41 protein-coding genes (2 of these 41 cut by a window edge) are annotated in these 57,671 nt (G+C 37.9%); 27 read left to right on the top strand and 14 right to left on the bottom strand.

The features are described 5' to 3' along the window. Positions 1-30, bottom strand: partial view of a helix-turn-helix transcriptional regulator gene (locus LS684_RS19055; protein ID WP_233808464.1) — the 5' end (the start) only. It extends 162 nt beyond the left edge of the window; 30 of the gene's 192 nt are visible here — the first part of the coding sequence; its start codon is at positions 28-30; its stop codon lies off the left edge, out of view. Between the two features lie 192 nt (positions 31-222). Here LS684_RS19055 and LS684_RS19050 point away from each other — a divergent pair, with 192 nt between their 5' ends. Then, positions 223-615, top strand: coding sequence for a hypothetical protein (locus LS684_RS19050; protein WP_233808463.1), 393 nt, complete (start codon positions 223-225; stop codon positions 613-615). Between the two features lie 8 nt (positions 616-623). On the opposite strand, the gene LS684_RS19045 is transcribed toward LS684_RS19050, so the two are convergent. Continuing rightward, entirely contained in the window at positions 624-3,443 is a 2,820-nt protein-coding gene (locus LS684_RS19045) for a DEAD/DEAH box helicase (protein WP_233808462.1), read from the bottom strand. Next, positions 3,421-5,058 (bottom strand): SWIM zinc finger family protein, encoded by a 1,638-nt coding sequence (locus LS684_RS19040; protein WP_233808461.1) that lies wholly within the window; start codon positions 5,056-5,058, stop codon positions 3,421-3,423. The genes LS684_RS19045 and LS684_RS19040 overlap by 23 nt, the downstream gene beginning before the upstream one ends. A gap of 245 nt (positions 5,059-5,303) precedes the next feature. Here LS684_RS19040 and LS684_RS19035 point away from each other — a divergent pair, with 245 nt between their 5' ends. From LS684_RS19035 to LS684_RS19015, 5 genes are all read left to right on the top strand, one after another. Next, positions 5,304-5,885, top strand: coding sequence for a putative periplasmic lipoprotein (locus LS684_RS19035; protein WP_233808460.1), 582 nt, complete (start codon positions 5,304-5,306; stop codon positions 5,883-5,885). A 308-nt stretch (positions 5,886-6,193) separates the two neighbouring features. After that, entirely contained in the window at positions 6,194-7,582 is a 1,389-nt protein-coding gene (locus tag LS684_RS19030; protein ID WP_233808459.1) for an N-acetylmuramoyl-L-alanine amidase, read from the top strand. Positions 7,583-7,680: 98 nt separating this feature from the next. Next, complete coding sequence (locus tag LS684_RS19025; protein WP_233808458.1) at positions 7,681-9,615, top strand: S8 family peptidase; 1,935 nt, start codon at positions 7,681-7,683, stop codon at positions 9,613-9,615. A gap of 272 nt (positions 9,616-9,887) precedes the next feature. Then, entirely contained in the window at positions 9,888-10,889 is a 1,002-nt protein-coding gene (locus LS684_RS19020; protein WP_233808456.1) for a C40 family peptidase, read from the top strand. A gap of 188 nt (positions 10,890-11,077) precedes the next feature. Further along, positions 11,078-13,078, top strand: a complete 2,001-nt coding sequence (locus tag LS684_RS19015) for an S-layer homology domain-containing protein (protein ID WP_233808454.1) — start codon at positions 11,078-11,080, stop codon at positions 13,076-13,078. A gap of 403 nt (positions 13,079-13,481) precedes the next feature. Here the strand turns inward: LS684_RS19015 and LS684_RS19010 are convergent, their stop codons facing one another. The 4 genes from LS684_RS19010 to csaB all read right to left on the bottom strand — a co-directional run bounded on the left by LS684_RS19010 (position 13,482) and on the right by csaB (position 19,047). Continuing rightward, the gene (locus LS684_RS19010) at positions 13,482-15,080 is read right to left on the bottom strand and encodes a hypothetical protein (RefSeq protein WP_233808452.1); all 1,599 of its coding nucleotides are present in this window, start codon (positions 15,078-15,080) and stop codon (positions 13,482-13,484) included. A gap of 15 nt (positions 15,081-15,095) precedes the next feature. Next, a complete protein-coding gene (gene murJ, locus LS684_RS19005) occupies positions 15,096-16,619 on the bottom strand; it encodes a murein biosynthesis integral membrane protein MurJ (protein WP_233808451.1) in 1,524 nt (507 codons plus the stop codon). Positions 16,620-16,719: 100 nt separating this feature from the next. Further along, the gene (locus LS684_RS19000; RefSeq protein WP_233808450.1) at positions 16,720-17,889 is read right to left on the bottom strand and encodes a glycosyltransferase family 4 protein; all 1,170 of its coding nucleotides are present in this window, start codon (positions 17,887-17,889) and stop codon (positions 16,720-16,722) included. 48 nt (positions 17,890-17,937) lie between these two features. Next, positions 17,938-19,047 (bottom strand): polysaccharide pyruvyl transferase CsaB, encoded by a 1,110-nt coding sequence (gene csaB / locus LS684_RS18995; RefSeq protein ID WP_233808449.1) that lies wholly within the window; start codon positions 19,045-19,047, stop codon positions 17,938-17,940. Positions 19,048-19,327: 280 nt separating this feature from the next. Here csaB and LS684_RS18990 point away from each other — a divergent pair, with 280 nt between their 5' ends. The 8 genes from LS684_RS18990 (at position 19,328) to LS684_RS18955 (ending at position 32,091) form a co-directional block, all read left to right on the top strand. Further along, positions 19,328-20,602 carry a nucleotide sugar dehydrogenase gene (locus LS684_RS18990; protein ID WP_233808448.1) on the top strand — a complete coding sequence of 425 codons (1,275 nt, stop codon included), beginning with the start codon at positions 19,328-19,330 and terminating at the stop codon, positions 20,600-20,602. A gap of 24 nt (positions 20,603-20,626) precedes the next feature. Further along, positions 20,627-21,346, top strand: a complete 720-nt coding sequence (locus LS684_RS18985; protein ID WP_233811706.1) for a WecB/TagA/CpsF family glycosyltransferase — start codon at positions 20,627-20,629, stop codon at positions 21,344-21,346. A 32-nt stretch (positions 21,347-21,378) separates the two neighbouring features. Next, entirely contained in the window at positions 21,379-22,473 is a 1,095-nt protein-coding gene (locus LS684_RS18980; protein ID WP_233808444.1) for a glycosyltransferase, read from the top strand. Positions 22,474-22,562: 89 nt separating this feature from the next. Further along, positions 22,563-23,951 carry an O-antigen ligase family protein gene (locus LS684_RS18975; protein ID WP_233808442.1) on the top strand — a complete coding sequence of 463 codons (1,389 nt, stop codon included), beginning with the start codon at positions 22,563-22,565 and terminating at the stop codon, positions 23,949-23,951. A 561-nt stretch (positions 23,952-24,512) separates the two neighbouring features. Then, positions 24,513-28,205 (top strand): S-layer homology domain-containing protein, encoded by a 3,693-nt coding sequence (locus tag LS684_RS18970; protein ID WP_233808437.1) that lies wholly within the window; start codon positions 24,513-24,515, stop codon positions 28,203-28,205. A gap of 121 nt (positions 28,206-28,326) precedes the next feature. Further along, positions 28,327-28,704, top strand: a complete 378-nt coding sequence (locus tag LS684_RS18965; protein ID WP_233808434.1) for a hypothetical protein — start codon at positions 28,327-28,329, stop codon at positions 28,702-28,704. A 1,240-nt stretch (positions 28,705-29,944) separates the two neighbouring features. Then, positions 29,945-31,483, top strand: coding sequence for a YifB family Mg chelatase-like AAA ATPase (locus LS684_RS18960; protein WP_233808425.1), 1,539 nt, complete (start codon positions 29,945-29,947; stop codon positions 31,481-31,483). Then, on the top strand, positions 31,483-32,091 hold the full coding sequence (locus LS684_RS18955; RefSeq protein ID WP_233808424.1) for a transposase: 609 nt from the start codon (positions 31,483-31,485) through the stop codon (positions 32,089-32,091). Before LS684_RS18960 ends, LS684_RS18955 begins: the two co-directional genes overlap by 1 nt. Before the next feature lie 114 nt (positions 32,092-32,205). On the opposite strand, the gene LS684_RS18950 is transcribed toward LS684_RS18955, so the two are convergent. From LS684_RS18950 to LS684_RS18920, 7 genes are all read right to left on the bottom strand, one after another. Then, positions 32,206-32,361, bottom strand: a complete 156-nt coding sequence (locus LS684_RS18950; protein WP_233808421.1) for a hypothetical protein — start codon at positions 32,359-32,361, stop codon at positions 32,206-32,208. A gap of 17 nt (positions 32,362-32,378) precedes the next feature. Beyond that, positions 32,379-33,236: a GIY-YIG nuclease family protein gene (locus tag LS684_RS18945; RefSeq protein ID WP_233808420.1), complete on the bottom strand. Its 858-nt coding sequence runs from the start codon at positions 33,234-33,236 to the stop codon at positions 32,379-32,381. A 377-nt stretch (positions 33,237-33,613) separates the two neighbouring features. Beyond that, complete coding sequence (locus LS684_RS18940) at positions 33,614-35,080, bottom strand: S-layer homology domain-containing protein (RefSeq protein WP_233808419.1); 1,467 nt, start codon at positions 35,078-35,080, stop codon at positions 33,614-33,616. A gap of 645 nt (positions 35,081-35,725) precedes the next feature. Beyond that, the gene (locus tag LS684_RS18935; protein WP_233808418.1) at positions 35,726-36,097 is read right to left on the bottom strand and encodes a DUF2750 domain-containing protein; all 372 of its coding nucleotides are present in this window, start codon (positions 36,095-36,097) and stop codon (positions 35,726-35,728) included. A 17-nt stretch (positions 36,098-36,114) separates the two neighbouring features. Further along, positions 36,115-37,137 carry a polymorphic toxin type 8 domain-containing protein gene (locus LS684_RS18930; protein ID WP_489886020.1) on the bottom strand — a complete coding sequence of 341 codons (1,023 nt, stop codon included), beginning with the start codon at positions 37,135-37,137 and terminating at the stop codon, positions 36,115-36,117. A 90-nt stretch (positions 37,138-37,227) separates the two neighbouring features. Next, positions 37,228-37,632 (bottom strand): DUF4279 domain-containing protein, encoded by a 405-nt coding sequence (locus LS684_RS18925; RefSeq protein WP_233808414.1) that lies wholly within the window; start codon positions 37,630-37,632, stop codon positions 37,228-37,230. A 14-nt stretch (positions 37,633-37,646) separates the two neighbouring features. Next, entirely contained in the window at positions 37,647-42,425 is a 4,779-nt protein-coding gene (locus LS684_RS18920) for a DNRLRE domain-containing protein (RefSeq protein ID WP_233808413.1), read from the bottom strand. 550 nt (positions 42,426-42,975) lie between these two features. Here LS684_RS18920 and LS684_RS18915 point away from each other — a divergent pair. From LS684_RS18915 to LS684_RS18855, 13 genes are all read left to right on the top strand, one after another. Continuing rightward, complete coding sequence (locus LS684_RS18915; RefSeq protein WP_233808412.1) at positions 42,976-43,638, top strand: restriction endonuclease; 663 nt, start codon at positions 42,976-42,978, stop codon at positions 43,636-43,638. Further along, positions 43,581-44,747 (top strand): hypothetical protein, encoded by a 1,167-nt coding sequence (locus tag LS684_RS18910; RefSeq protein WP_233808411.1) that lies wholly within the window; start codon positions 43,581-43,583, stop codon positions 44,745-44,747. Before LS684_RS18915 ends, LS684_RS18910 begins: the two co-directional genes overlap by 58 nt. A gap of 175 nt (positions 44,748-44,922) precedes the next feature. Continuing rightward, positions 44,923-46,503, top strand: coding sequence for an LA2681 family HEPN domain-containing protein (locus LS684_RS18905; protein WP_233808410.1), 1,581 nt, complete (start codon positions 44,923-44,925; stop codon positions 46,501-46,503). Between the two features lie 26 nt (positions 46,504-46,529). Continuing rightward, positions 46,530-47,678: an AlbA family DNA-binding domain-containing protein gene (locus tag LS684_RS18900; protein WP_233808409.1), complete on the top strand. Its 1,149-nt coding sequence runs from the start codon at positions 46,530-46,532 to the stop codon at positions 47,676-47,678. A 427-nt stretch (positions 47,679-48,105) separates the two neighbouring features. Then, positions 48,106-49,062 carry an S-layer homology domain-containing protein gene (locus tag LS684_RS18895; protein ID WP_233808407.1) on the top strand — a complete coding sequence of 319 codons (957 nt, stop codon included), beginning with the start codon at positions 48,106-48,108 and terminating at the stop codon, positions 49,060-49,062. A 743-nt stretch (positions 49,063-49,805) separates the two neighbouring features. Continuing rightward, on the top strand, positions 49,806-50,597 hold the full coding sequence (locus LS684_RS18890) for an SRPBCC domain-containing protein (protein ID WP_233808405.1): 792 nt from the start codon (positions 49,806-49,808) through the stop codon (positions 50,595-50,597). A gap of 32 nt (positions 50,598-50,629) precedes the next feature. Next, complete coding sequence (locus LS684_RS18885) at positions 50,630-51,073, top strand: SRPBCC family protein (protein WP_233808404.1); 444 nt, start codon at positions 50,630-50,632, stop codon at positions 51,071-51,073. A 601-nt stretch (positions 51,074-51,674) separates the two neighbouring features. Further along, complete coding sequence (locus tag LS684_RS18880) at positions 51,675-52,397, top strand: GntR family transcriptional regulator (RefSeq protein ID WP_233808402.1); 723 nt, start codon at positions 51,675-51,677, stop codon at positions 52,395-52,397. A 120-nt stretch (positions 52,398-52,517) separates the two neighbouring features. After that, positions 52,518-53,861, top strand: coding sequence for a M20 family metallopeptidase (locus LS684_RS18875; RefSeq protein ID WP_233808400.1), 1,344 nt, complete (start codon positions 52,518-52,520; stop codon positions 53,859-53,861). Between the two features lie 66 nt (positions 53,862-53,927). Further along, a complete protein-coding gene (locus LS684_RS18870) occupies positions 53,928-55,496 on the top strand; it encodes an ABC transporter substrate-binding protein (protein WP_233808399.1) in 1,569 nt (522 codons plus the stop codon). Between the two features lie 65 nt (positions 55,497-55,561). Continuing rightward, positions 55,562-56,479: an ABC transporter permease gene (locus LS684_RS18865; RefSeq protein ID WP_233808398.1), complete on the top strand. Its 918-nt coding sequence runs from the start codon at positions 55,562-55,564 to the stop codon at positions 56,477-56,479. A gap of 12 nt (positions 56,480-56,491) precedes the next feature. Then, positions 56,492-57,409, top strand: coding sequence for an ABC transporter permease (locus LS684_RS18860; RefSeq protein ID WP_432418784.1), 918 nt, complete (start codon positions 56,492-56,494; stop codon positions 57,407-57,409). A gap of 15 nt (positions 57,410-57,424) precedes the next feature. Continuing rightward, positions 57,425-57,671 carry the beginning of an ABC transporter ATP-binding protein gene (locus LS684_RS18855; protein ID WP_233808396.1) on the top strand. 746 nt of this gene lie beyond the right edge of the window, so 247 of the gene's 993 nt are visible here — the first part of the coding sequence; the start codon lies at positions 57,425-57,427; the stop codon falls past the right edge of the window.

Below are 57,671 nucleotides of genomic sequence, written 5' to 3'. Positions count from 1 at the left end.
AAGCTCCTTTCGTTTTTTCGATAATGACATCCTTTCACCGCCCGCTTCCATCATTCTATTTCTAAGGGAGCGGTTAACGAAAGGGATATAGATTTTGTGCGTAATATGGACGCTTCAAATTGTTCAAAAAATGAACAAAGACCACTAGAAATAAAGGAATCAGCAGCAGAGACGCCGAATTACAACGGGGATTATAGTTGTCGAATAAAGGAGACGATTAATATGAAGCAGTATGCTTCTGAAAAGGAACTAATTTTTATCGGAGATCTAAACCGAATGGAACTCGTTGACAAACCAACCTTCTACGATGCCCTACAATTGCTGAAAGCGAATCCATCCACACAACTGCACCGCCTTCCTCTAAGAGATCAAACCAACATTCACATTACCTTCTTGCAAAATACGGAAGATATTCACATCACCTATGACTCTCAACAGAAGCAGCAATTTATTCTGAAAGAAAAGCATGAGCCTCAATCGGTTTGGAAGTCTCTTTCCTATTTTTTAATAAAAGAAGAGCAGAAGGTGCTGTTCTTACTAGAGGTCCCTGATATTCGAAAGCATAATCAAACAAAAGATCAGCCAAAGCAATTGGCACACCAAATGCAAGGCTGATCTACTAATCAGGTTAAATGGACGAGGCTTCGAAGCTCATCCGTTGATAGCTCTGTTATCCAGTTTTCACTTGTAATGATTTGATCGTTTAACGATTGTTTCTTCTCTAGCATTTGATCAATTTTCTCTTCTAGCGTTCCCGTACAGATTAGCTTATGAACATGGACAAAGCGGTCCTGCCCAATTCGATAAGCTCTGTCGGTCGCTTGGTTTTCAACGGCTGGGTTCCACCAGCGGTCATAGTGAATAACATGATTGGCTGCAGTTAAATTTAAGCCTGTTCCGCCCGCCTTCAGGGAGAGAAGGAAAACAGGGAATTCTCGATTTTGAAAGCGAGCAATCATGTCATCGCGCTTCTGCTTTGGTACACTTCCATTTAAGAATGGAACCTCTGTATCGAAGCGTTTTTCAATCAGCCTCTTCATGATATGGCCCATTTCAATATATTGGGTAAAGATGAGGCAGCTTTCGTTTTGATCAAGAACTGCATCGACCAGCTCGACCAGCTTCTCAAGCTTGGTTGATCGATCGACAACATGGACAGGCTTTTGTTCCTTAAGATAGAGAGCAGGATGATTACAAAGCTGCTTTAAACGGCTTAACATTTGCAGGATCAGCCCTTTTCGTTCCATACCGGTTAACTGCTCAATGCTAGCAAAGGTATCTTGAACAAGCTGTTCATATAAGGATGCCTGTTCTGCGGTAAGCGGACAATATTCCTTTTGCTCCAGCTTATCTGGAAGGTTTAAAGCGACTTCTTCATCCTTCTTCGTTCTCCTTAATAGAAACGGTCGAATCAGTGCTTGAAGCTGCTTAATCTTTTCTGTTTCTTCCTCTTTTTCAATAGGAAGAACAAAGCGCTTCTGATACTGACCTAAGCTTCCTAAATACCCATGATTCGTAAAATCAAAAATCGACCACAATTCAGTTAAGCGATTTTCCATCGGAGTTCCGGTTAACGCGATATGGTGCATACCAGTTAACTTGCGAACGGCTCGGGATTGCTTCGTACCTGCATTTTTAATGTTCTGGGCCTCATCAATCGCGATCGTACTCCATGTAATCGGCGCAAAATCCTCGTGGTCAATATGTGTTAAGCCATAGGAGGTTAACACAATATCCGCTTGTGCTACTCGGTCTGTAAAGGCCGTCTCCTTTAAGCGGTTTGTACCATAATGAACGTAGACCTCTAAGCTCGGAGCAAACCGCTCGATTTCCTTCTGCCAGTTTCCAAGAACAGAAGTTGGACAGATAATCAGAGCGGGGCCTGCCTCTTCTCGTTCCTTTACAGTTAATAAATATGAAATAAGCTGAATGGTTTTCCCAAGACCCATATCATCTGCTAAGCAGGCACCGAATCGGTAGCTTCGTAGAAATAATAGCCAGCTCATTCCCAATTGCTGATAGGGGCGGAGTTCTCCTTGAAAGCTCTCTGGTACGTCTTCAAGTGGAAGGTCTTTCACATCCCGCAGCTGCTTAACCATCTGTTTCCATTGGCGGTTTAGTTCAATTTGAATCTTTGCAAATGCTTTCGGGTTCTCAAGTGAATCATCGTCGTCCTCATCTGATCGAACGAGCTCCTGCTCAATAAGATCTCGAACGTGAAGTCCTTCTTTTTCCGCCTTCTTCATTAGATCCTGAATTTGCCGTACAAAACCTGGGTCTAGCTTAATCCAACGCCCTTTGATGTAGACAAGCTTTCGTTTCTCCTCGACGAGCTTGTTGAATTCATCTTCTGACAAGTCCACACCATTCATAGAGAATCGCCAATTATAATCGAGCATGGCCTGCAGTCCAACAAAGGAAGGACGATATCCTGAATTTGCCCCTTTTACTCTGGCTTTCACCTTAAGGTTGGCATTTTTCATCGCTAGCCACCACGAAGGGAGGAGAATTTCTACTCCAAGAGCAAGCAAAGTCTCACTTGTTTCTGTTAGAAACGTCCATGCTTCATCCTCTGTCAGTCGGTCAGACAAGCCATTTTTCCCATTCATCCACGGAAATAATCGCACCCAGCGATCTAATTCTTTTTCAACCTTGCTCGTAAAAGGAAGCCACTCATTCGGATAGCTCGTTAGATCCTTAGCTTCCACAAAGAAATCGGGATTCTGCTTTCCGCGTAAAAACACATCAAGCTCCCACTCTTCAAACACTTCTTCAGGCTCCTGTAATCGTAGACCAATCGTAAAAGGGGTGTCATCCTCTTTCAAGCCCATCCACTCAAGCCATTTTTCCTCATCAAAAAAATTCATTAGCTGCTGAGGGGGAAGCTCTAGCTTTCGCAAAGCTTCGAGTCTTTCTCCAAATAGCTTGCGTGTTGCAGAATCGTGTACTAAATACTCATCAAGCGCATCATTAAATAGTTGACGAACAAAGCTTTGAACGGTACTGTTCAAAAGCGGTCTCTCCCAAAAAGAGTCATCAAATTCTTCTAGCACATTTTCAGGAAGAGACCAGCGAAAGGTGTCATCCTGCATGGAGGAAAAGTCAGGGTGCCAGTCCTGCTCAAGGATAGCATCATACACGGCATGTGCGGAGGAAAGACAAACCTCTGCAGTCTCATCCCAGTCCCAATCAATGAGCCGATTAAATCCCTCATTTGCAAAGAGCGTGACAAGCTGCCACCCGTTCAGAACGATCCCTTCATTCCCTTCATGAAAAGCCTTGTCTACTAACGTCCCAAAATAGCTCTCCTCATGCCGATTAAGAAGCAACGTTTGCCAGCGGGAAATCTCGACAGGGCGAGCTTGGTCATTAAATGCAGTTAGAAAATAGCGGCCATATGATAGTTGTTCGATTTTAATCTTAAGATACCGAGTTTTCAGCATGAATTAGCTTTCCCCTTTTGCATTCTTCTTGAAAGGCACGCAAACGCTTGGTTTTTTCCAATAAAGCCGAGAAAAAACGTTCCCAATCAGATAAACGATTGCTTTTCTTGTATAGCGTTCGTAGTTTTTTCAACTGCCGAACAGCCTCTTTGTAGCTCGTTCGATTTTTTAGCTCAATTTGCTTTTGAATCGACTGGTGATATAGCGGAAGTAGGGTCTCCGGCTTAGCCTTCTGCAAGCTCTTAATCTTCGCATCTGAAAGCAAGTCAATGTCAAAGCCAATATATGTTTGCAGCTCTGCCCATTTATCATATTGGTGCTGATCAAACAGATAATGATCGTATTCCCGATAGCTATATGGAAGAGTGCTCTTTAATGTTTTTTCATAGAGATCCAGCCGGTTTTGCTCCACACAGTAAGATGAGATGGCTTTTACTGCTAGATCAGTGAAATCCATACATGCATGGTATTCATTTAAATGAGTTAAATATCCACGTAGCTTGCTAATGAAATCCTCTAGATAAGGAGTCATCCGGCTCCAAGCTTTTTGATAGGTGAACTGTTGAAGCCAATATAATAGGTAAGGAGTGGATGCCACGTCTAATGTATGTAAATGTGAAAGTGCTAATTCATCCTTTCGCGCTAATATATAGTGATGAATTAAGCCAAGAACCACAGGAGGATCGGGCTGGATTTTTTCAAGCTTCTCTAGACGCGTGCGCTCGACTTCCCGCCATTTGCTATTTTTAAACAAGTCCGCCCAAAGTAAACGATACAAATCAAATTGTTCATAAGGCAGAATCGAGTCATTTAGTAAATGAGTTGTATCATCCTTTAAGTGAGTGATGTATTCATCAAAGGCAAAGGGAAGGGAGTGGACGGACAGCTTCTGAATGGCTTCCTCTGCTTGGTCGACTAATTCATGAAAAAGAGAACGATAATAGCGGTTGATGCTTTGTTCGGAATGTCCAAGCTCTTCGCTAAGCTCGGTCAGCTTCCGAATAGAAAACACGGCTCCCACTAATTCGTAGAGCGTTTTCCATTCCTGTTCAACCGGAGCACCTGCTCGCAGCCGTCTAGTATACACTTGAAAGAGATCTGGAATGACAAACGGCTTTGGTTCCTTTTGGCCAAGGAGAATGGACTGAAAGCTCTCCTCAAAGCTATGCACCCATGCCTCATATCCTTTAGCAGGCTGACCAGACTTCTTTAGGAGGTCCTTTGCTCTTTGCAGTCCCAATTGCTCCGCTAAGCTCTTTTCCTTTAACGGTTTTCGCCAATTTTCCACCCATGAAGAAACACTCTCGTATTGACTATACGCTAGAAAAAATGTAGCAAGCTTATGGCGGCAAAACAAGCCATCCTGCGGACAGGAGCAGCTACTGCGAGTAAGCTCATCCAAGTGGAGCGCCACTTTCGCGGGAGTCACATCCTGAACCGTAGAAAGTGCTCGATCGCCTTCAAGCTTTAACTGGTACACGAGCCCCTGCCGAAATAACATAAGTCCTTTCTGCACAAGCCGAGCATCTTCATTATTCTCTGAATGTAGTGTTTCTTGCAAGAATTCAGAAGCTGAACGAAACAGCTCCACGTAATGATCAGACACTGAAGACATAGTCAAATTCCCCTCCTTAAATAGGTGAACATCACCCATGAAAATTCCGAACCAATGAAAAAAACCATATTTCTTTATTATAACCGAAAATGGGAATGGATAGGAGGGGATCTGTAGGTTGTTAGTATTTATATATACGTGATGAATTAGAATTAATTTCAAAAACCTACCAAAGTATGATTGTTATTTTTGTATAAAAATGGGAAAGTGGATAGGGAATAATTCGTTTGAATGGAGTGTTGGAAATGAAAAAGCTTTTAATCCTATTTCTAAGTGTCATTTTATTAACGGCTTGTACAGGAGAAAAGGATGGAGATGAAAGAGGGCAAAAGGAAACAAACACGGAACAGTCTGATTCTGGAGAAGACGTAGTTGTGGATGATAAAGACGCAGAAGATGCTGAGAATAATGAAACGAAGGATCAGCAGTTAACTGAAGAAGAAGCCAAAGAAGTGGCAAAGAACTATGAAACGACTCTAGTTGAAATATACAATAGTAGTGTGGATAATTTTAGGATTCCTGGTTTCCAATCGATAGAAGATCTTGTAACCCATTTAAATAGAGTGATGCATAAAGAGGAAGCTAATGAAGTAATCGATTTAAGATTTAAAGAAGAAAATGGAGATGTGTATTTTTTACCAATGGATGCCCCTCAATACTTTGATGATCAGCTACCATATGAATTTAGAGAGAAAAGTAAGAGTGAATATGAGCTAATTCAGGAGCAAAACAGTGATTTTCACGGACATAATCGAATTACTTATACATTATTTAATGAAGAAGGTACATGGAAAGTGAAGGATATAGTAAGTGAGGAAGTCAAGTAATTAGTAGGAGATGGGTTTTCATTAATGGAACCCATCTTTTTTGTCGATTATATCCATTGAAGGTGAGAAAATGAGTATGCTATTCTTTTACTGCATGATTACATCTGCATTTTGCAAATGATCATGTGTGTAATAGAAATTTAGAAATAGCTTTATACAAAATTAATGAACAGTTCATATAATGATAAATATCATCAATTATTGACACTTATTTTCTATAAAAATATGAATATAGCCAATATGGATGATACAGGTATGTCTTCCAGTGTGTTAAAATGTTGGAAAAAGGCGAAAGGAGTCAAATAGGAGTGAAGAAATTCTTATTGGGAGTACTATTAGCTATTATAGCTTTTCCGCTGACTGGATCAAATTCCCATGCGGCTTCTTTTCAAGATGTAGGTGCATCGCATCGAGCAAAGGAAGAAATCTATTATTTAGCTGAAGGAAAAATTGCGAGTGGTGATTTATCTGGATTTTTTATGCCAGATAAAGAAGTGACACGTGGAGAAGCTGTTGCCATGATTGGACGAGCTCTGAACTTAAACGGTGAGAAAAGAGCTACGCAATTTTCGGATGTAGGAAGTCAATATTTTGCATCAGGTTATATTCAATCTGCTGTGAGTGCCAACGTTATCTCTGGTTATGGGAATGGGGTCTTTAAGCCTGATAGCCTCATGACAAGGGGAGAAATGGCAGTTCTGATTAGTAAAGCCTTTGATTATGAATTTGGCGGTGCCCTTTCTGGTGCAGCAAATGCGTTAATTAGCCGAGGGATTTCTCAAGGATTACCTGATGGCACCTTTGGTACACAGCTTCAAATCAAACGAGCAGATTTTTCTGTTTTCTTAGCAAGAGCTATCAATTATAAGCTACGTACGCTTCCAGATGTGGAGTTTGAAGGAGCATACTTTGTAAATGCAGATACGTTAAATGTTCGAACAGGTCCATCTACGAATTATGCGAAGGTTGCTGCATTGCCAAAAGGCTCAGAGGTGCAAGCGGCTTACAGTGTAGGAGATTGGCTCTATATTCGCTCGAATGGGGTTGAAGGACTGGTGCATGGAGCTTATTTAGGTGGAACCTTCAAGCCTGGGGACAGCAATGACTTAAGCAAGCAAATGATTGTCATTGACCCAGGACATGGCGGACATGATCCAGGAGCCATTGGCTTTGGCATTTTAGAGAAGGAAGTTGCACTCTCAACAGCCCTTAAGCTCAAGAGCATCCTGACTAAATCGCCATTTCAATTTAAATTAACAAGAGAAACCGATGTGTATCTATCGCTTGAGAAACGAGTTGAAATTGCGAAACAAGCGGATGCGGATATGTTTATTAGCATTCATAGTAATGCATTTAATGGGAAAGCAAATGGAACTGAAACCTATTACTACAATTCAGCCTATGAAAATCCGAATGCACAGGATAGTAAGTTACTAGCAACCAAAATTCAAAACCGATTACTTGTTGCTTGGAACCTTTATAATAGAGGAGTAAAGCACGGGAATTTCCATGTAATTCGTGAGAATTCGATGCCCGCGGTATTAGTTGAACTTGGTTTTATCGATAACCAGGCGGACAATGAGAAATTAAAATCAGATGCTTGGCGCCAAAAAGCAGCAGAAGCCATCTACTTGGGAATACTAGATTATTATAAAGATAAGGGGTTCAATGTAACGTCCCTCTATAATAATATATAACTTTTACCCTTTTCTAAGTGAATAAAACCGATTAAACTAAAAAGGAGTCTATTTGAGTAGGCTCCTTTCGTTATAAAGATAGAAATGAGGTGACGATCATGATAAAAAAGCAGTTGAACCTACTTATTGCTACTCTATGCATTAGCCTAATAATGATACCAATTTCTACAAAAGCTGGATTAGAGGAAGTATCCGCTAACCCTGAGAATTATATTGTGTTTTTCGAGGAGGGCTTTTCTTACGAATCTATTGATTCCTATGATGCAAAGCTAGTTGAACCATATGAAACGATTCAAGCAGCAACTCTTAAGGTAGATCGTTCTACTCTTTCTATTCTACTTGATAAAAATATAATAAAATTTGCCTACAAAGAAAATAAGGTTGAAATCAATGGGCAATATGTTCCTTATGGCCATAAGAATATTAACTTGCCAGCTAAAATTCCATCGACATTAACTGGAAAAGGGATTAAAGTAGCCATCATCGATACAGGGGTGGCAACGGATCATCCAGATTTGACAGTTCGTGATGGGACGTGCGCACTAGAAAGCTATAAGTGTAAAAATTCGTATAATGACGATAATGGGCACGGTACACATGTGGCAGGGGTGGTCGCTGCAAAAGATAATGACTACGGAATTGTTGGTGTAGCTCCATATGCGGAAATTTATGCAGTAAAAGCTTTAGATCAGTATGGAAACGGGACAACTACAACCATAATGGCAGGCTTGGATTGGGCAATTAAACAAGATGTTGACATCATCAATTTAAGCCTGACTACACCGTTTGAAGATTATGGGATGAAGGCCTTAATTGATCAAGCGGTGTCAAAAGGAATAATTGTGATTGCAGCTGCCGGAAATGAGGGAACACGCCTCGGTACGGATAATACCGTGCTATATCCAGCCAAATTTCCTAATGTGATTGCTGTATCAGCTGTTAATCAATCTAATCATCGAATTAATTCTTCATCTACTGGTAGTGAAGTGGAGTTAGCTGCTCCAGGGGATGGAGTATATAGTACATTACCAACCTCAATTGATTCGGATGGATATGGATATATGACAGGTACCTCTATGGCAACTCCATTTGTGGCAGGGCTTGCCGCCTTATATAAAGAAAAGTACCCGAATTACACCAATACCCAAATAAGAACACTACTCCAGCAAAATGCAAGAGATCTGGGAAGCCCAGGGAGAGACACTTTTTATGGCTACGGTTTGGCTCAAGTAGATGTAACTCCTATTAAACCGCCAAGCTCAGTAACGATTAACCATATATTAGGTACAAACGGAACTGTCCAATTGGATATGCAGCCCCTACTAGATAAATATGCAAGCTATAATGTCTATCGATATGATCAGTTGATAAGCGAAAATACAAGCAAACAAATTCTAGAGGATTACGGAGTGAAAGGACAGCTCGAATATACGGTTTATCCAATAGATAATGGAACAGAAAACCGAAGTGACCCTGTATATGTAGATTTAGTGATTGAAACCCCTGCGTTTTCGGATCTAAGCAATTCGAAATGGTACAGCAGATATATGATGTATCTAAATACGAAAGACATTCTAACTGGATACAACGGCTCTGAAATGAGACCGGAAAAATATGTATCGAGAGCTGAAGCGGTGGCCATGCTTGGAAGGGCATTAAAGCTAGATGGTACAAAGAGAGGAACAAGATTTAAAGATGTTGGCACAAGCAGCTTTGCATCTGGCTATATTGAATCAGCAGCAGATCAAGGAATCCTAAATGGATTTCCAGATAAAACATTTCGTCCAGATGAAGCCGTTACTAGAGCTGAAATGGCCATTTTACTCGCGAAAGCATATAACCTACCGATTGGAAACAGCGTGGCTTTTTCAGATGTGAACGTGAATGTAACAGGTTACCAAGAAATCCATAAACTAGCAGGTGCAAAAATTACAGAAGGGTTTGTAGATGGGACCTTCCGTCCATATGAAAAGATGCTTCGCTCGACGTACTCTGTTTTTCTTGCTAGAGCTGAAGAGGATTCGTTTAAATAAAAGGGAATCTACCTTGAGGTAGGTTCTCTTTTATTAATTTCTAAGGATTTTATACTATATCAATAGAAAAGTAGGTTGTCCCAAAAAACACCAAAATTCCCCGCCAATAGACTTGATAAATAAGAAAAAGTATCGAATATCGATAGAATAGTAATCATTTTGTAATATAATCGTAAAATTAACCGGGTGTTTTTTCTGATAAAATAAACCTAACAAATTGCAACCTACTATTATGGTAATAGGGAATTTGAGCTAATGACAGAGGTGAAAACATGAAGAGATTGTTTGCTAAATTAATTGCTTTAACGGTTTTTCTTTCATTATTTTCCTACAATTCAGCATTAGCTGCTACGAAGCAAGAGGAAATCTTGACAATTGCCCAAGAATACTTAGGTGTTCCGTATAAATATGCCGGAGTTACGCCAAGTGGATTTGACTGCTCAGGCTATACATACTACATATTTAATAAGATTGGAATTGACCTTCCTCGATCTTCATCGGACCAATACACAGTAGGAAACGCGGTTAAAGCAGAAGACTTAGCTATAGGGGACTTGGTATTTTTTGAAAAAACCTACAATAAAGCAGGTATTACACATGTAGGCATGTACATAGGTGATAATAACTTTATTAGTGCAACTAGTAGCAAAGGCATTAAAGTGGATTCTTTAGATAGTAGCTATTGGGGACCTAAATATGTAGGAGCAAAACGCGTGTTACCTGAAGAGCCAAAGCAAGGTGAGTTTACAGACCTTGATAAAAGCCACCCTGCGTATCAAGCGATCTACACATTAAGCACGAGCAATATTATTGCTGGATTTGAGGATGCTACATTCAAACCAGAAAGCCCTGTTACTAGAGGGCAAGCAGCTGCTATTATGAATCGCGTATTACAGGCAAAACCAAAGAATCTAAACGCATTTAAAGATGTTCCAACCTCGTCTCGATTTGCTTCTGATATTGCGGCAATTAAAGAAGCAGGAATTATTACAGGGTTCAAAGATGGTACTTTCCGTCCAGATGAATATATGACACGTGCAGAAATGGCTGTTATTGTGAAAAGGGCATTTAAATTAACAAGCCCAAGTATATCTACAGCAAATGATGTTTATGTAGATATTGCACCAGGCTACTGGGCATATGATGCGATTCTAACAATGAATCATATTGATGAAACTTCAATCTTTGATGGGAATAAATATTATGCAACGCATCGTGCTACACGTTCGGTGTTCTCGGCAGCAATCTATAATTCTATGAATGCGTTAAAATAGTTAATCTAAGCCAAGGCTTCTGTCTTGGCTTTTTCTTATTTTACCCAATAAAAAAAGAGAAAAACTTCAAATATACTATTCTATTTGTAGGTAATTATTTGGTAAAATGAAATGAACGCAAAAATCCGACACGAAACGTTGTGTTTTTACAATAAATGAAGACTTCAAGTAAGAGAGGGGATTTCACGTTGAAAAAGACAAGAATATGGTTACTAACCGCGCTCCTACTTTTTGCGGTGTTACCTGCAAAAGTCAGCTTAGCGGATGATATTACAGGCATTTCTCTTGAGCAGGAATTAAGAGAAGCGATAAACAAGGAAATAATGTATGGATATAGTGAAGGAATTTATAAACCGGGTAACAAGGTAACTAGAGGCGAGTTTGCGAACTTCATTTCCCGCGCGTTAAAGCTTCAAGAGGGTCCACATAAATTCCCTGATGTCTCGATTACTTCAAGCTTAGCACCTGGTATTAATGCGTCAGCTGAAGCAGGGATTGTATCTGGGCAAACGGGTGGCTACTTTAACGCAGATGAAGAGATTTCTCGCGAGCAAATGGTAATCATGATTAAGAATGCTATGGATTATAAATTGGTAGATGTACCGTATGAAGCACCTACGATTCTAACAGACTTTCATAAAGTAACTTCATCTACTTCGCGCATTGCAATTGCTAATAGTGTTTCATTAAATATTACCATTGGATTTCCAAACGCAGATGGGAAAACCTATCGATTTGAACCGGCAAAAGATGCTACTCGTGCCGAAGCAGCTGCATTTATTATTCGTATGATTCATGCAATTGAAGGTATTCAGGACCCAACGCCTGAGCCAGAAGAGAAACCATTTAAAATTGCTGAAGTGGATAGCAATGGAGAATTGAACTTTACTTCTAAGGAATTCAAAACCTATACAGATGCGGTTAATTCGTGGAATGCAGCCTCTAGCTCTCAAGTCGTTACACTAGACGGGAAAGTGATAAAAATGCAGTCAGGGCTAGTGTATTCGAATCCATCTATTGGAATGTATACAACGAAACTATATAGTGACCCTGAATTAAAGAGTGAAGTGACGTATGTCCAGCCAAATGAGGAAATGAAATATATTGCTTCTAGTGAGGATTCGGTGAAGGTGTATTTAGGTGGACTAACGGCATACGCAAAACAGTCAGAGGTTTCTTTGATGCCTGCAGTAGCGGTAAAGAAACAAAATTTTTATTCAGTTAATAGTAGCAATGAATTAGTGTTTAACTTTTACAGCCCTGCACTAAAAACGTATTATGCTTTTGAGGTAGGAAAGGCACCATCCTTCTTGAAGCAAGGTGTAAGCTATTATAGCTGGGATGGATATAAGTTTTACAGCAATGCAAATGGTGGTTCATCCTCCTATGTAGGCAAATCTTATACCTATTATCAATATCTATCAGGTAGAGCGAAAACGGTCTATACCGCAGATCAATTAAACCAATATATTAATCAAAGATTGCTAGAATTGGAGAATTTATATAAAGCAAGCCCATCTACTTATGCAATCTACAAAGATGCGACGACAAAGAGTAAGGTGATTGGCCTTGGTACCTATTTAAAAGAAATGGAATCCAAGTACAATGTAAATGCGCTATTAATTTTAGCGATGGCTTTCCATGAAGGGCAGTACGGAATGAGTAGTAAAGCTCAAACCTTAAACAATTTATTCGGAATTAAAGCTTATGATAGTAATCCTGATAAGGCAGAGCCATATCCAACTGTAAACGCGAGTGTAGATGCATTGATCAATAGCTACTTAGATAAAAACTATATTCCTCCAACAGGTCCTTATGCAAATGGGGCTGTTCCTGGAAATAAAGCAATTGGCTATAATGTGAAATATGCTTCTGATGCATATTGGGGAGCTAAGGTAGCCTCACATATGTATCGAATTGACCGAGGCTTAGGCTTGAAGGATTATAAGCGGTACACAACGATCGGTTTGATCAACACAGATGGAACCAATGTACGTTCATCGGCTTCTTCAGCTCAAGGCACGACAAATCTGCTTTACACATTCAAAACAAAGGACAAGCCTGTCATTATTGTTTCAGAAGAAAAAGCGAGCGATGGCTGGATCTGGTATAAGATCGTATCCGATGACAGAAAGAGTGAGTTCGGCTATGTCCGTTCGGATCTCATTGATAAAGTGGATATTAACTAGTAGATTTGCGAAAAACGGCGGAGACTTCCGTCGTTTTTTATTTTGGGGTGAAAAACGCGGTTAAAAGCCTCTAGTCGGATTATAGCCTTTCTACTCTCATGGCTAGCACAGAAAAATGGGGAGGCATACGGGAAAAGAAAAATAGGGATATAAGTTAAGAACTTATGGATAACTATCCGAAAGCTACGGATATAAGTTAAGAACTTATGGATAACCATCCAAAACTTACGGTTATATGTAAACAAGTTACGGATAAAGTGTGAGAATCCTCAGATACTAATAAAAATTTACGGATAAAGACTAAGAAGTAGCAGATAGATGCCAAGAAAGTATGGATATAGAAAAAATCCCCATCAATAAACCATCTAAATTAAAAGGTTTATTGATGGGAATGCCCCAAAGTTTATTTAATTAACTGTCCAAATCCTTGCTTACGCAGCTCTGCTATTACTACATCGAGTAGCTTGACTTGCTGATCTACTAAATAACTCGTCTTTACACTAATTAGCTCATCAATTACAGGGCTTCGTTTCTCCCCGACCTCTTGCCATTTGTTTTGATGGTTTAATAGATCGACCAGTGTTAATTGCTCGTAATCCCCACCTGCAAAAGATAAATCTGGATTTACTTGATACCACAGATCGCCATTCGGCCGAATCCAACCCATTTGAGTATCTTCAATGCCCCTCAGAATTTTTCGAGCAGCTTCTAGGTACTTGTCATTCGTTGATTGAAGATAACAATCTAGCAAGAGATTAGCTCCACCAAGCACATGATTCATAGAGGCATGTGTCATCTGCTTTTGGTCGTAAGGAGAGAAGTAATCTGCAATAAATAGGCCATTCTCTGTCTTAATCACATTTCCAGCTTCGATCTGCTCGAGAAGGTAATCCCCGTACTTTAGTGTAGCTTCTTGAAGATCAGGGATATCGAATTCATCTCCTATTTTCGACAAATAGAGGGCAATAAACTCATTATGTCTGGTATCAATGTAGGGAGCAGTTAGTCCATATGCCTTCTTTAGCCAAGTGCTCGTATATTCGGTTTCCCATATGTCGGTCTCTTTTTCTTCTACATATACATATAGGTCTGCAACAGAATTCATCATTAAATTATATAGATAGCGCTCTTTTGTTAAAAAATATTGATCGATGGCTTTTTTGTCGATCATCATTCCAAGATTTCTACCATAGCCCTTTTTCGTATAAGGCTCAATGGACCAAGGAAGCTTTTTTATGGCACCATCTGTTGTCAGCCAGCCTGTAACCTCTTTATAAGAATCGATGTAGATGTCTACATATTCTTGCATCGCATCAGTAGAAGAGAACAGCTTTTCGCTCGAAAGCATAAACCAATTCTCTGTTAGCTCCCCTTTATTTGCTTCTAGCTGAAAGGAAAGGGATACAGAGTCCTCTTCTTGGTGAATCTGATAATTTTTAACTTCAGAAATGAATTCTCTCACTTGACTAGTAAAGCCATTTTCATAGTCCTGGGTGAGAAGAGTCGATTGATATTGTTTGCTAAGAACGACTTCATGCTTTGTTTCATCAAATTGGTTAATAGAAAATCTTCCAATTGGCTGTGTCGTTTCATCTGTCCCGGTCGTCCCGTCATGTTCTCTAAGGGGTTGACGCTGATCCCAATCATCTAGTAATAACCGGTTCGCTTCATTGAATGTTAACCGAACAGTGATCTTCGCTTCATTCTCTTCTACGCCTTCTAGTTTAAAGTATACGAGGTGGTCTCCGTTGGTTAACTTTCGATCTTTCAGATGCAGCTTTGCAATATGTCCATTTCGATTATTTATGTCATAAGTTAAGAGGGAGTCCTCATAAAGCTCATGCTGACTAGAAGTAGATTGATTTCTCTCGAAGGCTACCCCGTTTTCGACATGCACCTCTAGTGGAAGAGAATCTACGGGAAATTTCTTTATTCCTTCTTCCTTGCTGCAACTAGTAAGGAAGATCAGCAAAATTAGAAAACCTACACTTAATTTCTTCATATGAGTATCACCATTTTATACGTTCGCTTTTTTTCTTCTAACAATGTTTAGGAGCTGATTGAATCCTTCTCGATAAAAAACATAAATTCCAGCTGTATAGAGGAGGATTCCAATAGGGACTAAGATGATTAATTGAAGTAAAGAATAGAGCTCTGTGATCCCTGTGAATTTTTTAATTAATATGATAGGAAGTGCCATACTAATAGTTGGAACGATGACACGCACGAATAAATTTACTAGCTTATCTATTTCTGAGCGTTCAAAATCCTTATAAACAACAATTGTTGACACCGTTAAGTAGTAAACCGACACAAGCGAGCTCGTTAACGCGAGTCCTGGGTAGCCGAATGGCTCAACGAATAACCAATTGAGAAATACGTTAATGGCAATCGTTGTGACGCTAATGCGAAAGACAATTGCTGTTTTCCCGCGAGCATACATCGACTTGGATACAATATACTGCATTCCTTGTGTCACAATCAACGGCAAGTAGAGAAGCAATGCCACATAGGTATTATGGCTATCCTCGGCTGAGAACTTTCCTCTTTCATACACAAAGGAAATGGCTGCGTCTCCGACAAGGAACAAGCCTACAGCAATGGGCATAAGGGTAACCAATGAGATTTGCATCCCCATAAAAACCGTTTGCTGAAATTTCTTTGAATCATCCACCCGTTCGGAAAGAAGTGTAAAAATAATTGCGGCAATTGTTGTTCCGTAGATTGCTTGCGGAATGCTGACGAGTAAGGATGCGTTATTCAAATAGGTGACGGCACCTTCTGTCGTTCCTGATGCAAACATTTTGTTGACGAACATATTAATTTGGCCAACAACAGAATTTAGTAATGCGGGAACTAGAAGAATGAGAAAGGCAGAGCGAAAGGCTTTATCTACTTTAAGAGTAGGCTGCCAGTGAAAGCCGTTTTTTGATAAATAATAAAATTGAATGGCTGTACCTAGTAAGGTTCCAAAGATAAACCCGTAAGCTAAGCTGTGAATACCCCATTCCTCGGAAAAAACCAAAGCAAACACGGCCCCCATTAAGGTGGCGAGAAGCTTGGATATTTGGGAAGGCACGAATACTCTTCTGCCCTGTAAATACGATTCTAGAATTCCGTTTAAGGCAATGGCACTCATGAATAAGAAGAAAAATTGGGTGATCTCCACTGCTACTATTTCTGTAGTTACCGTCATTTTACCGAAAATAAATGGGACGAAATAGGGTACTAAGAAATAGCCGACCCCTGTGATTAGTAAAAACAGAAGAACAGTTGCATTCATGACTCCGATCGCATTCCGTTCAGTTGTCTGCTCATCTTCCTTGCGGTTTTTTACATACATCGGAAGAAAAACATTGTTAAACCCTCCAGAAATCATGGCAACGACTAAGGTAATAAAGGAAAATGATAGCAAATACCCATCTGTAAATTCACTTGCCCCAAACTGCCTTGCGATAATACTTTCCCGTAAGAAACCAGAGAGCTTTAATACTAGCGCTAAAAGGGTAATCCATAGGGCTGTTTTCTTTAATCCAGACATCTTCACTCAGTCACTTTCTATTAGAAATACAAGCAAAGGGCTAAACCCTGCCTTCTCTTCGATGAAAGCTTTAGCAAGGTTAGCCCTGTTGGTTAAGTTATTACTCTAATGCACTTAGATAAATTTCTTCATACTTTTTGGCAGCGGCTATGTGGGAGTATTCATCTTCAATTTTTTTGCGTGCTTTTGCTGCCATTTCTTCCCCTTTATCAGGGTGGTTTAAGTAGAAAAGAACCCCTTCAGCAAGCTGCTCCACATTCTTTTCTTCTACTAGTAGCCCATCTTCCTCGTGGTTGACAATTTCCTTTAATCCACCAACTGCACATGCGACAAGAGGAGAGCCAGAACCCATTGCTTCAAGAGCAGAGATCGATGTTGCCTCTTCCACACCTGCCGAATGAACGCTTGGAACAAGAACAATATCTGCTAATGCATAGTAATCCTTTACCTTCTCATGTGGGATGGCACCAAGCAGATCCACTTTGTCCTCCATCCCATGCTCAGCGACGATTTTCTTAATTTCAGCCATGGCTTCACCGCTACCGGCATAGATTAAGCGTGTGTTTGGGTATTTTTCTAAGATAGCTGGCATCGCTAATGCAGGATAGATTACCCCATTTTTCTTCGTTAATCGACGAGGAACAAATAGGATGTTTTCATCCTTCAGAATTCCGTATTTCTCACGAAGTGCCTGCTTGTTTTCTTTATCTGGCTTGAAGCTATTAATGTCAATGAAGTTACGGATTGCTATTCCATCAACTCCGGACATTTCTTTTACATATTCTTTTAAGCGCTGGTCAACGGTCACAATTTTTCTTGTCCCTTTATAGGCTTGTACCTCAACAGCTTGCATTTCCTTCGCTTCTGGGCTTCCTTCAATAATGGAGCCTTTACTAACCGACTCAAATGCCATGTAGCCATGCACAGTGGATACAGTTGGAATGCCTGTTTCTAGCGCAGCAAGTGTCGTAAAAGGATCTTGCGCATTAATCACGTCATAGAGCTTATGCTTATTTTTTTCAATCAAGGCTTGAAGAAGCTTTTTTCGAACCTTATGGCTCCACAGAATACCGCGGCCTTTTTTCATTTTATTCATTACGTAGCTTGGTCCCTGTGCATATACCTTTCGCACAACCGGTGGAACGTTCGTAAAGGATAATACATCTACTTCATGACCGCGCTCTTCCAGCCCAGCCTTTAATGTAGTCACATGAGTCGATAATCCACCCGCATGTGGATAGTCGTACGCGGTTGCAATGAGAATTTTCATTTCTTGCACCTCATTTATTTTATTTGTTAGGATCTGTGTGAAAATTTCTTACTTAATAAAATTCTCCTGTAGCAGTTCAACGTTGCGAACGGCTTCTTTTCTCATCTCGGCTGCATTGTGCTTTACAATCGCACGATTTTCATCCAGATGATCTAAGAGATACAACGCGTTTGTTGAAAGCTTTTCTACATCCATTTCCTCTAGTACTGCAGAGTATTCCCACATTCCACTACGCTTCAAAAGGCTTTCGACCTTTTTATCATAGCTCAGTCCAATATGTGGGATTCCCATAATCGTTGAGAAAATAAGTGCATGTAATCTCATTCCAATTGTTAGCTGACATTCCCCAATAAAGTTTAAATATTGGTTTGGTGTGAAATTGGTCCCAAGGATATGGCACTTATCAGAGTGCTTCATATGTGCTAACACTTTTTTACTCGCGTCATCGTCATGATGGCCTTCCATCGGTACGAAAACAGGGGTAACCCCTTTTTCTTCTATTAATGTATCAAGAATTTCCGCCATTTGCTCAAATTGCTTAACCTTCTCAAACCAAGGACGAACCGATACGGCAACAAGATTGTCTTTTTGTGAAAGTGGTAAGCTATCAATACAAGCTGTATCCTTCTTCGGGTGAAAAGCAAAAACAATATCCGCTGTTACAACGGTATCTGGACGGTTAACACCGAGCTTATGAATCAAATCTTTCGAGAACTGATCGCGAACAGTTACGAAGTCTGCCATATTCGCAAACACTTTCATTAAGATTTTTCCCCAAGTGGAATTGACAGGGCCAATTCCTTGAGAAAAGAACATCACCTTTGTTCCGCAAAGCTTGGCAAGGAATACAATAAGCAGGTAGTAAGGTAAAGGACCGAAAATAAATTTCGTTGGATATGTATCCTGAAGCAATCCGCCTCCACCGCTAATGAGCAGATCGGCTTCCTTTAATGCGTTCACTTTTCCTTTGAAATCATGTCGCCAGCCGCGGTATACACTTTTGACATCGTGCTCTTTCGCTGTTTGCTCGGGTGATAAAGAAAAAACGGTAATATCTGGTTCATTTAAATGCTCGCGTAAATTATCTACAATGGATTCTAATATGGCTTCGTCACCAGTATTGCCAAGGCCATAAAATCCTGAAATCACAATCTTCAAAGAAGTGTTTCCTCCTTATAATAAATAGTCAGTCTGCGTATGTGTGTTTGTAATTATTCGTAACATAAAAGAAAGGTGCCCACTGAAGTCGTGCTGCACCGCAAAGCTACACAATATTTTAACATTTAAATGTCAACCATTCAATGTCAATGATGCAAGGTCTGTCAAGATTTGATATACTATGTTAGATATTGTAGTTATTTCATAGAAATTGTTCGAAGGAAATATCGATTTTGTGCAGTTTCTACATTATATAGAATTAAAAGAGAGGTCCTATGAAATGAAAAAGATTTGTGTAATCGGATTAGGATATATTGGTTTACCGACTTCAGCCATTTTTGCTAAAGCAGGCTATGAAGTGGTCGGAATGGATGTAAGTGAGCGTGTGGTAGAATCTCTAAATAAAGGTGAAGTTCACATAGAAGAAGTAGGTCTTCCTGAGCTAGTAAAGGAAGTAGTGGAAGCAGGAAAGCTTCGTGGTTCAACAACTCCTGAAGAAGCGGACGTATTTATTATTGCCGTTCCAACGCCAATACATGAAGACTTTACGGCAAATATTGATTATGTAGTCAGCGCAACAAAATCGATCGTTCCTTACTTGAAAAAAGGAAATGTCGTCATTGTTGAGTCAACGATTCCTCCTCGTACAATGGATGACGTGGTTGCGCCAATCTTAATGGAAAATGGGTTCGATACGCAGAATGATATCTATTTAGCCCATTGCCCTGAGCGTGTTCTTCCAGGACGTATTTTAATCGAGCTTATTGAAAATACGCGCATTGTCGGTGGAACGACTCCAGTAGCGGCGAAAAAAGCAGGAGATGTATACCGTGCCGTCGTAACTGGTGATGTGATCGAAACAGAAGCATTGACAGCTGAAATGTCAAAGCTAATGGAAAATACATTCCGTGACGTGAATATTGCTTTAGCCAATGAACTAGCAAAGATTAGTCAAAAGCTAGGTGTGAACGCACACGCTGTGATTGAGCTTGCCAATAAGCATCCCCGCGTCAATATCCATCAGCCAGGACCTGGTGTTGGTGGACATTGCCTTGCGGTTGACCCATATTTCATCGTGGAAAAAGCCCAAGCAGAATCGCCGTTAATTCAAGAATCTCGTAGAATTAACAATTCAATGCCTGATTTTGTCGTAGAGCAAATCGAGAAGCTAACGGTTCAAGTAGCCAAGCCGAAAATTGCTGTATTTGGGTTAACATACAAAGGAAACATTGATGATGTTCGTGAAAGCCCTGCAATTGAAATATATGAAAAGCTTGCTCACAATCCACGCTTTGAGGTTCATGCGTATGATCCACATGTTCAAAACGAACAGGTTCCATTCGAGCTTTCTTCATTTGAAGAAGCCGTTAAGGGTGCCCATGTGGTGGCGATTTTAGCTGACCATAATGAATTTAAACAATTAACAGCAGATGACTTCTCAAGCATGGCTTCACCGGTTGTCTTTGATACAAAGAATTGCACTAGTTTAGCTGGTGATTTTGTAAAGCTCTACCGTATCGGAGATCTTTCCATGCTACAGCCAATTCAACTATAAGAGTGATAGAAAGTGATGGATCACATGAATAAAGAGCAATATCTAGGGGTGAAGGTTTCACCCCTCAATTATGAAGAAATCATAGATGATATAAAAAGCCGCATGCAAGCAGGGGAGCAATCAACCATAATTGCCGTAAACCCTGAAAAAGTCATGACAGCATCCCAAAACGCAGAGCTATTAGACTTAATAAATAATTCTACCTATCAAATTCCGGATGGAGTTGGAATTCTTCTTGCTTCCAAGCTAAAGGGCGGCAACATTCGTTCCCGCGTCACAGGCGTTGATATGATGGAACGGCTCATTCGTTTTGCGTCAGAAGAAGGAAGAAAAGTCTTCCTTTATGGGGCAAAGGAAGAGGTCGTAACAGAAGCGAAACGAAAGCTCGAAGAAACGTATCCAAGCCTAATGATCTCTGGCTATGAAAATGGGTACGTGAAGGATCATGATGCGCTCGTCGAGAAAATCAATGCTTCTGAAGCAGAGCTTCTTTTTGTCGCGATGGGAAGCCCAAGGCAGGAGCTGTGGATTCGAGAGCATATGCCAAAGCTGAATGTCAAAGTGTTTCAAGGTGTTGGAGGTAGCTTTGATGTGTTTTCCGGAAGAGTCAAGCGGGCGCCAGCCTTCTTCCAAAAGCTTGGACTAGAATGGTTGTATCGATTAATCAAGGACCCAAAACGTCTGAAGAGGCAAATGAATCTGCCTCGCTTCTTACTAAAGGTTCTTTTTAGCAAAGGATCATAAGAAGGAGAAATCCAGGAAGGAAGGAGGTAGCTATGAAGGTCTTACATTTAATTAGTGGTGGTGAAACGGGAGGCTCGCGAAAGCATGTGATTACGCTTCTTTCTCAGTTTCCAAAGGATACCGTAGCACTTGCTGTTCTTCAGGAAGGAGCCCTGTCACAGGAGGCAAGGGAAGCAGGAATTGAGGTCGCACTATTTAAGCAAGCCTCTCGCTATGATGTATCTGTATTAAACCAGGTGGTTCGATATATGGAGTCAGAGGGCTTTGATATTCTCCATACACACGGAGCGCGTGCAAATTTATTTGGTCTTTATATTGCCAGCAGGGTAAAGAAAAAATGGGTGACGACGGTCCATAGTGATCCTAGCTTAGACTTTATGAAATCAGGTATCAAAGGGACTATTTTCACCAAGCTTCATTTGATGGCCTTAAAGCGGATGGATCATTATTTTGCTGTATCTGAAGTGTTCAAATCGAATTTAGTCGGTATGGGCATTCCAAAGAAGCAGATTCAAACGATTTATAATGGTATCCATTTTTCGCAGGATAAAGCAGTTCCAGTCCCAAGGCAATCGCTAGGTGTGTCAGACGAGAATTTTGTCATTACCATGGTTGCGAGACTTCATCCAATTAAAGGGCATGAGCTTGTATTTCAAGCAATTAAGGAATTGAATAACCCTCGTGTGAAGCTTCTACTAGTAGGGGACGGCCCAATCCGAAGGGAGCTAGAAGACAAGGTGAAGGCATTTGGTCTTTTAGAGCAGGTTCATTTCTTAGGTTTCCGAAAGGATGTGGATCGCGTCTATGCGGCTTCCACTATCGGACTGCTCGCATCCTATAGCGAAAGCTTTCCTTTAGCATTATTAGAAGCGGCTAATCAACGCATCCCTTTAATAACTACCGATGTGGGTGGTGTCAAGGAATTAGTCACAAACGGTGAGACTGGCTGGATTGTCCCAGTTGGAGAAGTAGAACAGTTGAAAAAGGCCATCCAGCAGTCTTATGAGCTGTGGATGAGTGATGATTTAGTCTCTTACGGTGAACGACTATACCATCATGCAGCTTCTCGATTTTCTCTCGAGCAAATTTACACAGATACGATGAATACCTACCATGCAATAGTATAGGAAAAAATTAGAGTTGTACGAGTGTTTCGTATCGTGTAAGCTATTCAAGGGAAAAGAGAGACCAATCATCATATTAAGGAGCTTCAAGAATGGAAAATAATAATAAATTAACATACTATTTTGTGCTTGCTAGCTTGTTTCTGATTCCAATCGTTTATTTCAAAGCGTATATTGGACCGATTCCATTATCCGTTGAAATAATCCTGATTCCACTCGTAACCCTAGCAGCCGTTTATGAGTTTTTTAAAGGAAGACTTCGTTTCAATCAATTAAGGATTTGGCCCCTAGCAGGTGCCTTTGCCCTATTCTTGCTGATATCACTTGTCTCAATTGTAAATGCAGTGGATCTAAAAGCGGCGATTATGGAAATTGCCCGCTATCTATCCTATGTCGTGTTGTTTCTAATTGTCGCAAAGGTTGATTTTAGCAAGAAGCAATATATGGGGTTCTTTAAGGCATTTGGAGCAGCCGTCATTATTGTTGGACTATTTGGTGTTTTACAATACATCTTTAATTTTTCATTAAACAAAGCAGGCTTATATGCGCTACAGGATGCGAAAGGTCGTGTAGATTCGACTTTAGTGAATCCTAACTATTTCTCTGCGTATTTAAACTTTATCATTCCAACGCTATTGCTGCTTTCAGTTGTTTATTTGAAAAACAGAGCTGCTCAGCTATTCATGTTTGCCATTTATGCCATCTATGTGATTGACGTTATTTTAACCTACACGCGTGCGGCATGGGTAACCATGGCTTGTGCGTTCATTCTAGCGGTTATTTTAATTCCGAAGTTATTCTTTAAAAATGTCATAAAGCCTCATATTTTAATTTCTTTCCTAGTTCTGTTTACAGTCGTATTCTTTATGCCTGATTTTCAGTCTAGAACAAGCTCGGCTCTTTATGCGATTGAAAAGCTCATCCCAATTGGCAGTCCAGGTGCTGGCGATAACGGTGATTTAGCAGGTGAAGAGATCGATGAAGAAGACCAGGAAGAAATCGATGAAGAGGATTCTACAACGAACAAAGCGGTTGTATCTCGTATTACCCTATGGAAGACAGGCTGGTATATGCTGAAAGATAACCCAGTCCTAGGAGTAGGGATGGGGAATTACTATGCACGTTATAAGGATTATGTGACAAAGTATCCTGAGCTAGATATTGGTCATGATAGCTATTCTGTTCATAACTCTTATTTGAAAGTAGGAGCGGAAACAGGGTTTATCGGCTTAGTTTCGTTCTTGCTTATCTATATTCTGTATTTCTTAATGATTATCAAACTATACTTTAAGCAAAATGTCTTAGGTAAGGTCTTAAGTGTAGGGCTATTTGCAGGAAGCGTGTGCTATATGGTCCAGAACCTGTCGAATAACCTCATCTTTATTCCACAGCTGAACGTGATCTTCTGGCTCGTAGCGGGACTTATGCTAGCCTTCCTCTATCGAAACCAACAAGAGCATATGGGAGCGAAACCATACTAATAATAAAACCACTCTGCCAGTTCTGGTAGGGTGGTTTTTTGTTTTGTATTAGGGTTTTGAAATACCTACTGTACTAACATTTGGGATAAGTCAATTCGTAATATTGATTAGAAAATATATGTAATCACTAAGTATATATACCTTGTTAAGTATATTGGAATAACCTCAAACTCCCTATAAAACTTACATTTAATCAGTAAATATGGTCTTTTTAACTTTTTTATTAAAAAACTTCCAATTATTTAAAGAAGTATGTATAATATAGAAGTGCAATCCAATACAGGTTAACACAGATAACTGTTCCTCTATATTCCTACATACTTAATAATTGGTAATAATTACAGAATGAGGATTTTGTAAAAAATAGTTGAATTTTAGTAGTATTTTGGTAGAATAGAACCAAGTTTAAATTTTCTATTTCTACCAGATAGTTCTTTCAACTAAAAGAATTACCAGTTTAAGAGAAATAGAGTTTAGATGAGATCGGGTGTTACCTACTGGTGAGCAATCATCAGTATTATACAAAAAAACTTTTTTTCAAAACGGGGAGGAAATATTACAATGGCTTACCAACCAAAGTCTTACCGTAAGTTCGTAGCAACTGCTGCTACTGCAACTTTAGTTGCATCTGCTGTTGCGCCAGCTGCTGCTGCAGGATTTTCTGATGTATCAGAGCGTTATGCAGAGTCAGTAAATTATTTAGTAGAAAACAATATTGCAAGTGGTCTTACTGCAACTACTTTTGGTGTATCAAAAGAAGTTAAGCGTGTAGACGCTGCTGTAATGCTTGCTAAAGCTCTAGGCCTTGATGGCGCTGACGCTCCAGATGCTGGCTTCGGTGACGTTCCAGATCGTGCGAAAGATGCGGTTAACGCTCTTAAAGCTGCTGGATTCATCAACGGAAAGACAGCTACTTCATTCGGATCTGATGCTCCATTAACTCGTGGAGAATTAGCTATCATCCTTTCAAACGCATATAGCTTAACAGGCGAAGGCGAATTAACTTTCAGCGATGTTAACGATCGTTATGCAGCTGCTGTAAAAGCATTAGTTGCTAATGAAATCACAAGCGGTAAAACAGCTACTTCTTTCGGAACTAGCGACGCTGTAAAACGTGGAGAGTTTGCGATCTTCTTACATAAGGCAGATACGCTTGTAGCAGCTCCAATGGTAACTGGAATTTCTTCAATCGACAGCACTCACTTATTAGTGACTGTTAAAGGTGAAGTTTCTGAAATCTCTAAAGAAGACTTCGCATTCGATGGCGGTTTAGAAGTTGTAGCTGCTGAAATCGTAACTGAAGGATCTACAGCTGATGAAGAAAAATTCACTTCTATTAAATTAACTACTTCTACTCAAGAAGCTGGTAAAACTTACAACCTAGTATCTTTCTTAGGTAAAAAAGTAACTGAAGGACCAAAGGTTGAAGTACCTGCGACTCCAATGGTTACTGAGGTAAGTGCGAATAACGTTAGAGTAATCACTGTATCTTTCAATAAAGCATTAGACAGCGACACTGTTACAACTGCTAACTTTGCAATTGATAACAACGTTACAACTTCAAACGTTGTATTATCAGCTGACAAAAAGACAGTTCATGTAGTAGCTGGTGCTAACCTAACTGATGGTAAAGAATATAAATTAACTGTTAAGAATGTTAAAGATTCAGCTGGAACTGCTGTAGCTTCTACTGACAAAACATTCAAGCCAGTTGACGCTGGAATCCCAACAATTAAGAGTGTAACTGCACTTGGTGCAACTACATTACGCGTTGAGTTTTCTGAGCCGGTACAAACAAACATTTCAACTGCTGGTAACTTCTTCGAAATCGACGAAGCAGCAATCACTGCAACTGCAACTGCTGTTGACGCTACTAACACTGCGTTCAATGTAGTATTATCTGCTCCAATTGCAGCTGGAGAGCACAAAATCAAAAATAAAGGTACAATCCAAGACTACGCTGGATATGTTGTACCTATCGTAGAACAAAAATTCACTGTTTCAAATGACACTGCAGTACCATCTGTAAGCAGCATTGAAGTTGTTAACCAACGTCAGATTAAAGTTACATTCAATAAGCAAATCAACTTAGGTGAAGCTACTGACTACTCTGCAAACTTTGCATTCAGCGAGTACAGCAATGGTGCTGCTAGATACGCTGCTGATTCAACTAACACTGTAGACGCTGTAGATTCTTCTAAAACATCTTACTATGTAAACTTTAACTCTAACCCGCTACCAGCTGGTAAAAAAGTGTACTTCCTAGTAGATGGCGATGGATCTGATTCAACTGTTGACTTAAAAGATTTCTCTTCTAATCCAGTTAAGAATTCTGAGTGGGTATTAACAGGAGATGTTGTTGCTGAAGCAACTGCTAAAGTTACAGAAGCTAAATCTGCTTCAGATAGCAGTGTAACAGTTTACTTTGACAAGCCAATGAACGCTACTGAAGTTGTTAAAGCTACAAACTATGAACTTAAAGATGCTGATGGTGATGATGTAATCACTACTAACGGATCTTACACAGCTAACACAGATGGTAAAGGGTACCGTGTAACTTTCACATTAGCTTCAGTACAACCAACTGGTACTTATGAAGTAACTTACAAAAACTTAAAAGACGGTTTAGGCAATACATTAGCTGATGGTAAAGTATCAGTTTCTATCGTAGATTCAACAACTCCTTCAATTAGTGCTGCTTATGGTACTAGTAACTCTTCAACTTATGAGCAAGTTTTATATGTTGACTTCTCAGAGAATATGTCATTCTCAGGAGCTAACAGTGTACTAAATACTGCTAAGTATGAGTTTGAAGTTGATGGAAGTGGAACTGATTGGGCACAGCCTACTAACCACACTATCGAAGCTTACAAAGTAAATGATAAGCGTGTTAAATTAGTAATTAAGCCTAAAGCTGGTGTTACATCACTATTCTTAAGTGACAGTGACTTTGATGTACGTCTTGGTTTAGTTGCTGATGCTGAAGGTAATGTAATTCCTACTTACATCACTAAAGAAACTATTAACCTAAATGCACATAATGATGTATATGATTTAAATAACAGTGCTACTCAACTAAAAGCTGTAGATTTAGTAGCGGCTAACAAAGTTCAAATTAAAGTAGCTGGTAAATTCGAAGCAATCACAACTGGTGATTTCGTAGTTTACAATGCTGCAACTACTACTTATGCAAACGTTGCTGCATTAAACAGTGGTACAGCTGGTGCGAATGGCTTAATCTTAGGTCAAACTAAAGCTGAAGCTTCTTATAGCTCAACTACTGGTTTAACTACTTTCACATTAACATTAGCTAAAGATGTTGATTTAGTTGGAGACAGCGTATACGTAGCAGTATCTCCAAACCCAACAGCTAAAGATGTTGCTGGAATTGGATTTACAGCTGACGAGGTTCTTAACCCAGGTGGAACAGCTGCTGTAGCTGCTGCTAACAAAATTGCTCCACAGGTTGTTCGTGCGAGCTTAGTTGATACTGATACAATTGCAGTTGAGTTCGATGATAGCATGGCTGCTGTATTAGCGAGCGACTTTGTAGTTACAAAAGGTACTGACACTAAGAATTTAGTTAAGACTGCTGTAGCAACTGGTCAATATGATGGAGCAACAGTATGGTATTTCGACATTGACAATACTGATGTAAATGTTACTGATCTTAAATTAAGTGTTAAAGAAAGTGCTCAATCTGCTAAAGCTGGTAACTATAAGTTAGCTAAGACTGAAACAGCAATTGATGTTAAGAACTTTGGTGCAACTGCAACTACAATTACTAATGAAGGTACAAGTGGTCTAGATGCAAATGCTGCTAAAGCTTCTGCTGATTCATTCAAATTTACATTTGATACAGCTCTTGATGCAACATCAATCGGAACTTTCACTTCAGGTGTATTAACTGCTGCAACTACTGCAACTTTAGCTCAAAATGCTTCTGCTGCTGATACATTAACTGTTGGAAACTTAGGTGTAATTTCATTTAATGACGAAACAGTTAACGCTTCTAACGAAGCAGTTACTGCTGCTGGTACAACTAAAGAGAGCTACAAGTTAGAGATGGCTTCTGATGAAAAATCTGTAACTCTATGGTATACTGATTTAGGTACTACAGCTGCAGCGATTGACGATACTGCATTTACAGTTATTACATTCAAAACTGATGCTGGATTAAAAACTAAATCTGGTTACTACTTTAACGTTGATAAATTAGTTGTTAATGCAACTGGTACTGGTAGCTTAGAATAATTCACTTATTCTAACAATACAGGATAAAATAAAACACTCTGTAGAGATTTCTTTACAGAGTGTTTTATTTTTCTTTCCAATTTTTTTTGATTACTGATATATATATTAATTAGGAGGAATTATGTTTAGAAATATACTAATATTATTAGTGATTTTCTTATTTACTTTTATAGCAGGCTGCTCGAATGTTGAAGAGGAAAAACAGGATTTAAACAAATCACAAGATAAAACCTCCGAGCATGGTTCAAAAGAGATTATGCAAAATGAAAAGTATACAGAAATGGTACTAGACGAAGAGGGGGTCAAGAACGGACAAGTTTATGAGGAAAATGGGGTTGTTTTTGGGGCACTTGTATTAGAAGAAATAGTTAGTGATGAAAGAGCAAAAGAATTGGCAAATAAGTATGCACAAGAATTAAAAAATGAATACAAGAATTTAAAAGTAAACGTTCAAGCAGTACGTAATGGGGAAAACGTAGCAAACATAACAATCGATTAAAGATCTAGAGAATATATGTTGTCTGTTATTGTGCTATTGGGGTCAGACGCACACTGCGATAGTGTTTGAAAGTGTATAGAGTAAAGTAGCCCTGTAGAATTTGAAGCCTCTGCAGGGCTTTTCTTTTGGGAACAGTGCCTGTCACTCCCCGAAATATGTCGAAGAACGATTAGGAAGGCTCTGTGGAGAGAAATCTCTACAGGGCTTTTTATTTAGCGAAAGTTTTTTTAGTAGCTCTATAATCTTCATTGTTTACAATAAGGATATTCAGTCTTATGGTTTCATTAATAACTGAATGTAAGGTCTTAAAGTATTTCAAAATATGTCTATCCTTAATGTATATTAGATAGGTCTATGATTTTCCATAACTTGACAAGAATGAACTATACAAGTAATATAATATGCAAATGGTTAGTTTCTCCGCTACCGATATTGGCAGAGCTGCTAACAAAATTGAACGTCAGATAGCTTTTCCCCGCTACCGAGTATTGCAGGGCTGAGCTATCTTTTTTGGTATGGTGCCTAGGAAATGGTACCTGTTACCACTAAATTTTTGTTGAATTTTTTATACTATAAATAAAAATGTCGACATGGGAAGAGTGCCAGTCACTCCCCGAAATATGTCGAAAGACGAATAGGAAGGCTCTGTGGAGAGAAATCTCTACAGGGCTTTTTATTTAGCGAAAGTTTTTTTAGTAGCTCTATAATCTTCATTGTTTACAATTGGGAACTGTGCCTGTCACTCCCCGAAATATGTCGAAAGACGAATAGGAAGGCTCTGTGGAGAGAAATCTCTACAGGGGGGAACAGTGCCTGTCACTCCCCGAAATATGTCGAAAGACGAATAGGAAGGCTCTGTGGAGAGAAATCTCTACAGGGCTTTTTATTTGGAAATGGAAGAGTGCCAGTAACCACCCGAATTTTGTCGAATTTGTATTGTGATAAATGAAAAGGCAAGTCAGTCATTTGATGAAAGTGTTTGTCTGAATCTTAATGTATTCGTATGAAATTTTCTGAAATGGAAGGAATTTATTTATTAGAGTCGAATTTTATAAAAGAGTCATCAAGAAACAACAATCTTCCAAATCCAATCCTAGAACCAATCCACTAAATCCCCTCATTTAATTCATTTAGCCAGTTTTTCACCAAGTCTTATTTTCCTGCATAATAAGAATGTTTCTCCATTCGCATTTTTTCTATATCTATACGTAAAAATCATAGACACAAGGAGGTCTTTTATTTGACTGTAAAAATTGCTAGTATTGGTCTGAAAGGGTTGGAAGGATACCTAGTTCAAGTGGAAATACAAATTTCGCATGGAACAGAATCGATGGTGATTGTTGGGCTACCAGACACATCGGTGAAGGAGTCAAAGGAACGAGTGTTATCTGCCATAAGAACATTAGGTTGTGATACGACGGAACAAAAAATAATAGTCAATTTATCGCCTTCAGAACAAAAGAAAAATGGACCGCTATTTGATTTGGCAATGGCAATCGGAGTATTGAAAGAAAGGGGATATATAAAGGAAGAAATTCCACATGATGCGGCATTTATCGGAGCATTATCTCTAGATGGTACGGTCGCTAAAGTGGAAGGGATGCTACCTGCAGTGATTGCAGCTAAAGGTTTAGGAATTAAACTCGTCTTTCTTCCATATGATCCACTGATTCCTATTGACTTGTTAGAAGGCATAGAGTATATGGTGGTACACCATATTAATGATGTAATACAGTGCATAAGTGGAAAAGGACAAGTTTCCCTACCTCTACAGGAAGTGAATCCACCATTAGAAGATACGATTTCCACGTATGAGTGCCACAAGGATTTTTCACATATTATTGGTCATGAACAAGCGAAACAGGCATTGGAGATAGCAGCTGCTGGAGGGCATAATGTCTTAATGAGTGGTCCTCCCGGTTGTGGCAAAAGCTTGCTTGCTGAAACGTTTCCTTCCATTCTTCCCTCGCTGACAAAATCTGCACAATTAGAAGTCATTAGCTTATATCAGCTTGCACAGGAAAAACTTCCAACTTCCTCAATTGCCCCATATAGACATCCTCATCACTCTGCTTCTTCCATTGCTATTATTGGGGGTGGCTCCTATCCAAAGCCAGGAGAAATTTCATTAGCTCATCATGGTGTATTGTTTCTTGACGAAATGGCTGAATTTACAAAGAAATCGTTGGATATGTTAAGGCAGCCACTTGAAACAGGAAAAGTCACCATTAGTCGTGCGCACTCTACTGTCACCTATCCAGCCTCTTTTATTCTTATTGGTGCAATGAACCCTTGTCCTTGCGGGTATCTTGGATCCAACACCCAATATTGTACGTGCACACCGAAACAAATCCAAGCCTACCGAAATCGTGTGTCTGGTCCTGTTTATGACCGAATTGATATTCTGCTCACGTTAAAGTCTGTGAATCTGGATCAGCCCTTTAATAGAAGAGAGACATCTTTAGAAATCAGACAGAGGGTAGAAAAAGCAAGGGAGAGAGAATATGCTCGCTATCAGGCTGAAATATGTAATGCAAAAGTTCCTTATGAACAATTAACAAGGTCAAGTCCATTAACAGAGAGTCAGCAAAAAATGATCACCCAAGTTTCATCGAAACAACAATGGAGCAATCGTGTTCAAATAAAGATTATTCGACTTGCTAGAACAATATCTGATTTAGCAGGTGAATCAAATATAACGGATGAAAGCATCTGGAAAGCGATTACATTAAGGAGAAACAGCCTACAAAAATCAGAATTGAAAGCGAGGGAAAACTAATGCCTCGCACTAAAAGAATCTGGATTCAGCACCGATTCTATCATATCGTCTGCAGGGGCAATCGACGAGATCCCCTTTTTCGCTCCGCTGCAGATTTTAATGCCTTTCTCCATATCCTTTATCAGCTTCATGAAAAAGTCCCTTTTGAACTCGTTTCCTATTGTCTAATGACCAATCATTTTCATCTACAACTACGTTCTAAAGAAGTTCCTTTGTCAAAAATGATGGCATTGATAAATAAGCGATATGCGAACTATTACAACACACGTTATCGCATGACTGGACACGTATTCGAAAAGCGTTTTTATGATAAAATGATTGAGGATAAAGAAGGGATGATTGAAGTCAGCCGTTATATTCATTTAAACCCAGTTGAAGCAAAAATGGTCAAGAGGCCAGAATATTATCTTTGGAGTAGTTACTTCTTATATCTATATCCGAATGCTAATCCGCAAAGATTTATGAATATCGATCATATACTAAATCTTTATATAGGGACAGATGAGGAAAAGAGAAGGTTATATTGTGAGTCGATAGGGAAAATAGTAGCTGAAAGATCCAGTGGGACAGGTACCTCGTCCCACTATTGTAAATGCAGTAGGTACTAACATAGAAATCCATTTCAAAGGAGTTGTTATTTCATTTAATACAGAAATTGCAATAGCTGTAGAAGCAAGAAATAAAGATAATAAGCTAAATTGATGAGTTTATATCTTTTATTGTCAGTTTAGATATGCAGATAATTTCATAAGCTGCCCAATAGAAAGATCTTTTATTAATTCATTACACTGAATTTCGTTCTCACAGTCTAATAATTTTCTAGTCCTGCTATAGACTATTTCCTCTTTCAAAAAATCTTTTAAAACTTGCTCACTCATTGTATTCACTCCTGGAACTAGTTTAAATTCAAACCAAAATTACGAGTTCCTAATTTTTCTTTATATCTTTGTTCTATAAAAACTACTTCTGTGCTTGTCATGGACAATGGGAGAGTCTTTAAAATAGTAAAACAAAGGTTATTTAAGGCATATGAATCATTAACAATAAGGTTTATTAGTTCTTTATTACCACCATGCCCAGTTTCGGAGTAGTTCTTCCATCGACCTAGAATGCCTTCTTTGCCTGAAGCAGATCCAACATATTGTTGACCTGTTCTTTGATCAACTATTAAATAAATTCCGGAAACAGAAGAAAGCATTAAGTGCCATTCTTTATTGGCGATGGGGTTGTCCATTATATCCTTTAGTTCATTAAAAGTTATAATAAGTTCATCAAATCCAGGAAAGTGTTTTACGTAGCCTTTAGGGAGAATTTCTATAATCTCTTTATCTTTTCCAGGTTCATCTTTCAACCACTGTGCCCAATTTATAGCACCCTTCCCCCAATTTATGACAACTCTTTCTTTTAAGTCCTTAAATAAATCTACCTCTTCTAAGTCATATATGTAGTTACTATCTTTGAAACTATTGCGATATATAAATGTATCTGGTATATCCCATTCCTTTGTTGCTTTGTACCCGAGAACTTTATAGACTCCCAATAGACGAGCTTGATTACTTGGTAAACCTATAAATGAAATAACATAGCTACAATCATGAAAAACAGGGGTCTCTTGATGTTTTTGATAATAGTTTAACTGGCCAAGCTTGTAGAGTTTGTCAATATCAAATCTCTTATCCTTGTGACGTACTAATTTTATTTTCTCACTACAATCAAGACCTCTTAAAGTAAGAATTTCAGATAAAGTTAACATTATATCACCCTTAGACCAAAATATGTATCTATTGTATCATGATTTCCTCAAAAGTTTTATTATGGTTCATCACCAAAAGTCGGGGATGACAAAATTAACGCCCAGTTTCTAAGGAACAGTGCCTGTCACTCCCCGAAATAATCTAATCATTTCGATTCATGGTACTATCATGATGACCGACTATTTCATGTTTTGGTCCAATTTGGTCCTTATATTGTATCCCTGTGACCATTTTCACATCAGGATCTAGTTTATCGTTTTTCGCTTCTGAAGGTTACGCTGCAAGTGCATAATTGGAAGGGATTAAGCTGTTCAATATTAGAACAGCTAAAATTACAAAGATATATTTTCTGAACCTTTCTCTATTCGTTCAATATTTAACTCTCCCATCCAAGTAATCCTTTTTCTAGAGGATAGTTAGCAACCTCAAAACGTTGTGCATAGATCATTTCTCTCCAATATAAACCTAATTGTTCTACTACAGATTTAAAAGGTACATATACAACATTTCCCTCAACTTTCACAACATCTGATAAAGAAACAGGATTTCCGTTTAACAAAGCTGTTGAACTGTTTGGTGTTAGCTGTAATTCTTTGTTTCCATACTTTACTGTTAAGGCATCAGAAGAAACAGTGACTAAGCTTGTATCATTAAACATAGATTTTACATCTACATAGTAGTCATTATTTTTAGCCTGTTTCACAACAGATTTCATTGTTTCAATATCTACCTTCCCTTTGTGATAAGTAACAAGGTCTTGATATTTTCCTGGAATGTCAATTAAAAATTTTCCTTCTTCTTTCGGTGGGGCAGGGATCTGATTGTCTAATACTTTGTTAAACATATTAGTCTGATTGGTAAATTCTTGCGGATACCATTCCGATTCTTTAAAAGCCACTCCATTGATTGATACATATTCGAATTTTGGAAAACCTTGAATGTATTGAGTTCCTGCACTTTCCAATTCAAGTAATATATATGAATTGAAATAATCAGAAGGTGTTTTCATTAATACATCACCTGCATTATTGGGATCATGAATGTCTCCATAAAATTCTTCTACAAGGTCTTTCTCAACTACTTTACCTTGTACTCGTTTTAATAACTTCCACTCTCCTACTTCCTCTACTAATTGATCGTATGTGTAATTTCTTAAATCCCCAACTGGATATTGAGGTTGATCTACCACCTTTCCTTCAAGAACATTTAGCATCCTCCAAATAAATACACTGGAAGTTGCTCGGTCTGCATATTCACTTGGAGCAAAGGTGTTATTTCCTTTCCCTGCAATGATTCCGTATTTAGTCATACGTTTTACAGATTCCAACGCATATGCAGGAATAGAACCGTTGTCATTGAACGACAGATTAGATGAATCAGTATACTTCCCTTTAATTTGCATTGCTCGGTCAATCATAACTGCAATATCAGCCCTTGATACTTCCTTGTCGGGCAAAACGTATCCATCTGATGTGCCTTTTATGATTCCTACTGCGGCAGCTTTACTTACTCCATCATATAGAGATTTAGACTTAGGTAAGTCTTTAAAATTTGAATCCGCATTTGGTAGGTTTAAAGCTCTTGCAAGTAATGTTGCAAATTGTCCTCTAGTTACCATATGGTTAGGCTTAAATGTACCGTCTTTGTAACCGGAGATTACATCCCGCTTTACTAGGTCATAAATCGCTTCATGGGCAAATGAACTTGTTTGTACATCATTAAATTTCATTGATGCAGCTTCAACATTGTATGCTTCTTTTTGAAACGGTGTTGAGATAGGTGCAACAAGTAATGTGCTTCCTAGTACTGTAGATATTACAACTTTCTTCATTTTTGTATTCATATTACCTACTCCCTCAATAAAGTTTTATTGTTCAATTCAAGGTACTACTTCCTTTATTTTTAAGGTAATAATTTCCTAATACTAGTATAATAGGATTATCAATTTCATGCAAAAAGGTCCAAGGGGAAAGGCCCAAGGGGACAGGTACCTCGTCCCATATTGGAGAGAACCTAAAGGGGTTTATTTGAAAAATGGACTCACAAGACTTGTTCCTTGAGCCAATCTGCAGTTTTGAATACGGAAATGAAGAAAGCTCTGTGGAAAGTAAAATCTCTGCAGAGTTTTTTATGTTTAGGTGTCATAGGGGACAGATCCCTTGCTAAAATTTCTGTCACAGTTCTTATTGATGTTTTGTGGCTCATTTTCGATAATTGGAAGTAGTTAATATATTTCAGACTTCTTTTTAAACACCTACCTAAAGGGAATCTTCCATAATTATTGTTGACTTGACTTAATATTGGTTTTTCCCAAGTGGCCACACTCTATCTGGGACGAGGTACCTGTCCCCTTGGCCCTCTTATACATTTTTGCCCCACGCAAAAACACCTCCGAATTAACACTTTAATTAAGTGTACCATTTCGAAGGTGTTTTATAGTGTCTCATTTATCTAGGTTAGTCTATAGGAAGAGGTGGCTTTGTATTTCCTAGTAATCGTTTAGTTCCTCTTCTAAATCAGATAATAACCTATTAGGATCAACTACAGTAGAATCGTTATTATACCAAAAAACCGCTATTTTTAATCTATCATTACTCATTCCAGGAACCCACTTATTTATAAAATCATCTAAGTGTATTTTTTGAGGTTTATAATCTTTCCACTGTTCTACACAACATAAATCTGCAAATTCACTTTTAGGCCAAAACGGGACTAATACTTCCCCTTCTGAATTTTCCGTAGTTGCCCAACCATCCTTATATAATCCCCATATTTCTTCAAAATCAACAACTTTTTTTATAAAGTATCCATACCTTTTAGATGCTGGAAGATTTATTACTGCATTAACTTCTTTATTCACACTATCTCTACTCCTTCTTAGTATCCATGAATTCTATGCTGAGTTCTATGGCTCCTTATTGTTTGCAAATCACTATATTTATAACCATATCCCTTCTTTGCTTCAAAGCCATATCTATGTCTCAAATGATGTCCTTTAGGTACTCTAATAGATTTTCTTTTCCCTCGTTTTATTTGATTTATATCCCGTTTAATCTCTCCCCGAATACTTCTGGAAATCTTATCATCATTTGCCAATTCTCTTAGCCTTGCTTGTTTTCCACTTCTTCCTTTGTTTTTTGATTTTTTTAAAGAAGATTTTAATTTTCCTTTATATTTTTTAGCAGCATATTTAATACCTTTTTTTGCCACATATTTAACAACGTACCGTCCACCGACATACACAAGAACAGCCACAAGTGGATGCTCTCCATCAGGATCATCCAACATCACTGGATTATTCTGTACATATAAATATGGATGCTGGCTAATAGGATCTTCCGGTTCTCCCGGTTCTGGGTCAATGGATAGAAATATTCCTTCGTTTGGTTTGTAATAGCGTGCGATCAAGTAATAAAGGTCAGTTTCATTGTCATAGCGGTAGGAAGCATAACGATAAGGGTTTTCATCAGCCATCGGACCGCTTTTTGAGAGAATGTTCCCCCAGGCGTCATAGGTATATGATGCAACAATATTTCCAGCCGCATCTGTTAAGGCTGTAACATCTTTATGTTCGTTTAGTAAATAATAATAAGTTTGTCCATCCTTTGTCATCGTCAATGGACGACCTGAATCATCATAACTGTATTCAGCCGTAATGGTGCCGGTATCATTAGTTTCGAAAAGCACCTGATTTTCATCGTAATGATAATATGTCGTTTGGCCATTAATTGTTTTGCTTATTCGTTTACTGTCCTCATTATATGTGTATGTTGCCACTGTCTGGCCGCTGAGTGTCTGGATTTCTACCAGCTCGTTTAGTTTATTATACACATACTTGTAGCTTCCATCCTGCGTACGGTTTCCATTTTGGTCATAAGTATATGGGGGACAAGGGGACAGGTTCCTTGTCCCTTAAATTATTTTTAATTGGTTTATAGGTTTTTGATTTATTTTGTAAAACATATTGTTGATTAAGATACAAGCATATTTCTAAGAAAATAAATATAAATCTATATCTATCTCTGCTGAAATTTTATTAATGAAACCTATTAAGGTTGACTCGAAATACATAGCAGGTACATTTTCTTCTTGAACCTTTATTGTGATGGATAACAAATAATCAAGGTTTAATTTTTTCTTTAAAAAAATTAATTCCTCTCTTTTATTTTGAAGTTTATATAAAATTTTTTTAATCTGTTCATTTATGTCAAAGGACTCTTCAAACCCAGAACTAATTGACCAACAAGTTTCCTTGCGTACTAAATTACGATTTTTTATCGGGTCACCTTTATGATAAAATTCACAAGGAATCAGTCCTAAAACATTTGAAACTTCCTCTTCTTGGAAGTCCTCTCCAATTATATTAAATTCTGCACAAATTTCTGTTCCAGCCATTTTATCAGAACCTCCTACTTAATATACTCACCAGTTGGAATTCCAGTTCCTTTACCACCTTTCTTATATATATATAACTGTCCAGTCCTCTTATCTTTATAAATATCGTACTGAGAAATCTTTGCTTTTTTACCGAGTACCTCTTTTTTTAGTTGGTGAGCATCTATTCCTTTACGCTTTAAATAACTGTCATTAACTTTCTGAATATTAAGTTTTGTTTTGGTTTTTACCTTTTCAGATGGTAATTTACCCTTATAGTTTCTTTTAATTTTTCCTTTATATTTTTTTGCGTAGTATTTCACTGCCTTCTTGGCTACATACTTTACCACGTATCGTCCACCAACAAAAACCAAGTAAGCTACGTATGGATTTTCACCATCTGGATCGTCTAACATTACTGGATTGTTTTGCACATAAACATATGGGTGTTGGCTAATTGGAGTGTCTGTTTCTCCTGGTTGAGGATCAACAGACAAAAATACTCCTTCTTTTGGTTCGTAATAGCGTGCGACTAAGTAGTATAGGTCTGTTTCATTATCATAACGGTAGGAAGCATAGCGATATGGGTTCTCATCCGCCAACGCCCCACTTTTCGAGAGAATGTTCCCCCAGGCGTCATAGGTATATGAGGCAACAATATTTCCAGATGCATCTGTTAAGGCTGTGACATCCTTATGTTCGTTTAGTAAATAATAATAAGTTTGGCCATCCTTTGTCATCGTCAATGGACGACCAGAATCATCATAACTATATTCAACTGTAATAGATCCATAAGCATTCGTTTCAAAAAGGACTTGGTTTTCATCGTAATGATAATAGGTCGTTTGCCCATTAATTGTTTTGCTAATACGTTTACTGTCTTCATTATATGTGTATGTTGCCACTGTCTGGCCGCTGAGTGTCTGGACTTCAACCAGCTCGTTTAGTTTATTATACACATACTTATAGCTTCCATCCTGCGTACGGTTTCCATTTTGGTCATAAGTATAGGTTTGTGCATCTGATGCTGTTAGTTGGTTATTGTCATTATAAGAATAAGTCTTCGTTGTTGTCTGACCATTTTCTTCCGTCATTTGTTTTGTTCGGTTTCCTACTACATCGTACTCATATGTAATAGACTTACCGTCTACTGTTGTTTCTTGGATCAGTTGGTTATTGCTATCATATTGAAACGTGGCTGTACCAGTATTAGAGGTAACAGATGTAATATTTCCTCGTGTATCATATTCATACGTAAAGGTATCAACAGTAGTTGTTCCTTTTTTTATCGTTAAAGTCTTTAGCTGGCCTGCAACATCATATTCATATATAGATAAAATCCCATTTACATATGAAATTGTAGCCAACGAATCAGTTTTGTTATACGTAAGAGAGACTTGGCTGGCTCCATTTCGTTTGATATGTGTGAGGCGTTCTAGATTATCAATTGTATAGGCTTGAGTAAACGACTGTGTGTTAGATCGACCTATTGTATGAGTGGCAACTCCTGTTCCATCAAATACATATTCAATAGACTGGCTACCGAGTGTGGAATTAGTTAATTTATTGTTCTTATCATAAGAAAGGGTCTCTTTTGCACCTGTAACCACATTCAAAATGGAATCGATATTGCCATTCGCATTATAGGTATACGTCCATTTTCTTGAACCATTTACGGCTACATGAACGAGTTGATTATTCTGGCTGTAAATGTTTTGCAGCTTGTCTCCTGAAGGAAGTACGGTTTCTGTTGTATTCCCATTTTCATCATAAACAAATGATGTGGTTTGTCCTAGTGGCTCTTTTCTCGTTGACAGCTGGTTTTGGGCATTATACGTGAAAAGAGTCTGTTTCATTGCAGCATTTGTCGCTGTTATCAAATTACCATTGGCATCATAATCATAGGAGGTTATGTTGCCCTTTGCATCTTTTACTTGTGTCAGCAAATTCCGAAGGTCATAAGTGTAATTGATTGTATTTAACGCCGGATCAGTGACACTTGTTGTGTTTCCATATTTATCTTGAATCGTAGTTGTGGTCCGCCCCAAAGGGTCAGTTACAGACCTTTGATAGTTTTTATTTGCATCATATTCATAATTTTCTTTCGTTCCATCCGAAAATGTAGTACTAATTAAATTTCCATAGCTATCATACTCATTGATGGTTTTTTCATTTGCAGGATTGATCACCTCAATTAGATCCCCTGCACTATTGTAAACGTTCGTTGTTTTACCTTTTGAATCGGCGATCGTCAGTGGCTGGCTAAATTCATTGTACGTATATGTAACTGTATTCCCCATCGGATCTTTGGTTGTCAATAGGTTCCCTTTACTGTCATAGGTATTAATCGTCTGATTTCCCAATGCATCTGTTTGGGTAATCGGATTATAATTTTCATCGTATTCGGTGCTTGTGGCATTTCCGAGAGGATCGATCGTTTCAAGAATAACATAATTGGTATCTAACAAATACTCTGTCTGGTTCCCATTCGGATCCGTTTCGGTAGCAGTATAGTTTGCTATATCATAGGAATACGTTGTGTTAGAAAGACCTGTATCCGAAATGGTTGGCTGCTGTACATTTGTTAAGAATCCGTTTGTATATGTGTAATTTGTTGCCTGATTATTCGCGTCAATTACGGAAATTAATTCACCGTTTGCATTATAATCGAAAGTTGTAACAGAACCTGTTGTTCCATCTTTATAAATAGTAGATGTTTTTAAATAGCCGTTTGCATCATACGTATAAGCTGTTTTCTTGGTTCCTTCAAAGCTCGTGGAAACAATACGGCCATTTTGATAGTCCAATGTTAATGTACGGCCAGATGCATCGGTAATACCTGTTAATGTACCATCCGCTTGACGCTGATACGTAATTTTGTTCTTATTCCTGTCTTCTTCATAATCGATTCGGTAAATTCGGCTTGGTGCTTCAGGATCTTTAATCAGATCACGAAAAACCGTCCGATTCCCATTAAAGTCAGCTAAAACAAAGGAGTCGGTATTCGCTTTGGTCAAAGACAAATATAGACCAGGTGGAGCTTTATACGTTCCGGTCGATGTGTCATATGTGAAAAGGTGAACCGTTCCATCTTCCTGCTGATAGAGAACATCATTATTAGGATATTGGGTTACCGTATCGCTGCCCGTATAGGACCATCCATAGCCAATCGGTGAATCCTCCACAGCTTTGGAATTGTATGTTCGGGAGAAAGAAAAGCCGGAATTTCCACGTCCACTGAGAGAAAAATCAGTGGTTTCGAAAACCAGATTACCAGTTCCAAGATTTACATAGCCTTGTCCATCAGAAAGTTCATGCTCTGCATACGACCAATAATCTTCTAAACCTAGTCGGCTAACAGGATAATATACAATTGTCAGCTTGGGTGAATATTTCAAATCACCGGTTGCCCCAGAAGCATCACCGGAATAAAACTTTTTGTACGTCGCAAGTGATTCATTCTGAGCTTTTAGCATCAAGCCTAAATTCTGAGATGGCTGATTAATCCAATTCTGGACGATATCTGCGCTAATCGGCCATTTAAATAATGGAGGCTCTGGAAGTGTTGTATCAAGTGCTCCAATCGTCTGTACGGAAAGGCTAAAAGGTGTGTAATCACCGCCACTGTTAGTCCAAAGGTCGCTTAATGTTCGGCGGTTCCACGTTGCTCGGTTTTCCTCCCAGGCATTGCTCATTTCAAGGAGCTGAATAACGGATGCTGTATCATTCCATACAGATGAAAGTCGGAGACTTAACTGAGCACTCATAATATTCGCGCCTTTAGGCAATGTTCCAACATCAAATTGAAGGAGCGATCGAACAATATTGTTGGAGGTACTATGAAGACCTGCTCCTAGTTCCAAATCGGCTCCGCCTGTTGTATTTGGCAAGGCACTTCGGATCGTTGTATCGTTCAAGTCATTTTTAGGCTGGAATACTTTCACAGTAGGGTCAAGAACAACAGGGTATACCCGCTCCGATGCTTTCAGCCATTCCATATTAGGTTTCAGTGTAAGGATTAGTTTGTCTCCACTTTGCTCGGCATGCATTTCAATTTGATCACTCCATGCCCCTTCCGGCATTGGCGTCTCCAAATTAGATACAAATCCTTCCGGCTTCGATGAATCCATCATAAAAGGCTTTTCAATGGCAAAAAGACGTTCTTTTGAGGAAGAATCCAATAAGTATAAGTAGCCATCTTCTGTTTTTTCGAGTATTAATCCATTTATATCAAACTGAAACTTATATTCTAACGGCTGGTCACCACTTGGCTGTTCCTTTAATAAAATATCTTCTTTAATTTTGCTGTTACTAACGCTATATGAGAGGTCTGTATTGGGATAAACCTCTTTGTATATAACCTTATTTTCTTCTACCAGAGCAGGGACTTCCGCTGCAAGTTCTCCATTTTGCTCAACCGAGTCAATTTCTACAGCTTTACCTTGTTGTTCAATAGACATAAGGGGCTGATTTGGTTCAGTTTTTGAAGAGAAGGATGCATCAAATTCATTTTGTTTATTGTGAAAACGTCCTGTTTCTGTTTTAGTTAATGTATTATCAATTGGTTCCCATTTTTTGGTTTCTTCGTTTTGAACATGAATTGGTTCCGAGTAAATTTCCATTCTGTAAGAACCATCTTCCTGTTTAAAGACTTGAGATGTAGCCGTCCGTTTTTCAACAATTTCTTGCTCTTGTTGAAAAGAAGGCACTATAACTTCTTTTTTTTCTGATGAAGTTGCCTTCACATCGTTTTGCTGCGGTACCACACTGAATAACAATGTAGCAACTAGTAATTTTGCAATAATTTTATTCAAGCATATCCCTCCAAATCTATGTAACTAAAAATAGTATAAAAGTTAATATTTCAATTTACATAGGGACAATTGATTATTTTGTAATTTTTTTAATAGTATTGTTACAATTGTATTTGAGTGAAAATCTAGTACGCTCCATAAGATAGCTTTTTTTGTATTTTAGGAGAATTTTATGACAGCACTAAGATGGAATTTAATAGGATAATAAACAAAACCCAATCATTTCCTGTCAGCGGAAGAGGCTAAAAAAAAGCCCTTTAAAGATTTCTCTCCAAAGAGCTTTTCTTATACTGGGACAAGGTACCTGTCCCCTTGTCCCATAATGAAATGACCTTTGAAGTCGAGTGTGTATGGCTTATCCCATCAGTTGAGTTCGAGAAATTGGCATACTTAAAAAAGAGCTGCGAAAATTATAAATCTTTTTACAGGTTTTCTGCTAATCCTCTTACAGATACAGATACAAATCAATGGTCTAGGTATCGAATTCCAAAAGAAAAACTAGGACAAGAATTACTTCGGATAATAGATTCTGATTGAAAAGGGTGAAAAGATGACAAAAAAAGATAGAAAAGCTATTTCTAATGGGATTGCTGTATTATTTCTATTAACCGGATTATTTTTATATTGGAGGGTGTTTAGTAGTAATAATATTTACATATTTTTTGGGATAATACTAGCTACACCAATTATTGAAGCAGTAATATATTCAATTTTTCCAGGTAATAAAACTAAGAAGAGCAGTACAAGTAAACACCACGTCAAGAAAAAGGGAAATATTAATTGCTCACCTAATCGGTTACGGGAAGATAAAGAAATAATAGCTTCAAGATTAGAAGACTTGTCCTGGCGTGAATTTGAGCGATTGTGCTTTCTGTATTTTAAAGCCAGAGGATATAAGCCAAGGGAAACGGGAGAGGGAGCAGACGGTGGTGTAGATTTAATTATTTACAATCGACATCATAAAGCAGAAGAAGCTATTCAAATTAAACACTACATAAGTTCTGGAAATCAAATTACTGTAGAAAAAATAAGAGAACTGAACTCAGCAAAACGTAATCATAATTGTGTGCTTTCAAGGTTTATTACGACCTCGGGTTATACAAAAGATGCTTTAAAACAGGCAGATGATTACAAGATGATCTGCCATGATTTGAATTGGGTGAAAAACAAAATCATAAAGTGGCAAGAGCAGGAACAGAAGAAAGTTGTGTGACCAATAGTAGAATGGCAAGGTTTAAAAAATATATCTATCCAGGCTTGGGAGTGAAAATTTTGGTATCAGAAATCGAGCAAATAAAAAGAGATTTTTTTTCAAGTTTTAATACAATAAAAAATAAGGTTTTAGTAAAGGAATGCTTTCATGAGGATGAGGATTGTTCTGACAGAATTATAAAAGCTCATTCTGTACAAAACAACAAAATATTAAATGCTATATCACAAGATGGAATGGTTCTTATGTTTGACCACGATGTAGATGATGAAATGGCATTACATTCAAAAATGAAGCCCAAAGGGAGAAAAGTAGCCACTACATTTACAGGTTTTTGTGGACATCATGATACCGCAATATTTAATCCAATAGAGAACTTTGATTACGAGAAAGGAAATAAAGAGCAGGATTTCCTTTTTGCTTATAGAGCACTCGCTAAAGAGTATCATTCTAAGAAGTCAGTGGGAAACATTTATAGGCACATGTTGACATTACTAAGAGAAGAAAGATATGAAGAGATGAACAAACGTTTTACGGCGGATAATATACCGAGTGAAGAACACAAATTTTTCATGCAAGAATTGTTTAGTACAAACTTAGTAGGGAATGAAGATGCTGAGCAACGGTTTGAACGATTTAAGGGATGGGCAAATAACTGGTTAAATGCTGGTGAATTTAATAATATTGTTACTCATACTTTGGAGTTTGAAGAAGAATATCATCTGGCTGTATCATCAACCACTTATATTGAGAGGGACCTAAATAATAATATTATAAATGATTTAAGTGATTGGGAAACTATGTTAGCCCCGTTATTTATAACTGTATTTCCTCAAAACGGCAAGACTTATGTACTACTAAGTCATTTTGCTAGAAATAATAGAAGATACAGGAGATTTACCGAACAAATTGTGAATAGTAACATAGAGGAACAAAAAATAATTATATCCAATATCATCTTAGCTTACATAGAAAATTTTGCTTTTTCCCCAACTAAATGGGATGGAATGAGCAAAGAATCAAGGGATGAAATTGAAAGTACTTTCTTAAACACTTCTTTTGAAATTGACAAATCGCTTTTAAAAAATGAGAATGTAAATCTATTTGTTTAAATTATAAGAAACCACATCAAGTTATAGCTAATTAGGGACCCCACTGAGCAGACAAAAGTTAAGCATGCTTGGTGGATCTTTTTTATTTTAATAAAGTTTCTAAACCAACAAAGAACATCAAAGTTGTTTTTTGATATTGTAAAATATTAGATAGAGACGATGAGGAGGGTAATTCATGTTTAATGAAGATGTGCATACTGTTGGGGTATTTGCAGATAGAGCTTTTGATGAAAAAGATACAGACACCTTACAAAGAATAGCTCATGATTGTTTGGAATGGGTCAAATCTGGAGAGTACACCCTTCTTGAGAAAGGGATTCTTGCTTATCATGGTGCGACCTCCTACAGCAACTATGTACATCTAAAATACAAGGGTGCTTTGCGTTACTCCGATGATATGAATAACGAACAAGATTTTGAGATGTGTTTATTATTGTTTCGATTATCTATTGAAAATTTAACTTCGTATCAAGAGGAAGCAGATTTGAAGGAAGGGTCAGAAGAAAGTCAGTATTTTTCTACATATCTATTAATGGCATACACTAACTATGCTAACTTGCTACAAAAATGCGGCAGACTTATGAAGGCTCTTTCTTACTTGAAGGTTGGTGTAGGAAGGGACTTTCCGATTGCCATTGGGAACTTTGCTGGGTTTTTAATGGAATATGCTACATTTGATTATGACAAAGGGCATCAATCTGTTTTTGCTAATGAATCTTATCAATTATTAAAAGAAGTGTTGGAATTTGAAAATATAGAAGAGTATGCTTATAAACACTATGAGGGCTTAGTTGCTAAATTAGAACAGTTTTACCCGATCGAATTTTTAGAAGAACCGTATGAATTTGAAGAATATTCATTAGGGGACTCTGAGGAAGAAGTAGGATATCGAAAGTGGTGTCTTGAAAATACCTTTTTTCTTAATACGTTAAATGATGCTTTTCCTTATTCCGTCTCTGCAACTGATATTCTTCATTTACCTAACATTGTTACTAAAATTGATGAAGGACCAAGGTTTCACGGTTTGTTCAACCAGATAAAACAGGAATTTGTATCTGCTAGATATATGGTATATGATGCCTTGTCTTCTGAAGGAGCCCATTTTTCAGATAAAGATGTCCACCTTGTTAATACCTTAGATTATCCTGCTTACGGTATTTCAATAGAAAAAATGAAATATTCCTATAGAAGTTTATATTCCTTAATTGATCGGATTGCATTTTTTGTGAATGAGTATTTTGAAATTGGGATTAAGGAAAGGGATGTTTCCTACCGTTCGATATGGCAGGACAAAATTAGAAAAGGGAAAAATTCATATAACTTAAAAGTGAATTTAAAGTCGAGGATGACAGGTGAGGAAACGTTTAACCTTCCATTAATCGGTCTTTACTGGTTATGTAAGGATATAGGGAAGCAAAAGATAGAGCACCACTATATAGAACCTGCAATTGAACATATATCGAAAATTCGCCACCATTTGGAGCATCGTTATTTAAAAGTTCACGACAGTGTTTTGTATCCCATAACAAAAGAAACTTGGGAGAATAGAGATGATCCATTGGCTTATTCGATAACAGTTGATGAATTTAAAGATGCAGCTATGAGGTTACTTGCTTATGTACGAGAAGGGATCATTTTGTTGTCTATGGCGGTTCATCTGGAAGAACTACGTAAAAGAAAAGACAAGGATTCTGATGAAATAATAATGCCGATGTCCATGGATCGTTACGATGATGAATGGAAACGACTTTTTTAATACACTGTTTAATAAAGGGGTTAATTATGCGAGGTAACTTTGAGGAGAAAATTTATAAGTTAATTAGCAAAAAGACTGAAGGTGAATATTGGGATTTTAAACAAGAGTGGCATAAGGATAATGAAAGGCTGTTACATGACATTCTTTGTTTTGCAAATACCGTACACGACATGGATTGCTACATTATTATTGGAGTTTCTGATGATGGAGAGATTATTGGGCTTAGTGATGAACACCGAGTTAAGCAAGTAGCAATATTAGATTTACTCTCCAACACAGTTTTTGCAGGTGATAATACGCCGGAGGTAAGTGTAGAGACCATTAGAATTGATTGTAAGGACATTGATATCCTTACAATTTACAACACATATAATGTACCTTTTTACTTAAAGAAAAAAGGCAAAAGGTACAGTAATATAAAAGAGGGTTGCATATACACAAGAATTGGAGATAAGAATACTTCGATCAGTCAAAATGCTAATATGCAACAGATTGAAATGTTATGGAAGAAACGACTTGGCTTAACCCAACCACCATTGAAACAGATAGTTAATAGATTAAAGAACAAATCTGAATGGGTTGAAAACAACGAAACACACTATAATATTTATAAACCAGAGTTTAAGCTTGTAGAAGAATATGAAGATGATGAGTACGATAGAAGATCAGAGGAGTTTTATGTGTACTCCCAGACAAACTCTAAGTTCATGTATAAAAATTTAAAAATCATGTGTAATGAAACGGTTTTAGAAGATTTTCAATTAGTGATTTTAGATAGCGGAAGGTTTAAAACACCAATACCTCAGTGGGGCTATGTCGGCCGTGATCAATGGGGTATCAATCACAAATACTCATACAAGTATTATTTGAAGGATAGTATTGATTATGAACTGCAGCAGTTCTTCTTTGATGATGAGGATATGGAAGAAGTGTATGCAAAAAGAAATCTTGATGAAGTGGTTCTATATTTTGAGAATGAAGCGGAAAAGCTATCCTTTGAGTCTTATGTCGAGTGCAAACTGACAATTATAGATTCTAATATTACTGAATCAGAAAAAGTTCATTTTACGGTTGATACAGGTAATAAAAGAGAAGCCAAGGTAAACAAACATAGGTTATCAGTAGGCTTAGCATTAAATAAAGCATTTCAAGATTATAAAGAGTCATTTAAATAAATTCGTTAGAAGACAATATAATAGAAGAAGCTTGTTCCTAATAGCTCGCTACTAAATTGTTGGTGGGCTATTTTATTTTGTTTATTTATAATGATAGCACTGTTAAATCATCGGAGTGAAAGGGGGCACTATATAATAGTAAAAACCCAGACTCTTTCAATTTATATATTAAAATTTTTATCCATACGTCCTCACGACGATGCTCCGCCAGCCATTGGAAGCAGGAAAGGTTACGAGGTACAAGAAACGCGGTTCCCTGTCCCAGATGTCAGCAGTTTACCTGTCCCAGAACCTGTCCCCTTCGCTCTAATTTAAGGATATAATTACCTGTATTTCAAATATATTTAATTTGCTATAATCTCTTAAGTAAATGATATTTTACGTAGATTAAAAGTTTAAAATAAAACAATAAAAGGAGATTACCTCTATGAGTAATGTAAAAAAATTGCTAGCTTCGGCATTAATGGCAACATTAGTTTCATCTGCTGTTCTTCCATCTGTATCTGCTTCTGAAGTTAAGCCTTCAGTTTCAGTAGCTGCACAAAAGGCAGATGATTACGGATTCAATTTGGATCATCCCTTCACAGATGTAGGTTCTAGATATGAAGATGCAGTTGCCTTTCTTTATGATGCTGAAATCATTAACGGGAAAACAGCCACTTCATTTGGAACGAATCACAACCTAACAAGAGGAGATGCAGCGGTAATATTAGCAAACACTCTTGGCCTAGATACTGACAATGCACCAGATGCAGGCTTTAAAGATCTTAATTCTCGTGTGGCAGGTTCGGTTAATGCATTGGCTGACGCTGGAATTGTTTCAGGGAAAACAGCTGATACCTTTGGGACGAGTGACCCATTAAGTCGAGGAGCAATGGCGAAATTCCTTTCATTGAGCTTTGAATTGGAAGCATACGCAGAACAAACTCCTTTTTCAGATGTTGGCGGTGTATTTGCTCCTTATATTGAAGCATTGTATGGAGCAGGGATCACAACTGGAAAGACAGAAACTTCTTATGGTACTCACACAAACATCACTCGTGGTGATTTTGCTAATTTATTATATAGAAGCATAATGTTTATGATTGACAATGTATACCTTCCGTATGCTGAATCCGTAACTTCAATAAGCTCTACTTCTTTTAGTATCACATTAAAGGAAGCAGCTCCTGAAGATTATACAGCGGGGAATATTTGGGATATGTTCATGGTTGACATTGAATTAGAAGACGGTTCTTCAATATATGTAAATCCATCTTCTATATCTCTATCTCCAGACCGTAAAGTACTAACCGTTAACCATGCATCATATGACTTAGCTGGAAAATCCGGCACGATTTGGGTGGATAATGAGATCTCTGTTGATTTCAATTACATGAACTAATTTGTAGGGACAAGGTAAAAACTACCTTGTCCCTATTAAAATTTCTTTATTGAGGAAACATCAGTCGTACGTAAATTATATACTGAATAATTGGTTCATGCTTTTCTAGCTCTCTAAAGACGTGTAATACCTTTTATATATGTTAGTAAAGATGGAGGAAGAATAAGACTCCTATTATGGGTATCCTTTGGAATACTAAAAAAACTATTCATGAGAGTAGCACAAACTATTTTCTTCACTAAGGCACTTTATATTTTATCATTCACTTCTAGTAAGCTTCTTTTTCCACCTTTAAAATTCTACTTCAACAAAAGTATTTTTACTCACACTCCTCAATCTATAAGATTCCACTTTTCTTATTCTCAAAGACCCTTCTCATTAGCTGGATATCCCGAGGTATTTCCTCACTTAATTGACCAGTAATTGTTACTTACTCGAGTTCTGACATGGAGAAAATAATGGTTTCTCTTTTGCATATAGGACTTATCAGCCCATTCCTAGAGCAAATGGACAAGAATAAGAGGGACTCTGAAAAGGATAGAAGGAGTATCCATCAGACAATTATCAAGAATCACAAGGATTATCCCAAATTGTTATTCAACTCATAATATAGGGCCTGCCTCTATATCCCCCCACTTGACCCCCCAGTTTGAATATGTTACCATAAGGTCACATAAAACGTGTGACTTTTTGTTCACATATATTTGAACATTAAAAACCGCTCAAACGAAAGGGTCATTGTAATGGAAGAAGCTCTTACTACCGTATTTAAAGCTTTGGGACACCCGATTCGACGGCATATTCTAGACATTCTCAAGCAGTCGCCTAAAACGACGGGTGAACTAAACGATTACTTTCCTGAAGTGACAAGATACGCGATAATGAAGCATTTGAAGATTTTGGAAGATGGGAATTTGGTGGTAGTACGTAGAGAAGGAAAATATCGTATGAACTTTCTTAATGCGGTGCCACTTCAAGAAATTCATGATCGCTGGGTAGGGAAGTATATGCAATCTACTGCCAGTTCATTGTTGAATTTACGTGGGATTATAAATCAAAAAGGAGGAAATGAACAGATGACACAAGCTACTCAAGAAAACAAAAATCAATTCCATATTGAACAAGAGGTATTTATCGAGGCGACGCGTGATGAAGTGTTTAAAGCTTTAACAGAAAGAGTCGAGGATTGGTGGGAATTTCGAATTGCCCCAAAAGGTGTAAAATCTTCCTTTACGTTTGAACCTGTTCCTGGTGGACAATTTATTGAAAAATGGGGTGAAAACGAAGGGGCAATCTGGGGAAATGTGTATTATGTCAATGCACCAACAGAAATCCGCCTAATAGGACACCTCGGAATGCAAGGAGCTGTAAACAGTGCGTATACCTATCGCCTTGTAGAAAAAGAGGGGGGAACTTTGTTACAGCTTTCTCACTTAGCATCAGGAATCCTCCAAGAAAATTGGGAACAGGACCATAAAAAAGGCTGGGAGTACCTTCTAGGAACCCTTTTAAAAACGTATGTAGAAAAGAAATAACACACAAGTTATATCCACCGGAGGAATTAGAAATGGTAGACGTCCAAACCGAAATAATCATAAAATCGCCCATATCAAAGGTATCAGCATACGCATCGAATCCAGATCATGCACCTGAATGGTATGTTAACATTCAATCCGCAAAATGGAGAACTCCTAAGCCACTCATGCTCGGATCTCAAATTGAATTTAAAGCCAAATTTCTCGGTCGTGAATTAACCTATGTGTATGAAATCGTCGAATATATACCTGATAAAATGCTCGTTATGAAGACCGCAAATGGACCATTCCCAATGGAAACAACTTATACTTGGCAAACAATAGACGACAAGCAAACACGGATGAAACTAAGAAATAAAGGTGAACCAACAGGCTTTTCTAAAGTGTTTTCCCCCGTTATGGCAACCATGATGAAAAAGGCTAATATGAAGGATCTAGAAAAAATTAAGTCTATACTCGAAAGAGCGCCACGTTAACGGTTAATGGTACAAGTATGTTGTCCGAAAGGAAAGGGGACAGGTACATCGTCCCCATTAAGAGGTAAACAAAGCAGTATTACTAAAAAAGGGCCTGAGCCCAGTGGAAAAAACTGTAGAGAGGAATCCCTACAGTTTTTTTGTTTGAGTGAATTAACAACTCACTACATATTATAGTAGTGTCTCAGCATCAATGGTTTCTCCATAATTAGGAATAGGCTTAAAAAAATGATTTGACCAACCGGTGGGATATTATTGCAACAAAAGTATAATATTACATTTTTATTGGATCAGGTGATGAAATGTAATAAATATTAATATGTTATAATATTTATTAGTAGTGAAAGGGATAAGCAAACTTAGGCAGTAAACTTATCCCCATCAAGTTATGGGGAGATAAAACTGTCCATTTACTCAACAGGATCCATAGTTTGGGATTATTTAATTTTTATTTAAGGATTTGAGGTTTCTATATTTACCGCTAAATAATTAAATTTTCTAAAAATTTATATTGATTTTTTAGGCAATAGTTGTTAATCTAAATACAATAGTAACATTTAAAAGATATAACATTATAACATTATGAATTAGGTGTATGAATATGAAATTAGATAAAAACCTTCCAACGCCCTTGTATCATCAGGTGAAAGATTATTTAGAAGAAAAGATTGTAATGGGTGAATGGGAACCTGGATATCAACTTCCAGCTGAAAGAGAATTGGCAGAACAATTTAATGTAAGCAATATTACAGTCAAAAGAGCTATCCATGACCTTGTTAATAAGGGCATATTATTCCGCCAAAGAGGAAAAGGAACATTTGTAAGCAAAAAAGAGGATAAGGATATTTACCAACTTGTTACTTTAAGAAACGAAGTTGAAGATCAAACTCCACATCCACATAAGACTTTAAGCTTTGGGGAAGAGGAAGCTGGGAGCATCATTAGCAAAGCTCTTAATATTGATGCGACTGATAAAGTATATAGAATTCACAGATTGAAAATTGAAAAAGAGGAAACAGTAGGTATTGAATATACCTATATCCCATCTAGCATCATACCTAGCTTGACTCAAGAAACAATTGATGATGATTTGATCTACAATATGTTTACTAATAAGTATGGGGTACAGCTCGAAAAAGCAAAAATCTTTTTTTCAACAATTGTAGCTTCTGAATCTGAGGCGAAGCTACTAAATATACCGGTGGGCGAACAGTTAATTGTATTAGAGAGATACACATATTCCGAAAGTCAACTGACTGTTGAATATTCGAAATTTGTTATAAGGCAAGATAAATCAAGGTATTTTATAGAAGTTAGATTGTAAAAAAATCTAATGAATCATTAAAATTCTCATTTTTTTATAAAGATATAATATTATAACATTATATCTTTTCGTATAAGTTATGGTTTTTTAATTAAATATATATAGAAGGGGATGGACTAAATGGAGAAAGTTTTTCAATACATAGACGAGAATAGTGAACAATATCTTAATTGGCTTATTGAAGCTTGTAACCAACCAAGTGTATCAGCCCAAAATCGTGGAATGATTGAGATGAAGGAACTAGTAAAAAGTTTTCTAAGTAAGGTAAGTGCGGAGATAGAGGAAATTGAAACAGAGAGATACCCAATTATTTATGGTGAAATCAATAATGGAAAAGAAAAGACACTTACCTTTTATAATCACTACGATGTGCAGCCAGATGATCCTATCGAGGAGTGGTTAAGTGAGCCATTTAAAGTGGAGATTCGAGAAGGAAAAATCTTTGCTCGAGGGGTAGCAGATAATAAAGGGAACTTACTTGCTAGAATATGTGCAGTTCATGCCTATCAACAAGTGTATGGTGAACTCCCTATTAATCTGAAATTTGTGTTTGAAGGAGAGGAGGAAGTTGGAAGCCCCCATCTAGAGTATTTCGCAACAAACTTCCCGGAAAAGTTAAAAACAGACGCAATGATCTGGGAAGGAGGAACTCGTGGAGTCGAAGATAGAAGGCTTAATGTCGGTTTAGGAGTGAAAGGAATTAGTTATTTGGAACTCGTTTGCAGAGGAGCCAATACAGATCTGCACTCTTCTGAAGCAGCAATTATTGAAAATCCCGCTTGGAGATTAATTTGGGCATTAAATACTTTAAAAGATAAAGAGGAAAATATTTTAATAGAAGGATTCTTTGATGACATTGCTCCGTTAAGTGAAAAGGAAAAGAAATATATCCAATCCATGCACTTTGATGAAGAAGAGATTAAAGAATTATATGGAATTAAAAGCTTTCTCAAAAATGTGACTGGGGAGCGATTAAAAGAAGTATTAACAGCCGCTCCAACTTGCACGATTTGCGGGATATCTTCCGGTTATATAGGAGAAGGCTCTAAGACGGTGCTTCCATCTGTTGCAAAAGTAAAATTGGATTTCAGATTAGTACCGAATCAGACTCCGGAAAGAGTGAAAGAGCTTCTTCGAAATCATCTCGACAAGCATGGGTTTGAAGATATTGGAATTCTGCAGTCTCATGGAATCCATCCTTTTAACACCAACCCTGAAGATCCTTTCGTAGATGTGGTGCTTGACAGTATTAGTGAAGTGTATGAGGAAAAGCCAGTTATTTTAAGAAACTTAGCTGGTTCAAGCCCGATGTATAAGATGCTTAAAAATACAAATATCCCTGCAGTTCAAATTGGAGTAGCCAATCAACAATCAAATTATCATGCTCCGAATGAGAACATCTATATCGATGACTACATACAGGGAATCAAAGTTACTGCATCTGTCATTAAAAATTTCAGATAAATCAATTAATATGAATAATCTGAAATATTTTAATAATAAATTTTTACTTTTCAGGGGGGAAGAGGAATGATGAAAAAATATTGGACACTAGTCGGTCTACTTTTAGCAGCAATGTTGTTAGTAGCTGCCTGTAGTGGCGGCGGCTCCACTACATCAGGGAAAAACGATCAAGGAAGTGAAGGGGAAAAAACGGAGGAGAGAACAACGTTAACCATTGCGCAGAGTGCAGATTTGACTTCTATGGATCCTCAAAACTCTTTAAGTACTACTGGAGACAGAGTATTTAGAAACATGTTTAGTCGATTGTTTTACCGTGATAGTAACATGGAAATACAACCAGAACTAGTTGATACGTATGAAAATGTGGACGATGTAACTTGGCACTTTAAGTTAAAAGATGGTGTTACCTTCCATAATGGGGACACGTTAACAGCCGAAGATGTAAAATTCAGCCTTGAGCGTGTTATGAATGATGATACGTTAAAGGAATTCCCTTATTTCAAACAGTTTGTAGAAGTAAATGTGGTTGATGAACTAACAGTAGAAATTAAAACAGATGGACCAATGCCAACGATCCTTCCCTTACTAGCGAAGAGTGGTTCTGATGTCTTACCGAAAAAATACTTTGAAGAGGTAGGAGTTGAAGAATTTCAAAAAGGTCCGGTTGGATCAGGTCCATATCAATTTGTTGAATGGAAACGTGATGATAGAGTCGTTCTAGAAGCATATGATGGTTTTTTTGGTGAAGCACCAAAATGGAAAGAAGTAATCGTGAGAGCCATCCCCGAGAGTTCAACACGTGTTGGAGAATTGCTAACAGGTGGCGTAGATGTTGCAACAGATGTTCCGCCAAATGAGTGGGAACGTGTAAATGGTCAAGATGGGGTATCTTTAGTAAACGGGGAAACAACACGAGTTATGTTGATTATGCTACGTCATACAGATGGGTTTGTAACATCAGATCCAAAAGTAAGGGAAGCGATTGATTTATCGATTAATGATCAAGCGATCGTTGATTCTGTATTAAGGGGTACAGCCGTTCCTGTTCGTTCTCGTGTTCCAGAAGGAGTTATTGGTTCCAATTCAGACCTTTATGATTCATATGTATACGATTTAGAAAGAGCGAAAGAACTAATGAAAGAAGCGGGCTATGAAGATGGACTTGAATTAACCTTTACTGCACCAAAAGGTAGGTATCCACTTGATGGAGAAGTAGCACAACTAGTGGCGAGTATGCTAGGTGAAATTGGGATTAAGGTCAATTTAGAACTACTTGAGTCAAGTGCATTCTTAGATAAATACAGCTCAAATTCTAATGAGGAAATGATTATGATTGGGTTAGCAGATGGTCTATTAGATGCATCATATTCATTAGTTCATTACACAAAAGAACGTGCAGCTGGTCAAACAGATTACTATAACGAAGAAGTTGAAGAATTATTCCTTACAGCTTCACAAAACCTAGACTCTGAAGAGAGAAATGCGCAGTTCCAAAAAATACAGGCGATTGTTGCAGAAGAAAGACCTCATATCTTCTTATATCAACAAGGAGCGAATTATGGGGTAAGTGACAGTGTGAATTTTACCCCAAGACTAGACGAGGTCATTAATTTCTCTGATGTCACGTCAAAGTAAAATGGATAAGCGGGCTTGAAATGATTGTTCATTTCGTCCCGCTTCCTTATTAAGGAGGTTAGATTTTGAAGAAGTATCTTTATAAGAGATTACTACAAATCATTCCAACCTTGTTTATTATTACTTTTGTAGTTTTTATACTAGTCTACTTGGCCGGAGATCCTGTTTCTTTAATGTTACCTGAAGATGCTTCTGACGCTGACCGGGAGGCACTTAGAGATGCATTGGGACTTAATCAACCATTCCTCGTACAGTATGTTACTTTTTTAGGTAACTTAGTAACTGGTGATTTCGGTACTTCCTTTCGATATAGTCAAGAAGCTTTACCACTAGTCCTGGAAAGACTTCCAGCAACATTCGAATTAGCAACTGCCTCTATGATTGTTGCAACGATGATTTCTATTCCATTAGGTATTTATTCGGCTAGAAAAAGAAATAGTTTTGTAGATTTGTTTATTACAGGAGGATCCGTACTTGGGAAGGCTATGCCGAACTTTTGGTTAGGGATCATGCTGATATTGTTATTAGCAGTTAATTATCAAATATTCCCAGTTTCGGGACGAGGGACACTTGCTCACTTAGTTTTACCAGCTATTACTTTAGGTACGGGGATAGCGGCTGAAATGACGAGATTGATTCGTTCAAGTATTATAGAAATCTTGAATCAAGATTATATTCGAACTGCTAAAAGTAAAGGGGTTAGTGATTCGAAAGTAGTGTACATCCATGCATTCCGAAATTCATTAATACCCGTCGTGACTATCATGGGGCTGCAGATTTCGTCACTTGTTAGCGGTGCCTTAATTACAGAGACTGTTTTTTCTTGGCCAGGTCTTGGTTTACTTTTAGTTCAAGCTGTAAATGGCAGAGATATGGCGATTGTACAAGCGGCCGTTTTTGTCATTGCCATATTGGTTATTGTGATCAATCTAGTAACAGATCTTGTATACAGATTATTAGACCCTAGGATTAATTACTCGTAGGAGGTGGGAATCGTGGAAGCAAATGTTAAGGTGAGCCAACAAAATTCGGTTACGCCGGTGTTGAAAATAAACCCATGGATGCGGTGGATAAAGCTACTATTACATAGTAAAACAGGAACCGTTGGGTTTCTTATCGTCCTTTCAGTCATTCTAGTTGCCATATTTGCCGATGTATTAGCTCCCCACGATCCAGCAGCCAATAATTTGGGGGATATGCTTAAGCCTCCTGCTTGGTTAGAAGGAGGGGCATTCACCTATTTGCTGGGAACAGATAACTTAGGTCGGGATATCCTTAGCAGAATTATCTATGGAACACGTGTATCACTTTTAGTAGGGGTTTTTTCTGTTATTTTAGCAGGTGTGATTGGAATTATTGTTGGGCTCTTAGCTGGTTATTATGGTGGAATAATCGACAATGTGCTTATGAGAATAGTAGATTCCTTCATTGCCATTCCTAGTATCTTATTTATTCTTGTAGTTCTCTCCGTATTTAACCCAAGCTTAATCGTGTTAATCATTGTCATTGGGTTTACGAATTGGGTGACATATGCCCGTGTTGTTAGGGGAGAAGTACTAAGTATAAAAGAAAGGGAATACGTAAAGGCTTCTAGATCCATTGGAACAAACAACATAACAATTATGCTTAAGCATGTTCTACCTAATATCCTTTCTTCTTTTATTGTTATTTCAACACTGAGCGTTGCAACAACGATTGTCCTCGAAGCATCTTTGAGCTTTCTTGGGTTGGGAATTCAACCACCAGAAGTTTCGTGGGGCGGAATGTTAACAGACGGCCGGAATTACCTAGCTACAAACTGGTGGCTTGCAACCTTTCCAGGTATTGCGATAACAGTGACAGTACTTGGAATTATTTTCTTAGGTGATTGGCTCCGAGATGTATTAGATCCAAGAACTCAAACGAGAAAATAGAGGGGAGGCCACAAAATGAATACAAATGAAACACTATTAGAAGTGAAGGAATTAAAGACATATTTTTATACAGAACATGGTGTTGTACCATCTGTTGACGGAGTTTCTTTCCACGTGAAAAAAGGAGAAACGATTGGAATTGTAGGTGAATCGGGATGTGGAAAAAGTGTCACTTCTCTATCACTCCTACAGTTGGTAAGTGAACCTGGGAAAATTGTAGGGGGAGAAATTCTATTTGATGGAAAAGATTTAACTAAGTATT

The organism is Cytobacillus spongiae (genome assembly GCF_021390075.1).
This window is presented reverse-complemented; position numbering and strand designations above follow the sequence as displayed.

Coding starts and splice junctions, on each gene's coding strand:
- LS684_RS19050 (WP_233808463.1), top strand. CDS start 223: ATGAAGCAGTATGCTTCTGAAAAGGAACTAATTTTTATCGGAGATCTA.
- LS684_RS19045 (WP_233808462.1), bottom strand. CDS start 3,443: ATGCTGAAAACTCGGTATCTTAAGATTAAAATCGAACAACTATCATAT.
- LS684_RS19040 (WP_233808461.1), bottom strand. CDS start 5,058: ATGTCTTCAGTGTCTGATCATTACGTGGAGCTGTTTCGTTCAGCTTCT.
- LS684_RS19035 (WP_233808460.1), top strand. CDS start 5,304: ATGAAAAAGCTTTTAATCCTATTTCTAAGTGTCATTTTATTAACGGCT.
- LS684_RS19025 (WP_233808458.1), top strand. CDS start 7,681: ATGATAAAAAAGCAGTTGAACCTACTTATTGCTACTCTATGCATTAGC.
- LS684_RS19020 (WP_233808456.1), top strand. CDS start 9,888: ATGAAGAGATTGTTTGCTAAATTAATTGCTTTAACGGTTTTTCTTTCA.
- LS684_RS19010 (WP_233808452.1), bottom strand. CDS start 15,080: ATGAAGAAATTAAGTGTAGGTTTTCTAATTTTGCTGATCTTCCTTACT.
- murJ (WP_233808451.1), bottom strand. CDS start 16,619: ATGTCTGGATTAAAGAAAACAGCCCTATGGATTACCCTTTTAGCGCTA.
- LS684_RS19000 (WP_233808450.1), bottom strand. CDS start 17,889: ATGAAAATTCTCATTGCAACCGCGTACGACTATCCACATGCGGGTGGA.
- LS684_RS18990 (WP_233808448.1), top strand. CDS start 19,328: ATGAAAAAGATTTGTGTAATCGGATTAGGATATATTGGTTTACCGACT.
- LS684_RS18985 (WP_233811706.1), top strand. CDS start 20,627: ATGAATAAAGAGCAATATCTAGGGGTGAAGGTTTCACCCCTCAATTAT.
- LS684_RS18980 (WP_233808444.1), top strand. CDS start 21,379: ATGAAGGTCTTACATTTAATTAGTGGTGGTGAAACGGGAGGCTCGCGA.
- LS684_RS18975 (WP_233808442.1), top strand. CDS start 22,563: ATGGAAAATAATAATAAATTAACATACTATTTTGTGCTTGCTAGCTTG.
- LS684_RS18970 (WP_233808437.1), top strand. CDS start 24,513: ATGGCTTACCAACCAAAGTCTTACCGTAAGTTCGTAGCAACTGCTGCT.
- LS684_RS18965 (WP_233808434.1), top strand. CDS start 28,327: ATGTTTAGAAATATACTAATATTATTAGTGATTTTCTTATTTACTTTT.
- LS684_RS18955 (WP_233808424.1), top strand. CDS start 31,483: ATGCCTCGCACTAAAAGAATCTGGATTCAGCACCGATTCTATCATATC.
- LS684_RS18950 (WP_233808421.1), bottom strand. CDS start 32,361: ATGAGTGAGCAAGTTTTAAAAGATTTTTTGAAAGAGGAAATAGTCTAT.
- LS684_RS18945 (WP_233808420.1), bottom strand. CDS start 33,236: ATGTTAACTTTATCTGAAATTCTTACTTTAAGAGGTCTTGATTGTAGT.
- LS684_RS18940 (WP_233808419.1), bottom strand. CDS start 35,080: ATGAATACAAAAATGAAGAAAGTTGTAATATCTACAGTACTAGGAAGC.
- LS684_RS18925 (WP_233808414.1), bottom strand. CDS start 37,632: ATGGCTGGAACAGAAATTTGTGCAGAATTTAATATAATTGGAGAGGAC.
- LS684_RS18915 (WP_233808412.1), top strand. CDS start 42,976: ATGACAAAAAAAGATAGAAAAGCTATTTCTAATGGGATTGCTGTATTA.
- LS684_RS18905 (WP_233808410.1), top strand. CDS start 44,923: ATGTTTAATGAAGATGTGCATACTGTTGGGGTATTTGCAGATAGAGCT.
- LS684_RS18900 (WP_233808409.1), top strand. CDS start 46,530: ATGCGAGGTAACTTTGAGGAGAAAATTTATAAGTTAATTAGCAAAAAG.
- LS684_RS18895 (WP_233808407.1), top strand. CDS start 48,106: ATGAGTAATGTAAAAAAATTGCTAGCTTCGGCATTAATGGCAACATTA.
- LS684_RS18890 (WP_233808405.1), top strand. CDS start 49,806: ATGGAAGAAGCTCTTACTACCGTATTTAAAGCTTTGGGACACCCGATT.
- LS684_RS18885 (WP_233808404.1), top strand. CDS start 50,630: ATGGTAGACGTCCAAACCGAAATAATCATAAAATCGCCCATATCAAAG.
- LS684_RS18880 (WP_233808402.1), top strand. CDS start 51,675: ATGAAATTAGATAAAAACCTTCCAACGCCCTTGTATCATCAGGTGAAA.
- LS684_RS18875 (WP_233808400.1), top strand. CDS start 52,518: ATGGAGAAAGTTTTTCAATACATAGACGAGAATAGTGAACAATATCTT.
- LS684_RS18870 (WP_233808399.1), top strand. CDS start 53,928: ATGATGAAAAAATATTGGACACTAGTCGGTCTACTTTTAGCAGCAATG.